Raw genomic sequence first — 57671 nt, forward strand, 5'->3', positions numbered from 1 at the left:
TGTATCAGCTCTGGCCATTCCGGGCTGAACAGCCACAGTCCCGAACCGCATAACGAACAGAAGTGTCGTTCGGCGCTGCTGCGGTGGGCGCGTTTATCGCCTTCATCCTTCATCCGCGCGTGATAGACCGAAATGTGCTTGCGGCCTTGCACCTTCAGGCTCTGCGCATCGCCTCCCAGGTTGATCGCAAAACCACCGCCGCCTTGGGTCTTGCGGCAGATCGAGCAATAGCAGCGTTGGTAAGGGTAGGGATGGTTGCTGTCCAGGCTGAACGACACGGCGCCGCAGTGGCAGGATCCTTCGAGGTGCATCGGAACCTCCGATTGGGGTTGGAAATGACTCAGTACAGCCTAGACGGTCGGTGTCTTGACCGTTGAATCGAAAGTGACCATGCAACCGCCTTCGCGAGCAAGCTCGCTCCCACATTGGATCTTCAGTGACCGCAAATAATGTGTGCGCCAAAAATCCCCTGTGGGAGCGAGCTTGCTCGCGAAGAGGCCGGTAGAGCCAGCATCACTTGGGCACCCGCCACAAATACCAAGCCGCCACCGTACGATAAGGGCTCCAGGCCTGGCCGATAGCGAGCATTTGTCGGCGGTTTGTCTGAGCCTCCAGCCCCTTTAACCGCCGATATCCCTCGCGAACCCCAAAGTCATCCGCCGGCAGCACATCGGGCCGCTCCAGGCTATAGATCAACAGCATCTCCACGGTCCAGCGACCGACGCCGCGCAAGCTGACCAGGCGTTGGATCAGCGTTTCATCGTCCATGACTCGCGCCGAGGCGTAATCCGGCACGATGCCGTCCAGCGTGGCCTGGGCGATGCCTTGGATGGTTGTGATCTTGTTGGCGGAGAATCCGCAACCGCGCAGTTGCGCCACGTCTGTCGCCAGGATCTGCTCGGGGCGGGGAAACGCCTGCGCCGGGAACAAGGCCAAGAGACGACCGAGAATTGCATCGCCTGCCTTGGCATGCAATTGCTGGTAGGCGATCGCCCTGACCAGGGCTTCATACGGATTCCGGGCAGGCTTGGGCTGCAGCAGGCATGGGCCGATCGCCTCGACATGCCGTCGCCAGTCTTCGTCGAGATTCGCCAGGAAAACGCTGGCGTCGTGGTAGGGCGCAGGCATCCGCTGTGGATCCTCCAGCATGTTCAAAACGCCAGCGGCAACGAAACCTGCACCTTGGCTTTTTCCAGTCGCAACATAAAAGCCTTGCGCGGCTGGCCGCCGCCATAGCCGGTCAGCGAGCCATCGGCGCCAATCACTCGGTGACAGGGGATAACGATGGCCAGGCGATTCTGCCCATTGGCCAGGCCCACGGCGCGACTGGCGCCGGGGCTGCCCAGGGCGGAGGCGACGGCGCCGTAGCTGCGGGTCTCGCCGTAGGGGATCTTCTGTAGCTCGGCCCAGACCCGGACCGCGAAGGCGCTGCCGGGCATGTGCAGCGGGACGTTGAAGACCGTGAGTTTGCCGGCGAAATAATCGGCCAGTTCGGTTTCGATCTGTTGCAGATGAGCGTTGTGCCCCGGTGCGACCGTGTAGCCGTAGCGTTGTTGGAGTTCCTCCAGCTCCTTGGTCAGGGCCGGACGATCGAGGAATTCCAGCAGCACCAGGCCACGGCGCTCGGCCATGGCCAGCATTGGTCCCAGTGGCGTGGTCAGGCGGGTGAACAGCAAGGGCTCACTGAGGCCAGCCCGGCCGGGGGTAATGTGAAAGGATTTAACGAAAGCATCACGAAAACCGCTCAGGGATTCATAGCCGGAATCGAACGCCGCGTTGTCGATCGAAGCACCGTCCTTGATGCCGCCCAAGGCGATGCCCAGGCGTCGGGTGCGCAGGTAGGCATGGAAGGTCATGCCGAAATGCTGCTTGAACCAGCGGCGCAGTGTCAGCGGTTCGATGCCTTGTTCCAGCAGCAGCGCGTCAGTCCAGCGCAGGTCGGGTTCGGCGTCCACGGCCTTGAGCAGCGCCTGGATCCAGTCCGGCGCAATGGCCGCGGCGTCCAGCGGCTTGCAGCGCAGGCAGGCTCGATAGCCGGCGGACATGGCTTCGTCGGCGTGGGCGAAGAATTCCACGTTCTCCGGTTTTGGCTTGCGCGCCGTGCAACTGGGGCGACAAAAGATGCCAGTGGTCTTGACCGCAGTGAAAAACACCCCTTCGTAGGCGGTGTCTCGTTCGAGCATGGCGCGGACCATCTCGGCGTGGGGTGGGAGCAGCGAGTCATGTAGGTTCATGTGGCAGAGCATAGAACCGCGTCCGGGGAGACTCCACCGAAAAATCGACAGCGAATTTTCCAGTCACTTGGTCGGACGATCGCGAACAAAAATTGAACCTTCGAGTCTTAAAGGTTCACCCGCTGTTTTTGTCTTTCGGAGACATCATGTCCAAACATAAGAAATCCCTGATTGCCGTTGCTGTCTGCGCCTTGGCATTCGGTGCCTCGGCATTGTTGCCTGCCGACTTGTCGCCAATCGGCTCGAGCTACGCCGCAGGCGGTGGCAATGGGGGCGGCGGTGGTAATGGTGGTGGAAACGGTGGCGGTAATGGCGGCGGCCACGGTGGCGGCATGGGGGGTGGCATTGGTGGTGGCCAAGGCCATGACAAGTCGGGCGATTCCAGCGGTCATGGCAAGGGATTGGCCAGCGACCACACCGGCACCCGCACCCGTGATCACGGCGTGAGCGGCAAGCACACCGGCACCACCCGCACTGATCGCACCAGCAAGTCTTCCGTGACCTCGGCCATTGCAAAGGATCGCGATACTCGCGGCCTGAGCAAAGCGTCGGCAATTTCCGCGGCTACGCCGGGTACCCATAACACCAAGGGCCTGACCAACGCGACCAGCTCTTCGATGAAGAACGACCGCTGATTGCTTGAATGAAGCCGCGATGCCTGTGTAAAGGCATCGCGGTTTTTTTTCGTCTGCCGATCGGCGGTGGCGAAGATCAGTACTTCCAGAACACCGGCGTAAACAACACCAGTACCGTCAGGATTTCCAATCGCCCAAGGAGCATGCCGATGGTCAGCAGCCATTTTGCCGAGTCTGGCAAAGTCGAGAAGTTGCCGGCCGGCCCGATGATGTTGCCCAGGCCCGGGCCGACGTTGCACACGGCGGTGGCTGCGCCGGTCAAGGCGGTCGTCCAGTCCAGGCCGATCAGCGCGAGGCCCAGGGCGATGGCGCCGATCGTGATGGTGAAGAAGAACGAAAAGGTCAGCAGCGAGCGGACGATTTCCTCGTCGATGGGGTGGTTGTTGTATTTCTTCTGGATCACCGCCCGGGGGTGGATCAGTTGCTTCAAGCTGCCCATCAGCAGGACCTTGGCGACTTGAAAGCGAAAAATCTTCAGGCCCCCGGCCGTAGACCCTGAGCAGCCGCCGACGAACGTCAGGTAGAAGAACAGCAACAGGGCGAAACTGCCCCACAGCGTGTAGTCACCCAGGGCCACGCCCGTGGTGGTGACGACAGACGTGACGTTGACCGCCACGATACGGACCGCGTCCCACCAACTGTTGTCGCTGTTCAGGCTCAGCCAGGTACCGACCACGAGCCAGGTGACCACCAGGAACCCGACGAACCCCCTGACTTGCTGATCCTTGAGAAAGGCGCGCCGGTGGCCTCGCAATGTCGCCACATACAGCGTGAAGGGCAGCGATCCGGCCATCATGACAACCACCGACACCCAATGAACCGCCGGCTGCGGCCAGTGCGCCAGGGACGCATCGGAGGTGGAAAACCCGCCGGTGGAAATCAGCGACATCGCATGGTTGATTGCCTCGAAGGGCGTCATGCCGGCCAGCCATAGCGCCAGGGTCGAGAGGGCGGTCAAGCCGACGTAGATCCACAGGATGTAGTTGGCCGCAACGTGAGAGCGCGGCGTGACTTTTTCCGACCAGTCCGATGATTCGGTCTGGAACAGCCGCATGCCGCCGACCCGCAGCAACGGCAGGACCGCCACGGCCATGCCGATAAAGCCGATTCCGCCGAGCCAGTGCAACATCGAACGCCAGATCAACAGGCCCGGAGACGCGGTATCCAGCCCGGTCAGGATGGTCGAGCCCGTGGTCGTGATGCCCGACATGGTCTCGAAGAAGGCATCGGTGTAGCTGATGTGCTGGATGAACACCATTGGCAGGGCGGCGAAGGCGCAGACAAACACCCAACTGGCGGTGGTCAGCAAGTACATTTCCCGGGGGCGCATCTGGGCATGCTCCGGCCGGCCACGGGCGACCAGTGCGATACCACAGACAAACGTAATCAGGCTCGACCAGAGAAACGCCGACAAGTCATCGCTGCGGTCGTAGAGCATCAGCGTGAACAGCGGAATCGCCATGCTGATCGCGAGGGTGATCAGGAAAATACCAAGGATGAAACCGATGAGACGCAGAACCGCAATTGACATGAGAAACGCCTGATCCAATGAGCCGCACGGTATCGATTTTGGTGAATCGGCTACCGCGTAAAGTTTGCGTGAAAAAATGAGCGGTGGCGCTCGATGACAAGGCAGTTTTCTTCAATACCTGCGAAGCAGGCCCGTTTACCGTCGGGGCCTCTTTCCTGAACTGAAGAAGATTATGTGATGAGCTTGATATTTTCCATGGCAACCTTCGCGCTGGTGGCTTCCATCACCCCAGGGCCGGTCAACATCGTGGCCCTCAGCGCCGGGGCCCGCTATGGGTTTCGCGCGACCTTGCGTCATGTCGCCGGTGCCACTTTGGGGTTTGTCCTGCTGCTGGTCCTGATGGGGTTGGGGTTGCACGAAGTGTTGCAGCGCTGGCCGGGGCTTACGCGAGTGGTGCAATTGGCGGGCGTGGCATTCCTGTTCTACATGGCCTGGAAACTGGCGATGGACAACGGCGAACTGGGGGGCCGGGACGAGGGGCGCGCGCCGTCGATGTTCCATGGCGCGCTGATGCAGTGGCTCAACCCCAAGGCCTGGCTGGCCTGCGTCGCGGGAATGGGCGCTTTTGTGGCCGATGGCGAGGCATCGCTGGTGTGGCAGTTCGCGGCGATTTACCTGGTGATCTGTTACGTCTCGGTGGGCTGCTGGGCCTACGCCGGCAGCTTCCTGCGGACTTGGCTGGGAAATCCGGCAACCATGCGCCTGTTCAATCGGGCGATGGCGGCGTTGCTGGTGGCGAGTGCGGTGTATCTGTTGTTGCCGTGAGCAACCCGTCCTTGCGGTTGGAACGCTGTTGTGGCGAGGGAGCTTGCTCCCGCTCGACTGCGTAGCAGTCGCCTAGAATCGAGGGCTACTGCGTAGCCCAGCGGGAGCAAGCTCCCTCGCCACGGGAAATGGGCTGCATCACCCGCGATATTGCCCGGGCGTCGCCGCCAGGTGTTGCTTGAAGGCCCGCTGGAAATGCGCCTGGTCGGCAAACCCACTCTCCAGCGCCACATCGGCGATCAACTTGCCCTCGCGCAATTGGCGGCGGGCGAACTGGATCCGCCGGTTGATCAGGAAGGCGTGGGGCGTCATGCCGTAGTGACGCTTGAAGGCCCGGCTCAGGTAGGACGGGGAGAGCTGGGCAAAGGCGCAGATGTCTTCAAGCTTGAGGGCTTCGGTGCAGTGATCATGAATGAACTGCGCGGCCCGCATCAGCGCCGGATGACTGCCCCGATCCGGGCGTCCCGCCGGGTTGAGGCGATGCTGCAGGTCAGTGAAAAACGCCGTGGCGGCACCTTTCTTTTCATCGGCATCGATCTGCTCGTCCACCAATATTTCGTAAAGTGCGCAAAGGCCGGAAAAAAGCACGACGTCCCGGCTGTGAGTCGTGTCGAACGCCTGGAAGTCCAACGTCGGATCAAAGCCGTTCCGGCGTTGCAGGTCCCTCAGCCACTGCGTGTCGACATACAGCATCACGTAGGACCAAGGCTGGTCGTCGATCGGATTACAGGCGTGAACATCGCCCGGGTTCATCAGCACCACCGTGCCGCTCTGGACCTGAAAGCGCGACTGCTCGTGCAGATAGGTGCTGCGTCCGGCCGTGATCGCGCCGATGGAAAAATGGTCATGGGCGTGACGCGAATAACAGACCTTGCGGCCATCGGCGATGGACCGGGCTTCGATAAAGGGCAGCGCCGCGTCGTGCCAGAAGCGTGGGGCGGCGTCGTGGTTGGCGGGCTTCATCGATGGGTGTCCTGTTTTTTGGCTGCGCTTGAGTGTATTCGCCTGTGCCGCAAAATGCCCGTTCGAGTTCGGCACGGGCCTGGACTAGAATGCAAGGACTCTCGCCAACGGAGTTTCCGATGCTTGCGCCCGGCAAACCTGACAACGAAGCCGTCCGGCTGAAAAACCTGCAATCGCTGAAGTTGCTCGATACCGCTCCCGAGGAGCGTTTTGACCGCCTCACCCGTCTCGCCCGACGCCTGTTCAATGTGCCTTTTGCCCTGGTTTCACTGGTGGATGCCAACCGGCAGTGGTTCAAGTCCAGCGCCGGCCTGGATGCCAGTGAAACCCCGCGCGAGATATCCTTTTGCGGGCACGCCATTCTGCAAGACGAAATCCTGGAGATTTGCGACGCGGAGCAGGACGAGCGGTTTCATGACAATCCGCTGGTTAAAGACCAGCCCGGCATCCGCTTCTATGCAGGCCACCCCTTGGGCCTGGGCGATGGCAGCAAGATGGGTACCTTGTGCCTGCTCGACACCAGGCCGCGCAAGCTCAATGACGAAGAGCGCGAGCTGCTGCGGGACCTGGCGAGCATGGCCGAGCAGGAACTGGTTGCCGTGCAGATGGCAAGCATGGATGAACTGACGCTGTTGTCGAATCGGCGGGGCTTCAAGACGTTGGCCCAGCATGCGCTGAATGTCTGCGGTCGGCTATCACGACCGGCCACGCTGCTGTTTTTCGATCTCGACGACTTCAAGCCCATCAACGACCGCTTCGGGCATGCCGAGGGCGACTGCGCGCTGAAGACCTTTGCTGACGTGCTGCGTATCGCCTTCCGCGAAAGCGACGTGATCGGCCGTCTGGGCGGTGATGAGTTCGTGGCGTTGCTTACCGGGTCCTCCCATGTCGAGACGAGCGCGATCATGGCGCGGCTCGGGGAAATTCTCGACGAGCGCAACGCGACGTTGCAGCGCGGCTATGACATCGGCTTCAGCGTTGGCCAGATCGAATACGATCCCGAGCGACATGCATCAATCGACAACCTGCTGGCCGAGGCGGATGCGGCGATGTACCGGCAGAAGCAGGCACAGCGCCGATAGCCCAAGGTCATCGAACCATCGCGGGCATTCTGACCCGACGCCTTCGCGAGCAGGCTCGCTCCCACAGGGTCCATGTCGGCCAGGGTACTTTGGACGACGCCGGTCCAATGTGGGAGCGAGCTTGCTCCGGGCGGCGTTCCGACGATGACGCTGGCACAGCCGACATCACCATTGGCTGACCCGCCGCAATCGCGAGCAAGCTCGCTCCCACAGGTATTTTTACAGGCAAAAAAACGCCGCTTGGCCTTTCCAGGGCAAGCGGCGTTTTTCCGCAATCTTATGATTAATTATAGGACTAATCCAAGGAGGCATTGCGACGGAGATCTCGACTCATTTCAAAGATGGCAACGTAGGACGGCGAGTTTTGCACAAAACGCCACGTTGATAATCGGCGCAACGCTATAAATATGTACCGCACGATGGGCACGGGAAAAATGCAAGATGGGTTTTGCATCCCGTAATGCTGAATCTAAACCGCAGCGTTACAACTATTTGACTTGATTAGGTGCCCGCCTCAATGAACAACGAACTCCCCCTGACATATGTTTATCCCGAAACATATGGTACATCCCGCGGAAGCGGAAGAGGCCTTCCTGCGCCGAACAAAATTCCCGATTTGATGGCGATTATCAACACGGCAGGGATTGGCGTAACCACCGTGAACCTAAGGGTTCCCTACTCCACGGCGCAGGACTCGAACATTGCGAGAATATATCTTGGAAATATCACGCTTCAAATTACCGGTAAGGTAATCCGCAATACATCGGGTAGTCTGGAATTCACCGGTGCCGCGAGGGCTTTTTCGGATCGCTATGATGCCAATGCCAGCAATCATCGTGCGATATTTGATGAGGGAGCGACAACTGCACTGCGTCAAGTGGGGCGAGTGGCCCGAGCACAGGATTATGAGATACGGATTACTGGCGAGCTCCCCATCAATTTTTCAAGGTAACCCACTATGATTCGAAGAGAGAAGAGGCTGGTAGCGGCTGTTATGGCTATCTTGGCAGCCTGTACAGTGTTGTTTTTCTTTCCGGTAGACAGTGTGGTGGAGAATCCTGGAGATCTCAATGACACCTATGGGCTGCCCCCTGTTTCGATCTATCTGGTCGTGCTGATCATACTGACTGTTACATCAATGGTTCTGACGGGATTAGGTAGTATTGCGCGTAAAGTTCTCAAGCACGGCTCGTTCAGGCTGCATGTGGGTCTGTATGTATTTTTCAATGCTCCGCTTGTTTTAACTTCACTTTTAGGGATGCTGGTTTCAGTAGCCTATATGTATGACAGTATTTCGGGAATATTGGCGGCGTTGTTGTTTCTATGCTCTTTCGTTGGGGGGCTGTTAGCCGTTCCACACAAGGCAAACTAAAAACGCCGCTTGGCCTTTCCAGGGCAAGCGGCGTTTTGTTGAAGCGCGAAGATTACTCTTCGATGTTGCCCATGGCGGTGGTGTTGAAGCCGCCGTCCACGTACATGATTTCACCGCTGATGCCCGACGCCAGGTCCGAGCACAGGAAGGCGCCGGCGTTGCCGACTTCTTCGATGGTGACGTTGCGACGCAGCGGGGTTTGCGCTTCGTTGGCGGCCAGCATCTTGCGGAAGTTCTTGATGCCGGAAGCGGCGAGGGTGCGGATCGGGCCGGCCGATACGCAGTTCACGCGGGTGCCGTCCGGGCCCAGGGAACCGGCCAGGTAGCGAACGCCTGCTTCCAGGGAAGCCTTGGCCATGCCCATGACGTTGTAGTTCGGCATGGTGCGCTCGGCGCCTAGGTACGACAGGGTCAGCAGGCTGCCGTTGCGGCCTTTCATCATTTCGCGACCGGCCTTGGCCAGGGCCACGAAGCTGTAGGCGCTGATGTCGTGGGCAATGCGGAAACCTTCACGGGTGGTGGCTTCGGTGAAGTCGCCATCCAACTGGTCGCCCGGGGCGAAGCCCACGGAGTGCACGATGCAGTCCAGGCCGTCCCACTTCTTGCTCAGTTCTTCGAAGACCTTGGCGATTTCTTCATCGCTGGCCACGTCGCACGGGAAGCACAGCTCAGGGCTCGAACCCCAGCCTTGCGCGAACTCTTCGACACGACCCTTGAGTTTGTCGTTCTGATAAGTGAAGGCAAGCTCAGCGCCCTCGCGATGCATGGCGGCGGCGATGCCGGATGCGATGGACAGCTTGCTGGCGACACCGACGATCAGTACGCGCTTACCGGCGAGAAAACCCATGTGTTGCTCCTCTTTCAGGTTATTCGGCAGTTGTTGGGGCCAGGAAGGCGGCCTCCAGCAACTGCTGTGTATAGGGGTGTTGCGGCGCGGCGAATATGCTGCGGGCATCACCTTGTTCGACCACTTGGCCATGCTTGACCACCATCAGTTGGTGGCTCAGCGCTTTGACGACAGCCAGGTCATGGCTGATAAACAGGTACGTCAGGTTGTACTTGGTTTGCAGCGACCGCAACAGCTCCACCACTTGGCGTTGCACGGTACGGTCCAGGGCCGACGTTGGTTCATCCAGCAGAATCAACGCCGGCTTGAGCACCAGGGCCCGGGCAATGGCGATACGCTGCCGTTGCCCTCCGGAAAATTCATGGGGGTAGCGGTTCCGGGTTTCCGGGTCCAGGCCTACCTCCTTCAATGCCGCGATTATCGCTTGTTCCTGTTCGTCCGGGGTGCCGATCCTGTGGATCCGCAACCCTTCGCCAACGATCTGACTCACGCACATCCGTGGGCTCAGGCTGCCGAACGGGTCCTGAAACACCACTTGCATCTCCCGGCGCAGCGGCCGTACCTGCTGCTGCGTCAGGCTGTCCAGATCCTTGCCTTCGAAGCGGATCCCACCCTGGCTGCCAATCAACCGCAGAATCGCCAGGCCCAAGGTCGACTTGCCGGAACCGCTCTCGCCAACGATGCCCAGGGTCTGGCCCTGGGGCAGGTTGAAGCGGATGCCGTCCACGGCCTTGATGTAATCGACCGTGCGCTTGAACAGGCCTTTCTTGATCGGAAACCAGACTTTCAAGTCCTCGACCTGCAGCAATGGCGGGCCGACGACGTTGTCTGCCGGGTTGCCGCTGGGCTCGGCGGCCAGCAATTCCCGAGTGTACGGATGTTGCGGCGCGCGGAACAACTCTGCGCACGATGCCTGTTCGACGATGCAACCGCGCTGCATGACACATACGCGATGCGCAATTCTTCGCACCAGGTTCAAATCGTGGCTGATCAGCAGCAACGACATGCCCAATCGCGCCTGCAAATCCTTGAGCAGATCGAGGATTTTCAGCTGTACGGTGACGTCCAGCGCCGTGGTCGGTTCGTCGGCGATCAGCAGTTCCGGCTCGTTGGCCAGGGCCATGGCGATCATCACCCGTTGTCGCTGGCCGCCCGATAACTCGTGGGGCAGGGCCTTGAGGCGCTTGTGGGGCTCGGGAATGCCGACCAGTTCCAACAGTTCCAACGTCCGGCGAGTGGCGACTTTACCGGTCAGGCCCTTGTGGATACCGAGTACCTCATTGATCTGTTTTTCAATGGAGTGCAGCGGATTAAGGGATGTCATCGGTTCCTGGAAAATCATCGCGATCCGGTTGCCGCGGATATGGCGAATGGTTTTTTCCTTCAGCCCCAGCATGTCCTGGCCGGCGTACTGGATGGTCCCGGTGGGGTGATGGGCCAGCGGATAGGGCAGCAAACGCAGGATCGAGTGGGCCGTGACGGATTTGCCGGAGCCGCTTTCGCCCACCAGGGCCAGGGTTTCGCCGCGTTTGATATCGAAACTGACGCCCTCGACCACCCGCTGGCGGCGTTCGCCGACGATGAACTCCACCGCCAGGTCGCGTACTTCGATCAGATTGTCCTGGTTCATATCACTTCCTCGGATCGAAGGCATCGCGAGCGGACTCGCCGATGAACACCAGCAGGCTCAGCATGACCGCCAGCACGGCGAACGCGCTGATGCCCAGCCATGGCGCCTGGAGGTTGGACTTGCCCTGGGCCACCAGTTCGCCCAGGGAGGGCGAGCCCGCCGGCAGACCGAAGCCGAGGAAATCCAGGGCGGTGAGGGTGCCGATGGCGCCAGTGAGGATGAACGGCATGAACGTCATGGTCGAGACCATGGCGTTGGGCAGGATATGACGGAACATGATCGCACCGTTCTGCATGCCCAGCGCCCGGGCCGCGCGCACGTATTCCAGGTTGCGCCCGCGCAGGAACTCGGCGCGGACCACGTCCACCAGGCTCATCCAGGAAAACAGCAGCATGATGCCCAGCAGCCACCAGAAGTTGGGCTGGACGAAACTGGCGAGGATGATCAGCAGGTACAACACCGGCAAGCCGGACCAGATTTCCAGGAAACGCTGGCCGGCCAGGTCCACCCAGCCACCATAGAAGCCCTGCAGGGCCCCGGCGATCACGCCGATGATCGAGCTGAGCACCGTCAATGTCAGGGCGAACAGCACCGAGATACGGAAGCCATAGATCACCCGCGCCAGCACATCGCGGCCCTGGTCGTCGGTGCCGAGCCAGTTCACCGACGAGGGCGGTGCCGGTGCGGGGACTTTCAAGTCGTAGTTGATGCTCTGGTAGCTGAACGGAATCGGTGCCCATACCACCCATGCATCCTTGGCAGCGAGTAACTCCCGGATGTAAGGGCTCTTGTAGTTTGCCTCCAACGGGAACTCGCCGCCGAAGGTGGTCTCGGGGTAGCGCTTGAGGGCCGGGAAGTACCAGCCGCCGTCGTAATGCACCACCAGAGGTTTGTCGTTGGCGATCAATTCGGCGCCCAGGCTCAGCCCGAACAGAATCAGGAACAGCCACAACGACCACCAGCCACGCTTGTTGGCCTTGAACAGTTCGAAACGACGGCGATTGAGAGGGGACAGGTTCATCTCAATGCTCCCGGCTTTCGAAGTCGATGCGCGGATCGACAAAGGTGTAGGTCAGGTCTCCGATCAACTTCACCACCAGCCCCAGCAGGGTGAAGATGAACAGGGTGCCGAACACCACCGGGTAGTCACGGTTGATGGCCGCCTCGAAACTCATCAGGCCGAGGCCGTCGAGGGAAAAGATCACTTCCACCAGCAGCGAGCCGGTAAAGAAAATCCCGATGAACGCCGAGGGGAACCCAGCGATCACCAGCAGCATTGCGTTGCGAAACACATGGCCATACAGCACACGGTTGCGCGTCAGGCCCTTGGCTTTGGCCGTGACCACGTATTGTTTGTTGATTTCATCGAGGAAGCTGTTTTTGGTCAGCAAGGTCATGGTCGCAAAGTTGCCAATCACCAGCGCCGTCACCGGCAGCGCCAGGTGCCAGAAGTAATCGAGGATCTTGCCGCCCAGGGTCAGTTCGTCGAAATTGTTGGAGGTCAGTCCCCGTAGGGGGAACCAGTCGAAATAACTGCCGCCGGCAAACACCACGATCAGCAGGATGGCGAACAGGAACGACGGAATCGCGTAGCCGACAATGATCGCCGAGCTGGTCCACACATCGAAATGACTGCCGTGCCGCGTCGCCTTGGCGATCCCCAGCGGAATCGACACCAGGTACATGATCAGCGTGCTCCAAAGCCCGAGGGAGATGGACACTGGCATTTTTTCCTTGATCAGGTCGATGACCTTGGCGTCGCGGAAGAAACTGTCGCCGAAATCCAGGTGGGCGTAATTTTTGATCATGATCCACAGGCGTTCGGGGGCCGATTTGTCGAAGCCGTACATGCGCTCGATTTCCTTGACGAGCGCCGGGTCCAGGCCTTGGGCGCCGCGGTAGGAGGAACCGGCCACCGACACCTCGGCGCCGCCGCCGGCGATGCGGCTGGTGGCGCCCTCGAAACCTTCGAGCTTGGCGATCATCTGCTCGACCGGGCCGCCAGGCGCGGCCTGGATGATCACGAAATTGATCAACAGAATGCCGAACAAGGTCGGGATGATCAGCAGCAGTCGCCGAAAAATATAAGCCAGCATCTTGTTACTCCACGCTCGCAGGGGCGGCGATTTGCTGCTCGATGACCTGCTTCTCTACTTCATCGGCCGGCTTGACCTCCGGCTTGACCCACCAGGTGGTCGTGCCGATGTCATAGGTCGGCGTGATTTTCGGATGACCGATGTGGTTCCAGTAAGCGACGCGCCATGTCTTGATGTGCCAGTTGGGAATCACGTAGTAACCCCACTGCAGCACCCGGTCCAGCGCGCGGGCGTGGGCCACCAGGCTCTTGCGTGAATCGGCGTTGATCAGTTGTTCCACCAGTTGATCGACCGCCGGGTCCTTCAGGCCCATGGTGTTGCGGCTGCCAGGCTTGTCGGCCGCAGCCGACATCCAGAACTCGCGCTGTTCGTTCCCCGGCGAACTGGACTGCGGGAAGCTGCCCACCATCAGGTCGAAGTCCCGGGAGCGCACGCGGTTGATGTACTGGGACACGTCCACCCGGCGAATCACCAAGTCAATGCCCAGGTCACTCAGGTTGCGCTTGAAGGGGAGCAGCACTCGTTCGAACTCTGTCTGGGCCAGCAGGAATTCGAGCACCACCGGTTTGCCCTGGGCATCGACCATCTTGTCGTCGACGATGCGCCATCCGGCCTCTTGCAACAGTTGATAGGCCTTGCGCTGCTGGTCGCGGATCATGCCGCTGCCGTCGCACATCGAAGGCTGGAAGGCTTCGCTGAAGACCTGATCCGGAATCTTGCCGCGCAGGGGTTCGAGAATCTTCAGTTCATCTTCGCCAGGCAGGCCGGTGGCGGCCATCTCAGAATTTTCGAAATAACTGCGGGTGCGGGCATAGGCGCCGTTGAACAGTTGCTTGTTGGTCCATTCAAAGTCCAGCAGCAGGCTCAGGGCCTTGCGCACCCGTACGTCCTGGAAGATCGGCCGGCGCAGGTTGTAGACAAAACCCTGCATGCCGGTGGGGTTGCCGTTGGGGATCTGTTCCTTGATCAGCCGACCTTCGGTGACGGCCGGGATGTTGTAGGCGTTGGCCCAGTTTTTTGCGGTCATTTCCAGCCAGAAATCGAACTGGCCGGCTTTCAATGCCTCGACCGCCACGGTGTTATCGCGGTAGTAGTCGGTGACCAGGACATCGAAATTGTAAAAACCGCGATTCACTGGCAAATCCTTGCCCCAGTAATCCTTGACCCGCTCGTAGCGGATCGAGCGTCCGGCCTTCACTTCGGCGACCTTGTACGGGCCGCTGCCCAGTGGGATTTCCAGGTTGCCCTTGCTGAAGTCGCGGCTGGCCCACCAATGCTTGGGCAACACCGGCAATTGGCCGAGGATCAACGGCAATTCACGGTTGTTGGTGTGCTTGAACTTGAACAGCACCTTGAGCGGGTCTTCGGCGATGACTTCGGCGACGTCGTTGTAATAGCCACGGAACATCGGCGCGCCGTCCTTGGTCAGCGTCTGGAAGCTGAATACCACGTCTTCGGCGCGCACCGGGTGGCCATCGTTGAAGCGGGCCTCGGGGCGCAGGTAGAAACGTACCCAGGCGTTATCCGGGGCTTTTTCGATTTTTTCGGCGACCAGGCCATATTCGGTGAAGGGTTCGTCCAGGCCCTGCTTGGCCAGGGTGTCGTAGATCAGGCCGATATCATCGGCCGGCACGCCTTTGCTGATGAACGGATTGAGGCTGTCGAAGCCGCCAAACCCGCCCTGGCGAAACACGCCGCCCTTGGGCGCGTCCGGGTTGACGTAGTCGAAATGCTGGAAATTGGCCGGGTACTTGGGGGGCTCGTTGTATAACGTCACGGCATGCTGCGGTGCGGCACTGGCGAGCCCGGCGAATAGCAGGCTGCTGGCCTGCAGGAGCAGGGCGCGTAGAAGCTTCATTGATCTTTCTCCGAAGATTTCAGCCACCAGGCGCTCAGGCCCAAGGTATAGGGCGGCGTGGTGACGAAGGCGAACCGGTTGCGGTACGCCAGGCGATGATAATTGATATACCAGTTGGGAATGCAGTAATGCTGCCACAGCAGCACGCGGTCCAGGGCCTTGCCCGCCGCGACTTGTTCATCGCGGGTCTGGGCGGCGAGGAGCTTTTCCAGCAGGTGGTCGACGACGGGGTTGGCGATGCCCGCATAGTTCTTGCTGCCTTTGATCCCGACCTGGCTGGAGTGGAAATATTGCCACTGCTCAAGGCCCGGGCTGAGCGTCTGGTTCAGGGTCAGCAGGATCATGTCGAAATCGAACTGGTCCAGGCGCTGCTTGTACTGGGCCCGATCCACGGTGCGCAGCCGGGCCTGGATGCCGATGCTGGCAAGGTTCTCGACATAGGGTTGCAGGATGCGCTCCAGGTTCGGATTCACCAGCAGGATCTCGAAGCGCAGGGGTTGGCCGTCGGCGTTCAGCAGGCGCTGGCCGTCGAGGCTCCATCCCGCCTCCTTCAGCAGGCCGAGGGCCTTGCGCAAGGTTTCCCGGGGGATACCGCGTCCGTCCGTCTGGGGCAGGCTGAACGGTTCGGTCAGCAAATGTAGCGGCAATTGTTCGCGATAAGGCTTGAGCAGCAGCCATTCGTGGCCCACGGGCAGGCCGGTGGCTGAGAATTCGCTGTTGGGGTAGTAGCTGAGGGTACGTTTATAGGCGCCACTGAACAGGGTGCGGTTGGTCCACTCGAAATCGAACATCAACCCCAACGCTTCGCGCACCTTGACTTCGGCGAAGGTGTTGCGCCGGGTGTTCATGAACAGGCCTTGGGTCTGGGTCGGAATCTGATGGGGGATCTGTGCCTTGATCACCTCGCCTCGATCCACCGCCGGGAAGTTGTAGCCGTTGGCCCAATTCTTGGCCTGATGCTCGATGTAGATATCGAATTCGCCGGCCTTGAAGGCTTCGAAGGCGACATCGCTGTCGCGGTAGAACTCTACCTCCATCCGATCGAAATTATATTTGCCGCGATTGACCGGCAGGTCCTTGCCCCAGTAATCCTTGACTCGCTCGAACACCAACTGACGGCCTGGCTGCACTTTGGTGATGCGGTAAGGGCCGCTGCCCAGGGGCGGTTCGAAGGTGGTGGCCTTGAAATCGCGGCCTTTCCAGTAATGCTGCGGCAACACCGGCAGTTCACCCAGGCGCAGGATCAGCAGCGGATTGCCCGAGCGCTTGAAGACAAAACGGATTTTCAGCGGGCTGAGGACGTCGACTCGCAGCACTTCCTGGAGATTGGTCCGGTATTGCGGATGGCCGTCCTTGAGCAGCGTCCGGTAGGAGAACGCCACGTCATAGGCGGTGATCGGCACGCCGTCGTGGAAACGCGCCTCGGGTCGCAGGTTGAACACCACCCAGCTGCGGTCCTCGCTGTACTCCACGGATTGGGCGATCAGGCCGTAGCTTGACGTCGGTTCGTCACCGGATGGCGCGTACTGGCCAGTGCCGACCATCAACGGTTCGTTCAGCTCATTGATGCCGTATTGCAGGAAGTTCGGCGTGGAAACCGGGCTGCTACCCTTGAATGTGTAGGGATTGAGGGTATCGAAGGTGCCGAACGCCATGATCCGCAAGGTGCCGCCCTTGGGCGCTTGTGGGTTGACCCAGTCGAAGTGGGTGAACCTGGCCGGGTACTTGAGCGTGCCGAACTGCGCATAGCCATGGCTTTCGCTGATGGTGGCGCCGGCGGGGGAGCTCAAGGCCAGGCTGATCAGGAGCAGGAGGAGGGGACGTATCAAGTCTGGGATCCGATCCAGGCGGCTTGGGCTGTTATGGACGGTACAGTAACAGCTTGTATCGGCAGGAAAAAGGCGGGGGCTCAAAGCGCTGGATTACCTGGATCCGTGGCGAGAGTGCCTTTGTGGCGAGGGAGCTTGCTCCCGCTGGGTTGCGAAGCAGCCCCCGAACCTGGCACCTCGGTGTGACAGGTGAATTGAGTCGCTGCTTTTGGGGCTGCTATGCAGCCCAGCGGGAGCAAGCTCCCTCGCCACAACAAGCTCCTCGCCGGAGCCCCGGTGTCAGTGCGGGGAATACACCGTCAGCATCTGCCCAGGCTTGAGTGCCTTGCCCATGCTGGGATTCCAGCGTTTGAGGTGCTGCATTTCGACGTTGAAGCGCTTGGCTACGACGTACAGCGAGTCACCTTGCTTGACCTTGTATTGGGTCTGCTTCTTTTGATTCTTGTCGTTGGCGGCCACCACGGTATTGATGCGCTTGCCCGTGGCCTTGGTCGGTTTGGTGTCCTGCATCACCAGGGTCTGCCCAACCTTGAGCTTGTTGCCGCTGAGCTTGTTCCAGCGTTGCAAGTCCTTGGTCTCGACCTTGTTGGCCTTGGCGATCTGGGCCAGGTTGTCACCCCGCTTGACGCGGTAGGTGCGCCTGGCGCCTTCCACTTCGCTGTCATCGGCGGTCTCGAAGACCGGCTTGAGCGAGCGTGGACTGATCAACTCTTCCGGGCGCATGGTCGACAGGCTGGCGGTCAGCAGTTGCGCCTTCGAGGTCGGGACGAGCAGGTGCTGCGGGCCGTCGATGGTGGTGCGTTGCTTGAAGGCCGGGTTGAGCTGGAACAGCTCGTCTTCGTCAATGTTGGCCACTGCCGCGACCTTGGACAGGTCCATGCGCTGGTTGATCTCGACGACCTGGAAGTAGGGTTCGTTGGCGATCGGGTTGAGGTTCACGCCATACGCATCGGGGGCCATCACAACCTGGGACAGCGCCAGCAGCTTGGGCACGTAGGCCTGGGTTTCGCTGGGCAGCGGCAGGTTCCAGTAGTCGGTGGGAAGGCCAAGCTTCTCGTTGCGTTCGATGGCGCGGCTGACCGTGCCTTCGCCTGCGTTGTACGCCGCCAGCGCGAGCAACCAGTCACCGTTGAACATGTCGTGCAGGCGCGTCAGGTAGTCCATGGCGGCCGTGGTGGACGCGGTGATATCGCGGCGGCCGTCATAGAAGCGGGTCTGGCGCAGGTTGAAATAACGGCCGGTGGACGGGATGAATTGCCACAGGCCTACCGCGTTGGCCCGTGAGTAGGCCATGGGGTTGTAGGCGCTTTCGATCACCGGCAGCAGCGCCAGCTCCAGCGGCATGTTGCGTTCTTCGAGGCGCTCGACGATGTAGTGGATGTACAGGCTGCCGCGTTCACCGGCGTTTTCCAGGAAGGACGGGTTGCTGGCGAACCACAGGCGCTGTTGTTCGATGCGCGGGTTGACGCCTGCGGTTTCCTGGAGCTGAAAACCTTGGCGCATGCGTTCCCAGACGTCCTGGGGCACTTGCGGGCTGGGTTTTTCATTGAGCCACACAGGCTTCTGCTTGGCTCGCGCGGCGACATTTGGCGTATGCGCGGCATCGGTCTGCGGCATCTGGCCGCTGCTCTGACAGCCCGCCAGCGTGGCGGACACAGCCACCGCGATGGCTTGAGCCAAGCGGGTCAATGTGTCTGACTGGACGGACCTACGGATAGATGACGACATTGGCTGGAAGTAAGTTCCGGGCAAAAATGTCGGCCGATTCTAGGAAGCGCACCCCAACAGGTCAACCATTCAGAATTTTTGTATCAATCGATAGCTGCCTTAGAACTTATCTTTCCAGGCCCTCAAGGCCGCAAAAACCTCACTCGGCGTCTGGTTTCGCTGGCCGTTCCGTTCGTCTGCTTTTTGTTTAACGGATGTTTCAGCCGTGCGCAAAAATGGATTGGTGAGTTTTTCCAGGGCCAGGGTCGAAGGTAGGGTCATGACACCCTGGTTGCGTTGCTCGGCGACTTTCTCCAGGCGGGCGGCGACGTCCGGATTGCCCGGCTCGACCGCGGCGGCAAACTTCAGGTTGCTCAAGGTATATTCATGGGTGCAATAGACGAGGGTGTCTTCAGGCAGCGCGGCGAGTCGGCTCAGGGACTGGTGCATCTGCTCGGGCGTGCCCTCGAAGAGCCGGCCGCAACCGGCGGCGAACAGCGTGTCGCCGCAGAACAGCAGGCCGCGGTGGTAGTAGGCGATATGGCCCAGCGTGTGCCCTGGCACCGCATGGACATCGAAGTCCAGGCCGAGCACAGTGATACTGGCGTTGTCGCCCAGGGCGATGTCCCGCGCCGGGATGTTTTCGCTGGCCGGGCCGTAGACCGTTGCGTTCGTTGCACTTTTCAGCGATTCGACACCGCCGACATGATCATGATGGTGGTGGGTGATCAGGATGTCGCTCAGGGTCCATCCGGGATGGGCGTCGAGCCAGGCCCGCACGGGCGCGGCATCGCCGGGATCGACCACGGCGCAGCGTTGGGTCGAGTGGTCCTGTAACAACCAGATGTAGTTATCGGTAAACGCGGGCAGGGCACTGATCTGTATCATCGTGGAATTCGCCAAGCTTGAAACAAAGGCGCATCTTAGAACTTCCTGGCGCGTTGGAGAATGCAATGACCGATGAAGCGTTCGCTCAGGCCGATCCTGACTGGCTGGCATTGATCAGCTCCGCCCGTGAATGGCTGTCCGGCCCTGTCGGGCAATTTTTGCTGGAAGAAGAGCGGCGCATGCTCGAAGACGAGTTGGGCCGGTTCTTTGGCGGCTACCTGGTGCATTACGGCCCTTCGGCGCAAACGCCGCCGTCGGCACCGCAGGTCCAGCGCAATGTGCGCCTGGGCGCGCCGTTGCCTGGGGTGGAAATCGTCTGCGAGGAGCAGGCCTGGCCATTGAGCGAGCATGCCGCCGACGTGGTGGTCATGCAGCACGGCCTGGATTTCTGCCTGTCGCCCCATGGTTTGCTGCGAGAAGCCGCCAGCAGCGTGCGCCCCGGCGGGCATCTGCTGATCCTCGGTATCAATCCCTGGAGCAGTTGGGGGCTGCGACACGTGTTCGCCAGCGACGCGTTGCGCCAGGCCCGTTGCATCTCGGCCTCACGGGTCGGTGACTGGCTGAACCTGCTGGGCTTCGCGCTGGAGAAACGCCGCTTCGGGTGCTATCGTCCGCCGCTTGCGTCACCCAAGTGGCAGGCCCGCCTCGCCGGCTGGGAGCGCAGGGCCGGTGGCTGGCAGTTGTCCGGCGGCGGTTTCTATTTATTGGTGGCGCGCAAGATCGCAGTCGGGTTGCGCCCGGTGCGCCAGGCGCGACGCGAGCCGATGGGCAAGCTGATTCCCTTGCCTATGGCCAAGGTCAATCGTCGCCACATCGAGCCGTGACCCTTTTCCGCTGGTTCTGGCCTGCATCCGGTGTTGAGTGCTGAACACTCCCCGGCCGGTAGGTCTTTGTATTTTTTCTGGATAGATTGGCATGAGCGATAGCGTAGAACTCTTCACCGATGGCGCCTGCAAGGGCAACCCTGGTCCGGGCGGCTGGGGGGCCTTGCTGGTATGCAAAGGCGTTGAAAAGGAGCTCTGGGGCGGCGAAGCCAACACCACCAACAACCGCATGGAGCTGATGGGCGCCATCCGGGGTCTCGAAGAGCTCAGGCGGCCGTGCGATGTGCTGCTGGTGACCGACTCGCAATACGTGATGAAAGGCATCAACGAGTGGATGGCCAACTGGAAGAAACGCGGCTGGAAGACGGCGGCGAAGGAACCGGTGAAAAATGCCGACCTGTGGAAACTGCTGGACGAGCAGGTCAATCGCCACAACGTCACCTGGAAATGGGTGCGCGGGCACATCGGCCATCACGGCAACGAGCGGGCCGACCAGTTGGCCAACCGTGGGGTGGATGAGGTACGGGGCTATAAGCAGGCTTGATCCGGCAGGGTGCCCCTGTCGAAAGGCATGAATTCAAACCTGTGGCGAGGGAGCTTGCTCCCGCTGGACTGCGGAGCAGGCCCCTTTTGGCGGTCGCTGCGCAACCGAGCGGGAGCAAGCTCCCTCGCCACAAAAGCGGTCCCAGGCTAATCCCACCCAATAGCATGTTAAGATCCGCGCTTTTGCAAGACTGCCCGTTGAGAGCTGAACACTGATGGCCAACAGATCTGTAGTACTGGATACCGAAACCACCGGCATGCCGGTGACCGACGGTCACCGGATTATCGAAATCGGCTGTGTCGAGTTGATCGGTCGGCGCCTGACCGGTCGTCATTTCCACGTTTACCTGCAGCCGGACCGCGAAAGCGACGAAGGCGCCATCGGCGTGCATGGCATCACCAACGAATTCCTGGTGGGCAAGCCGCGTTTCGCCGAAGTGGCCGATGAGTTCTTCGAATTCATCCAGGGCGCGCAGTTGATCATCCACAACGCGGCGTTCGACGTCGGGTTCATCAATAACGAATTTGCCCTGATGGGCCAGCATGACCGGGCCGACATCACCCGGCATTGCACCATCCTCGACACCCTGATGATGGCCCGGGAACGGCACCCGGGCCAGCGTAACAGCCTCGACGCCCTGTGCAAGCGCTACGGCGTCGACAACTCCGGTCGTGAATTGCACGGCGCCTTGCTCGACTCCGAGATCCTCGCCGACGTCTACTTGACCATGACTGGTGGCCAGACCAGCTTGTCCCTGGCGGGCAACGCCTCGGACGGCAACGGTACCGGCGAAGGCTCCGGCAACCAGGCCACGGAAATTCGTCGTCTGCCGGCGGACCGCAAGCCAGCCCGGATCATCCGCGCCAGCGAAAGCGACCTGGCCGAACATGCCGCGCGTCTGGAAGCCATCGCCAAGTCGGCCGGCGCCCCGGCATTGTGGACGCAATTGGTCGAGGCGCAGTCCGCCGCGAATTGATGGCACCCTGTGGGAGCGAGCCTGCTCGCGAAGGCGTCGGCGCAGCCAGCACAGATGCCAACTGATCCGCCGCTTTCGTGAGCAGGCTCGCTCCCACAGGTACATTAGCGATCATTTCTCGCCACAATCACCAGTTGCTTCTAACCTGAAGTAAAGGCAGGCCATGGATATCCGCTTGATGCGTATAGATTCGAGAGGCAAGGGCAATGGATGGCATTTCGCTGTTGGTTGCCTCAAGGAATGAGGACCTTCCCCAGTATGCAACCCGTCGTGAATCCCAAGCACCCTGGCCTGTCGGTCCGCGTCGCCGATGACGGATTCGCCGCCTATATCTGGGGCAGCGATTTCAGTTTCGACGTCAGTGCCTATGGCACGGCGCAGATCGGTCGGCCGGTAAGCCAGTGGCCGGTGACGCCCATCGTTCCGTATCGCAAGTGCTATGGCATCGATCCGGAAGAATTCGGCAGCTTCCGCAATGCGCCGGAAAGTGAAATCTTCATGGCCTATCTGGACGACCAGCCCGTGGGGCATCTGGTGGTCAGTACCAATTGGAACGGTTACGCCCATATCGACGAGTTGGCGGTGCATGCCCCGGCGCGCCGGCATGGCGTGGCGAAGGCATTGCTGGACGTGGCGCTGTTCTGGAGTCGCAAGAAAAAACTCCCGGGGATCATGTTGGAAACGCAGAACAACAACCTCGGTGCCTGCCGGCTCTACGAGCGTTGCGGCTATGTGCTGGGTGGCATCGATCACCTGCGCTATCGCGGCATCGATCGGCACACCGCCGAGGTGGCATTGTTCTGGTACCGGTTGTTCGACGATCCACTGGGCATGACGATCAGTGGTTCAGCAACGCCTCGGCTTGTTCCTTGATCCGCTCCAGCAACGATAGGATCGTGGGCGTTGGCTCTACGCCGTTCAGGCTCAGTGCGTAAAGGCAGATGGGTACCGCCGGTGACACCGGGCAGATATCCAGTCCGCTGCCCTTGGCCCCCGAAGCGGTGAACGGATCGACAATGGCAAGGCCTTCGCCGGCCTCGACCATCGCCCGCATCATCTGGTGCGTCTGCACGCGGATCTGGATCACCGGCGCGGGGAGCAATGCTGCCAGCTTATGGTCGAAGGCCGGGCTCAACGGGTCGTGACCTTCGAGACCCACCAACGACTGGCCCGCCAGGTCTTGAAGCGAAATGTATTTTTGCCGTGGTTGCAGCCAGCCGTGGGGCGCCAGCAGCTGCAGTTTGCCCTGGGCGATCATCTGGCACTGGATGTCGGGGTGTTCGGGGTCGTGCAGGCTCAGGCCCAAGTCACTTTCACGCAGCAACAGATGCTTGACGATCTCGCGGGTCGGCTGGCTGAGGAGCGTGCAAGGCGCGTCTGGATGTCGCCGGCGCAAGGCGGCGATGCTCAGGGGCACCAATTGTTGGGCCAATGGCGGCGTGCAAATGATGCGAAGGGGCGGCGCCTGGTAGTGTTTCAGGCTACTGGCCAGCCGTTGTATCGGTTCGAGGGTGTCGTACAGCTGCGTGATGCCATCGCGCAACGCCAGGGTTTCGCGAGTCGCCTGCAATCGTCCACGCACACTGGCGAACAGCATGAAGCCGAGCTGGGCTTCGGCATCGCGCAGGATCGACTCGACCTCGACCACTGGCAATTGCAGCCATTCGGCGGCTGTGCCCAGGTGGCCAGTCTGCAGCAGCGCCTGGATCACTTCGATGTGGCGTAAACGCATGCAAGAAGTCCGTATTAGGCAGGTAAGCCATTGAGTGGCTGAATCCTAACCCAATTGCGGGTGCGACTTCTGCTCATGCAGGCAGTTATAACGCTATCTGCGGTTCAACCTGGGCCTGAGGCTGCAGCGGTGATTCCGGCTCGCGGATCAGTTGGACGCCGGACTGCACCAGGCGGAAAGTGTCCTCGTCCAGCTTGTCGACGCGGTCGCCAATGGCCAGCTTATAGGTGATGACATCCTTGCCACTGCCGTCCTGGGACGGGTCTGATTCTTGGAATTCATGCACCGAATAGACGCGGCCTTCGGCGTCCCGTGCATGGAATTGTCCGACAAGTACTGCTGCCATTGCTTAGAACCTCTGGAAATAGATCACTCGATTTGCGGTTCTGTAGACCTTGGTCAAGTGCGGTAAGTTTTCCTACAAGAAAAAAATAGTCGCTGTGGCGGGTTTTCGACGTTCCACTGGTCCAATTGTCGTGCCGATCATCTATAACTACAGGCTCCCTTTGAGCCGACAGTCGAGAAATCTCCCATGAGTCATGTCTACACAGTCGCTGTTTTAGTGGGCAGCCTGCGAAAGGCGTCGATCAACCGCAAGATTGCCCTTGCACTGGCCGAACTCGCACCGGCCCATCTGAAGCTGGAAATCGTCGAGATTGGCGAGTTGCCACTCTATAACGAAGACCTCGACGTCACGCCGCCGGCGGCGTACACCGCGTTTCGCCAGAAGGTGGGAGCCGCCGATGCGTTGCTGTTCGTGACCCCGGAATACAACCGCTCGGTCCCAGCCCCCCTGAAAAACGCCATCGACGTCGGCTCGCGCCCCTACGGGGAGAGTTGCCTGAGTGGAAAACCGGGTGCGGTAATCAGTGCATCGCCGGGTGCCATAGGCGGTTTCGGCGCCAATCATCATCTGCGCCAGTCCCTGGTGTTTCTCGACGTGCCCTGCATGCAGCAGCCGGAAGCCTACCTGAGCGGCGCCGGGACTGCGTTTGACGAAGCGGGCAAGCTGTCGGATTCCGTGAAGCCGTTCTTGCAAAAATTCATCGACGCCTATGGCAAGTGGGTCGAGCAGCATAAGAAAATCTGATACCACCGCAAACCCCCGTGGCGAGGGAGCTTGCTCCCGCTGGGTCGCGAAGCGGCCCCCCGCATCTGCGTCGCAGCATAAAACTGGGGCCTACTGCGCCCGAGGCGTCGGACCGGTCCAGCGGGAGCAAGCTCCCTCGCCACAAGGTATTGCGTGGCCGTTGTTTCTTGTTTTAACCCTCTTTTTCCAGGCTGTTACGCATGCTCATCGCGTCGCTGATTTTCCTGCTGACCATCACCCTGGTGATCTGGCAACCCAAAGGGCTGGGCGTCGGCTGGAGTGCCACCCTCGGCGCATTGTTGGCGTTGCTCAGTGGGGCGGTGCACGTCGGTGACATTGCAGTGGTCTGGCAGATCATCTGGAACGCCACCGGTACGTTCGTCGCGCTGATCATCATCAGCCTGTTGCTGGACGAGGCCGGTTTCTTCGCTTGGGCGGCCCTGCATGTGGCGCGTTGGGGGCGAGGCAGTGGACGGAAACTGTTCGCCTTCATGGTTCTGCTCGGGGCATTGGTGTCGGCGCTGTTCGCCAATGATGGGGCGGCGCTGATCCTGACGCCTATCGTCATTTCGATGCTGCGGGCCCTGCGGTTTTCCCCCGCGTCGACCCTGGCGTTCGTGATGGGCGCCGGCTTTATCGCCGACACCGCCAGCCTGCCGCTGGTGGTGTCGAACCTGGTGAACATCGTCTCGGCAGACTTCTTCGGCATTGGTTTCAACCGCTATGCGTCGGTCATGGTGCCGGTGAACCTGGTCAGCGTGGCGGCCAGCCTGGCGATACTGCTGTGGGTGTTTCGTCGCGATATCCCAAGTGATTACGACCCCCATCAACTGGACGATCCGGCGAGCGCGATCCATGACAAGGCGACGTTCTATGCCGGTTGGGCCGTGTTGGTAATCCTCTTGCTGGGCTGCTTTGCCCTGGAGCCGCTGGGGATTCCCATCAGCGCGATTTCCGCAGTCTGCGCTGCGTTGCTGCTGGCCGTGGCGGCACGCGGCCACAAGATCTCCACGCGTAAGGTAATGAAAGAAGCACCTTGGCAGATCGTGATTTTTTCTCTGGGCATGTACTTGGTGGTCTATGGCCTGCGCAACGCGGGCCTGACGGGGTATCTGGCCCATTGGCTCGACGGTTTCGCAGATTATGGCGTGTGGGGCGCGGCCATGGGCACTGGCGTGCTGACGGCATTGCTGTCATCGGTGATGAACAATTTGCCGACGGTGCTGGTCGGGGCTTTGTCCATCGATGCCAGCCAGGCCACCGGCGTGGTCAAGGAGGCAATGGTCTACGCCAACGTCATCGGCAGCGACCTGGGCCCGAAAATCACCCCGATCGGCAGCCTGGCAACCTTGTTGTGGTTGCATGTGCTGGCGCGCAAGGATATCCGCATCGGCTGGGGCTATTACTTCAAGGTGGGGATTGTGTTGACGGTGCCGGTGTTGCTGGTGACGTTGGCGGCGCTGGCCGTGCGGTTGTCTCTCTAGACCGCGTTGGCTTCAATCGCGAGCAAGCTCGCTCCCACAGGGAACACAGGAGGATGCATTCCAATGTGGGAGCGAGCTTGCTCGCGATGAGGCCCTGACAGGCACCGCAGGGCTCAACCATTGCCTGGCACATCCGGCCAAAGGTCCGCCACCAGGAACGCCCGCTCGGCTTCCTCCCATTCGCCTTCGGCATTCTCGGACAGGCGCACCATCAATTGCGCCGGTGCCATCGGGTCGAGGGCGGTTCGCCAGGCGTCCAGTTGCGCCTCGGTCCACACCTGCTCCGCAGGGTAATGGGCCGGCGCGAGCCAGGCGGCGCGGGGCAGGGGTTGCCAGTGCCCAGGCGGTCGCTGGGCGACGAATCCCGACCAGTCCCGCTGATGCAGCCAGCGACCGCGCAAATGCCTGGGGTGCGCGCCGCGCGGTGGTTCGGCCTCGCCCGGCCAGGGGTAAAGCAGGTATCCACCAAGCCAAAGGTGCGAGCGAAACGAATCGATGCCCAGCGCCGCCAAGGCCTCGCGGCTCTCAGGGCGTGCGGAAATTGGCAGTTGATGCTCACGCAGGTGCGCAAGCTTGCGGTCCAGACGATCATGGCAACCGGGGCCGAGCCACTGCGCAGCGTCGTGCCCGTTGCTTTGTTGCGGACCCAGGTACAGCTTGATCGCCAGCTCCAGGTGATGCACACCTTCGCCATCACGCAGCAGCAGATCCAATTCCCCCAGCGTATGGCCTTCGCGACGAATCGGCAGGTTCGCCGCGATCCATTCGATGCCCGGTGCGTGCTGCACGGCAAACTGCCACAACCTTTCGTAATAAAGGCCCAGGCGCCGTGTCCGGCCCTGGGACAGGCATTGCAGCAGCGGGTAACTGTCGCGGTCCAGTTGGCGCAGCCAGTGTTCCAGCCGGTGGGGCTGCTGCACCCAGTCGCTGCCCGCCAGGGGATGGCGCTGGGGCCAAGGCGTGTCGATGAGCATCGGCGGCGCGATGATCACCCACGCCAGGTCCCGCACTTCGGGATGGCGCAGGCGGCGGGGCAGGTCGAGCAATTCAGGGAACAGGATCATGTTGCGAGCATAGCCGTTGCGCTGGAGGCTTAAAGAATTTTGTCTACGGCGCGCTTTCGCCCATAATCGGGTTTTTCGCCCGCCGCAGACCCTCGCAGGAGCCTCATGGAGCAATTTCGCAATATCGGCATCATCGGTCGCCTGGGCAGTTCACAGGTGCTGGACACCGTTCGCCGTCTCAAACGCTTCCTCCTGGAGCGGCATCTGCACGTGATCCTCGAAGACACCATCGCCGAAGTGCTGCCGGGCCACGGCCTGCAGACGTCGTCGCGCAAGATGCTCGGCGAAGTCTGCGACATGGTCATCGTCGTCGGCGGCGACGGTAGCCTGCTGGGCGCTGCCCGGGCCTTGGCGCGGCACAACATCCCGGTGCTGGGGATCAACCGGGGCAGCCTCGGGTTCCTGACCGATATCCGCCCTGACGAGCTGGAAATCAAGGTCGCCGAGGTGCTGGACGGCCATTACCTGGTGGAAAACCGCTTCCTGCTGCAAGCCGAGGTCCGTCGTCACGCCGAGGCCATCGGCCAGGGCGATGCCCTCAATGACGTGGTGCTGCACCCTGGCAAGTCCACGCGCATGATCGAATTCGAGCTGTACATCGACGGCCAGTTTGTCTGCAGCCAGAAAGCCGACGGCCTGATCGTCGCCACGCCAACCGGTTCCACCGCCTATGCCCTATCGGCCGGCGGCCCGATCATGCATCCCAAGCTCGACGCTATTGTGATTGTGCCCATGTACCCCCATACCTTGTCTGGGCGACCGATCGTGGTCGATGGCAACAGTGAGCTGAAAATCGTCGTGTCCAAGGATATGCAGATCTACCCGCAAGTGTCGTGTGACGGCCAGAACCATTTCACCTGCGCGCCAGGTGACACCATCACCGTCAGCAAGAAAGCCCAGAAGCTGCGCCTGATCCACCCGCTGGATCACAACTACTACGAAGTCTGCCGGACCAAGCTCGGCTGGGGCAGTCGTCTGGGGGGTGGAGGCGACTGATGCTCGATCCCGCGCGCAGTTACGACCTGATCGGCGACGTGCACGGATGCGCCTTGACCCTGGAACACCTGCTGGACCGACTCGGTTACCACAAGCAGGGCGGGGTCTGGCGGCATCCGTCGCGCATGGCCGTGTTCCTGGGCGACATCATCGACCGTGGCCCGCGGATTCGCGAGGCGCTGCACATCGTCCATGACATGGTCGTGGCCGGCCAGGCGCTGTGCATCATGGGCAACCACGAATTCAACGCCCTGGGTTGGAGCACGCCGGCATTGCCGGGCAGCGGCCAGCGCTACGTGCGCGAACACACGCCGCGCCACGCCCGCCTGCTCAGCGAGACCCTGACCCAATTCGAACAGCACCCTGGCGACTGGCAGGACTTCCTCAAGTGGTTCTATGAGCTGCCGCTGTTTGTCGATGCCGGCCGTTTCCGCGTGGTTCACGCCTGCTGGGACGCGGGCCTGATCGAGCCCTTGCGCGGCCTGTTCCCGGATGGCTGCATCGACGAGCATTTTCTCCAGGCGTCGGCCGAGTCGGGCAGTTTCGCCTGTACCGTGTTCGACCGCTTGCTGCGTGGTACGGACATGCGCCTGCCCCATGGCATGACCCTGACCGGCGGCGACGGCCTGACGCGGGCATTCTTCCGCACCAAATTCTGGGAAGACAACCCGCAAACCTACGGCGACATCGTCTTCCAGCCCGATGCATTGCCGGAGCCGGTGGCGCGCACGCCGTTGACCCCGGACGAGAAAAACAACCTGCTGCGTTATGGCGTCGATGAGCCGATGCTGTTCGTCGGCCACTATTGGCGCAGCGGCAAGCCCGCGCCGATCCGTCCGAACCTGGCGTGCCTGGACTACAGCGCGGTGCTCTACGGCAAGTTGGTCGCCTATCGCCTCGACCAGGAAACCCGCCTCGATCCGCACAAGTTCGTCTGGGTGAACGTCGAGCGACCGGAGGTGGTGCGATGAGTGCCGTGGCCGTCCTGCGCTTGCCCCTGGGCGTGGACCTGAGTGGTTTCGTCAAGTTGCTGCACCGCATGCAAGTGCCCCATCGGGTCAGCGAAGAGGCGGGCGAGCAGGTGCTGTGGGTGCCGGATGAAATCAGTGAGGACGTGCGTTCGTTGTACCAGCGTTTTCCCGCTGGTGATCCCGACCAACAGCTGGAGCTTCCGGACATGGGCGGCACGTCCCGGCGCCCCGGGTTCGTCGCGCAGTTGACCCGCAGCCCGGTGACGGCCTTGGTGCTGTTGCTGAGCCTGATCGTCAGCGCCGTCACGCTGCTGGGGGATAATCTTGAGGCCCTGCGCTGGTTGACCTTCTTGGAATTTCGCGTCGTCGGCGACTACATCCAGTTCACGCCGTTGGCCGATAGCCTGGCGGCGGGGCAGTGGTGGCGCCTGGTGACGCCGATGCTGATTCACTTCGGTTTCCTGCACATCGCCATGAACGGCATGTGGTATTGGGAGTTGGGGCGACGGATCGAAGCGCGCCAGGGCGGCATCAACCTGTTGGGGCTGACACTGCTGTTCAGCCTGGTCTCCAATTTCAGCCAGTACTTTTTCAGCGGCCCGACGCTGTTCGGCGGCTTGTCGGGTGTCTTGTACGGCCTGCTGGGGCATTGCTGGATCTACCAATTGCTCGCGCCGAACCCGGCGTATCACTTGCCCCGTGGGGTGTTGGTGATGATGCTGGTGTGGTTGCTGCTATGCCTGTCCGGCCTGGTCTCGTTGATCGGTTTTGGTGAGATCGCCAACGCGGCCCATGTCGGCGGGCTGCTCGTCGGCTGCTTCACCGGGCTGTTGGGCGGGCTCTTCGCTCGCCGTAAAATGGCCCTCTGACTGGCGCCTGTGTCTATTTGAGAATGCGCGATTGCGCGGAGAACCCATGTCTTCCTTCAATGAAATGATCCAGAACATCACCCCCGACATCTACCGCAGCCTGAAGCTGGCCGTGGAAATCGGTAAATGGGCCGATGGCAACAAGCTCACCGCCGAGCAGCGCGAACTGTCCTTGCAGGCGATGATCGCCTGGGAAATCCAGAACCTGCCTGAAGAAGAGCGCACCGGCTACATGGGCCCGCAGGAATGCCAGTCGAAAGCCACTGAAGTGCCGAATATCCTGTTCAAGTCGGACGCCATCCATTGATCGAGATTGGCCGCGGTGCAATCAGCAAGATGTCGGCACGCCTTGACGGGCCGACCGTTCAATACGCCTTTCGCCTGGGTGATGTCGAGGTGCCGGTCAATCCGTTGATCGGCAGTACGATTCGCCTGGAATACCTCGGTGCGATCCACTGCACCCACTGCGGACGCCGGACCAAGACCAGCTTCAGCCAGGGTTATTGCTACCCGTGCATGACCAAGCTGGCGCAATGCGACCTGTGCATCATGAGCCCCGAGCGCTGCCATTTCGACGCGGGCACCTGTCGGGATCCGGCCTGGGGCGAGCAGTTCTGCATGACCGATCACGTTGTCTACCTGGCCAATTCGTCGGGCGTAAAGGTCGGCATCACCCGCGCCACGCAACTGCCTACGCGCTGGCTCGACCAGGGCGCGAGCCAGGCGCTGCCGATCCTGCGGGTTGCGACCCGCCAGCAGTCGGGCTTTGTCGAAGACCTGTTTCGCAGCCAAGTGGCAGACAAGACCAACTGGCGCGCCTTGCTCAAGGGCGACGCGGCAGCGGTGGATCTGCCGGCGATCCGCGATTCGCTGTTCGAAAGCTGTGCCCAGGGCTTGCAGGGGCTTCAGGAACGATTCGGCTTGCAGGCGATCCAGACCATAGCGGACGTCGAGCCTATCGAGATCCGTTACCCGGTGCAGCAGTATCCGGCCAAGATCGTCAGCTTCAACCTGGACAAGAACCCGATCGCCGAAGGCACGCTGCTGGGCATCAAGGGCCAGTACCTGATTTTCGACACTGGCGTGATCAATATTCGTAAGTACACGGCTTACCAGCTCGCCGTGCATCAGTAGAAGGATTCGACCCATGCGCACCGAACAACCGAAGATGATCTACCTGAAGGACTATCAGGCCCCCGAATACCTGATCGACGAGACGCACCTGACCTTCGAGTTGTTCGAGGACCACAGCCTGGTCCATGCGCAACTGGTGATGCGCCGCAACCCCGAGCGCGGCGCCGGTTTGCCGCCGCTGGTGCTCGATGGTCAGCAACTGGAGTTGCTGTCGATCAAGCTTGACGACGCTGACCTGGGGCAGGGCGACTATCAATTGGATGACAGCCACCTGACCTTGCAGCCCAAGGCCCAGGCGTTCACGGTAGACACCACCGTGCGTATCCACCCGGAAACCAACACGGCCCTGGAAGGCCTGTACAAATCCGGCAGCATGTTCTGCACCCAGTGCGAGGCCGAAGGCTTCCGCAAGATCACCTACTACCTCGACCGCCCGGACGTGATGAGCAAGTTCACCACCACCGTGGTGGCCGAACAGCACAGCTATCCGGTGCTGCTGTCCAACGGCAACCCGATCGCCAGCGGCCCCGGTGAAGACGGCCGGCACTGGGCGACCTGGGAAGACCCGTTCAAGAAACCCGCCTATCTGTTCGCCCTGGTCGCCGGCGACCTGTGGTGCGTCGAAGACACCTTCACCACCATGACCGAGCGCACCGTGGCGCTGCGCATCTACGTCGAGCCGGAAAACATCGACAAGTGCCAGCACGCCATGACCAGCCTGAAGAAATCGATGCGCTGGGACGAAGAGGTGTATGGCCGCGAGTACGACCTCGACATCTTCATGATTGTCGCGGTCAACGACTTCAACATGGGCGCCATGGAAAACAAGGGCCTCAATATCTTCAACTCCAGCGCCGTGCTGGCCCGTGCCGAAACCGCCACCGACGCCGCGCACCAGCGGGTCGAGGCGATCGTCGCCCACGAATACTTCCATAACTGGTCGGGCAACCGCGTGACCTGCCGCGACTGGTTCCAGTTGTCGCTCAAGGAAGGTTTCACGGTGTTCCGCGACGCCGGGTTCTCGGCCGACATGAACTCGGCCACCGTCAAGCGCATCCAGGACGTGGCCTACCTGCGTACCCACCAGTTTGCCGAAGACGCCGGTCCGATGGCTCACCCGGTGCGTCCGGACAGCTTCATCGAGATCTCCAACTTCTACACCCTGACCGTGTACGAAAAGGGCTCGGAAGTGGTCGGCATGATCCACACCCTGTTGGGCGCCGAAGGCTTCCGCAAGGGCAGCGACCTGTATTTCGAGCGCCACGACGGCCAAGCCGTGACCTGCGACGACTTCATCAAGGCCATGGAAGACGCCAACGGTGTCGACCTGAGCCAATTCAAGCGCTGGTACAGCCAGGCCGGTACGCCGCGCCTGGTGGTCAGCGAGTCCTACGACGCGGCGGCCAAGACCTACAGCCTGACCTTCCGCCAGAGCTGCCCGCCAACACCGGACAAGGCAGAAAAACTGCCCTTCGTGATTCCGGTCGAGTTGGGCCTGCTCGCCAGCAACGGCGCTGAAATTCCACTGCGACTGAGCGGCGAAGCGGCGGCCAGCGGCACGACTCGGGTGATTTCGGTGACCGAAGCCGAGCAGACCTTCACTTTCGTCGATATCGCTGAAAAGCCTCTGCCTTCGTTGCTGCGCGGTTTCTCGGCGCCGGTGAAGCTGAGTTTCCCATACGACCGCGACCAACTGATGTTCCTGATGCAGCACGACAGCGACGGCTTCAACCGCTGGGATGCCGGCCAGCAATTGTCGGTGCAGGTGTTGCAAGAGTTGATCGGCCAGCATCAGAAGGGTGAAAGCCTGGTGCTGGATCCTCGGCTGGTGAGCGCGTTGCGCACCGTGTTGTCGGACGAATCCCTGGACCAGGCGATGGTCGCGGAAATGCTCTCGCTGCCAAGCGAAGCCTACCTGACCGAAATCAGCGAAGTGGCGGATGTCGAGGCGATCCACGCCGCTCGTGAGTTCGCTCGCCAGCAGTTGGCTGACAGCTTGTTCGAGGCCTTGTGGCTGCGCTACGAAGCCAACCGCGACCTGTCCAAGCGCACGCCATACGTGGCCGAGGCCGAGCATTTCGCCCGCCGCGCGCTGCAGAATATTGCGCTGTCGTACCTGATGCTGACCGACAAGCCGGAAGTGTTGAGCGCGACGCTGGAGCAGTTCGACACCGCCGACAACATGACCGAGCGCCTGACGGCACTCGCCGTGCTGGTGAACTCGCCGTTCGAGGCCGAGAAGGCCAAGGCGCTGGAAGTGTTCGCGGAAAACTTCAAAGGCAACCCGCTGGTGATGGACCAATGGTTCAGCGTCCAGGCCGGCAGCCCGTTGCCGGGTGGGCTGGCGCGGGTCAAGGCCTTGATGGAACACCCTGCGTTCAATATCAAGAACCCGAACAAGGTGCGGGCGCTGGTCGGTGCGTTTGCCGGGCAGAACCTGATCAACTTCCACGCTGCCGACGGCTCGGGCTACCGCTTCTTGGCTGACCTGGTCATCCAGCTCAACGCTTTCAATCCGCAGATTGCCTCGCGGCAACTGGCCCCGCTGACCCGCTGGCGCAAATACGACAGCGCCCGCCAAGCACTGATGAAAGCCGAGCTGGAACGCATCCTGGCGTCAGGCGGGCTGTCGGCCGATGTGTTCGAGGTGGTGAGCAAGAGCTTGGCTTGACCGGGCTTCGCATTGCCTTTTGTGGCGAGGGAGCTTGCTCCCGCTGGAGGCCGAAGGACTCCTTTTCTTGATTTACGTGCCTTCACTGGCGAAACGAATCAAGATCAGGCCTGCTTCGCAGGCCAGCGGGAGCAAGCTCCCTCGCCACATTCATCACCCTCACGAATGTCTTCTGATTCACCCCAGGCCGATATCCCCCACGGTTAACAAAAGATAACGTGGCGTCGATTGTCAGACCTTTCGAAAGCCCGATAGGATAGGTCAGCTTCCGAAGTGGCTCTAGATTGCAGGTTTCAGGGCTATGCCCGAGGACCGGCAAGGTACCAGGCCATAACAATAATAATGGGGGAAAGGTCTATGAATGAGCCTGTCATGGCTGTGGGCCGCTGCCGGCCGCCGATGCTGCGCCGTGTGGCGTTGCTGGCCTCGGCGCTCTCGCTGCTGGGCTCTGTCGTGTTGTCGGCACCGGTGCTTGCGGTGGCGGCATCGACGTCCGATGTCATCTATTCCGTCGAATCGGCCAAGGCCAGCAAGACCCTGATGCTCGATGTGGTGCATGCCGGCCAGCGCCTGGTGGCGGTCGGTGACCGAGGGCATATCGTCTATTCCGATGACCAGGGCAAGTCCTGGACCCAGGCCAAGGTGCCAACCCGTCAATTGCTCACCGCCGTATTTTTCGTCGATGACAAACACGGCTGGGCCGTGGGGCACGACGCGCAGATCCTTGCCAGCGAAGACGGCGGCAGCACCTGGACCAAGCAATTCGAAGACCTCCCCCGTGAAGCACCGTTGCTGGACATCTGGTTCCGGGACGCCAGCCATGGTTTCGCCGTGGGCGCCTACGGGGCGCTGTACGAGACCTCCGACGGTGGCAAGCACTGGGAAGACGCCAGCGACCGTCTCGACAATGAAGATCAATACCACCTCAACGCCATCGCTGCCGTGAAGGATGCCGGGCTGTTCGTCGTCGGCGAGGCCGGTAGCATGTTCCGTTCCGCCGACTGGGGGCAGACCTGGGAAAAACTCCAGGGGCCATATGAAGGCTCGCTGTTTGGCGTCATCGGCACCGCCCAGCCTTCGACGCTGTTGGCCTACGGCCTTCGCGGCAATCTTTACCGTTCCGTCGATTTCGGCACGACGTGGGAGCAGGTCGAGCTCAAGGCCGCCCGTGGCGCGCTGGAGTTCGGCTTGTCGGGCGCGACGCTGTTGGCGGACGGCTCGATCGTGATCGTCGGCAATGGTGGCAGCGTGATCCGCAGCACCGACGACGGCGTGACGTTCAGTGTGTTCAACCGCCCCGACCGTATTTCCGTAGCGGCCGTCACGGCGGCGGGCAACGGCAACCTGATCCTGGCGGGACAGGGCGGCGTTCGCGCCACCACGTCCACTGGCGCCGAACTGAGCAAATGAGCCGGGCCTGTCAGACGGGCACAATAACAACAAGGCGGACCCCATGAGCAGTCATCACCAAGACAAGGCGACGTTCCTCGAACGCCTGATTTTCAACAACCGCCCGGCAGTGATCGTCATTTGCCTGCTGGTCAGCATTTTCCTGTTCTGGCAGGCCACGCTGATCCGGCCGTCCACCAGCTTCGAAAAAATGATCCCCCTCGAGCACCCTTTCATCGAGAAGATGCTCGAACACCGCAACGACCTGGCGAACCTGGGCAACACGGTGCGGATTTCCGTGGAAGCCACCGATGGCGACATCTTCTCCAAGGATTACATGGAGACCCTGCGCCAGATCCACGATGAAGTCTTCTATATCCCGGGTGTCGACCGTTCCGGGCTCAAGTCGCTGTGGAGCCCGAGCGTGCGCTGGACCGAGGTGACGGAGGAGGGCTTTGCCGGCGGCGAGGTGATTCCCCAGAGCTACGACGGCTCGGCCGACAGCCTCGACCTGTTGCGCAACAACGTGCTCAAGTCCGGCCAGGTCGGGCGCCTGGTGGCGAACGATTTCAAATCGAGCATCGTCGACATTCCGCTGCTGGAGTCCTACCCGGACCCGCAGGACCAGGGCAAGTTGCTCGCCCTGGACTACCGCAAGTTTTCCCATGAACTTGAAGACAAGATTCGCAACAAGTTCGAAGCGCAGAACCCGAACGTGCAGATCCACATCGTCGGTTTCGCCAAGAAAGTCGGTGACCTGATCGACGGCCTGGTCATGGTGGTGATGTTCTTCGGCGTGGCCTTCGTGATTACGCTGATCCTGCTGTACTGGTTCACCAACTGCATGCGCAGCACCGTCGCCGTGTTGAGCACCACCCTGGTGGCGGTGGTCTGGCAATTGGGGCTGATGCACGCGGCGGGGTTTGGCCTGGACCCTTACTCGATGCTGGTGCCGTTCCTGATCTTTGCCATCGGAATCTCCCATGGCGTGCAAAAAATCAACGGCATCGCCTTGCAATCCAGCGAGGCGGACAACGCCCTGACCGCAGCCCGGCGCACGTTCCGCCAGTTGTTCCTGCCGGGCATGATCGCGATCCTGGCCGACGCCGTCGGCTTCATCACCTTGTTGATCATCGATATCGGCGTGATCCGCGAACTCGCCATCGGTGCCTCCATCGGCGTGGCGGTCATCGTGTTCACCAACCTGATCCTGCTGCCGGTGGCGATCTCCTACGTCGGCATCAGCAAACGGGCGGTCGAGCGCAGCAAGAAAGACGCGACCCGCGAGCATCCGTTCTGGCGCACATTGTCGAACTTCGCCAGCGCCAAGGTCGCGCCGGTGTCGATTGCCCTGGCCGTGGTCGCGTTTGGCGGCGGCCTCTGGTACAGCCAGAACCTGAAGATCGGCGACCTCGACCAGGGTGCGCCGGAGCTGCGCCCGGACTCGCGCTACAACCAGGACAACAATTTCATCATCAGCAACTATTCCACCAGCTCCGACGTACTGGTGGTGATGGTCAAGACCAAGGCCGAAGGCTGCTCGCGCTATGAAGCCATGGCGCCCATCGACGAGCTGATGTGGAAGATGCAGAACACCGAGGGCGTGCAGTCGGCGATTTCCCTGGTGACCGTGTCCAAGCAGATGATCAAGGGCATGAACGAGGGCAACCTGAAATGGGAAACCCTGTCGCGCAACCCTGACGTGCTCAACAGTTCCATTGCCCGGGCCGATGGCCTGTACAACAACAGCTGTTCGCTCGCACCGGTGCTGGTGTTCCTCAACGATCACAAGGCCGAGACCCTGGACCGCGCGGTGAAGGCAGTGCAGGATTTTGCCAAGGACAACAACCGCGACGGCCTGGAGTTCATCCTCGCCGCCGGTAACGCCGGCATCGAGGCGGCGACCAACGAAGTGATCAAGGAATCGGAGCTGATTATCCTGATCCTGGTGTACGTCTGCGTGGCGACCATGTGCATGATCACCTTCCGTTCCTGGGCGGCGACGCTGTGCATCGTGCTGCCGCTGGTGCTGACGTCGGTGCTGGGCAATGCCCTGATGGCGTTCATGGGCATCGGCGTGAAGGTCGCGACCCTGCCGGTGGTTGCGCTGGGGGTGGGGATTGGCGTGGACTATGGCATTTACATCTATAGCCGCCTGGAAAGTTTCCTGCGGGCCGGTTTGCCGCTGCAGGAAGCTTATTACCAGACGCTGAAATCCACGGGCAAAGCGGTGCTGTTCACCGGCCTGTGCCTGGCGATCGGCGTATGCACCTGGATCTTCTCGGCCATCAAGTTCCAGGCGGACATGGGCTTGATGCTGACGTTCATGCTGCTGTGGAACATGTTCGGCGCGCTGTGGCTGCTACCGGCGCTGGCGCGGTTCCTGATCAAGCCTGAGAAGCTGGCGGGGCAGAAGGGCAACTCATTGTTTGCCCATTGATGTGGCGTTCTCCCGAGAATCAAAGGTAGGAGCGAGCCTGCTCGCGAAAGCGATGTGACAGTCAATGAAGATGTTGAATGTCCGTCCGCCATCGCGAGCAAGCTCGCTCCCACGGGTTTTCTGGTGCTCAGCTGCTGATCACTCCAGCCCAATCACACCGCCTGATTGAAAGATCAAGGCGCCAACGGCAAGAACTTGTCGCGCGCCAAGGCTGGGCCAATCTGCCCACGATGCACGTTCACTACCGCGTAGGGACTATCCGCCTTGGCGAGCAGCGAATGGTAATGCTCCCGGCGCTGTTCCTTGGATTTCAGGTGCGCGACGCTGTAGGCGGCTTTCGGCGTCTCGGCCGTTTCGTAGTGGAAATGCGCATACCAGAGCGGAGAACCGTCGCGGTCGTTGATGGCGTATTCCTGGAGGAAATCCTTGCGGGTGCCTTTCAAGGCCTTGCGTCCGCCCAGCCGTGCAACTTGTATCAGTTTTTTCTCGAACAGGTACCTGAGGTTGCCGTCAGTCGGCGGCAATTGCAGGCTCAATTGGGTACGCAGGGCGCTGCCCTTGTTGGTCAACTCGGAAATGGCATCCGACAGTTGCGTGATCAACGTCTCGTCTGCGGGCCTGCGCGGTGTTTGTGACGCCGCGAAAGCCCTGTCGAGTTCTTCGTTGAGCGTGCGGTAGCGACTCGCCTCATTGTTCATGATTTCCTCGATTTCCTGAGGATGCTGGCAATGCTGTCTATAGCGTTCAGCCCGGCGCAAGCGCTCAGCCAATTCACCGAGCAGTTCGCGCGCATCGCGCTTGATCGCATTGAGGGCACGGGTCGTTGGCACAGGAGCCGGTCGTTGCACCTCGATGACGTCCCAGACGTCTTCGTGGCGCGAATAGGTGGCGATGAGTTCGTTGTCCACTTCGGAGCGCAGTTCGACGACTTCGATCGGCAGGGTGGTACCGGCCGGCTTGAGGTCACCGATCAGGACACCGCTGCGGCGGGTCTTGATGACTTTTTTCTGCGCCCGCCCCGCAGTCGTCTTGGAACGTCTTGGCGGCTGTTTGCTCGGGGCTGGCTCGGGTTTGACTTGCGCCGCCAATTTTCCAGAAACCTCTTCGTAGAGACTCTTGACCACTCCGATCATTCTGTCGAAATAAGATTCGCGGATGTCTTCGGCATACAGGGTTTTCATCCCTTCTAGCGCATCCAAGGCCCCACCGTAGTGCTCGGTCAGACTTTCCAGTACTTGCAGCTGTTCCGATGGTGACAAGTCATACATGCTCAATTCGGCATGGGTGCGCACATGCTTTCCCAAGGGTTTGACAATGCGCAACAGGCTGTCGGACAGATCAGTTGAGCGATGTTTTATCGCGAGCATTGGAAGCGTCGCCAACTGCAGGCCCTTGGTGCCCGTTGCACTGACTTCATCGAGTGGGCGGTCTTTGGTCAGGCGTTCGTACACCTGGGCGCCCACAGGGTCCAGGTTCAATAGGTTGTCCAGGAGCTTGTCATTGAGCTCCAACCAATGGATTTTGCGATCATTGATGTCGCTGACCGCATTGATGAAATTGAAATAAGCCTCGGGGTCCCAGAGGAAGGCACCCACCGCCGAAGCCTTCTCTTGGAATTGAGGGTAGGCCGTATTGATGGCGGCATAGTCCATGTCGGCGATGACGAATGCCTTTCGCGCGTTGTTGATGATGTTTTCCATCAGTCTGCGAAGGATATCGGACGGTAACTCGATGCCTAGCCTGGCGCGCTCGGGCGCGCTGTCCAACAGTTTCAGATAGTTGTTGGTCTGCTCGTTAAGCAGGTCGTAAAACACCTTGCGTTTCGGCGCGCGCTGCTCCTCGGTATAGGTGCTTGAGTCTTGGAGTCTTTCCATCACGCTTTGGGCAACGTCCAGGGCTTTTTGCCGTTCGGTCTCCTGCGCCGTGATGGTTTGAATTTCGTTGTTCAATTCGCGCGTTCTTTCCATGTTGACGCGCCGCTGTTCGGCGATGCGTCTGGGGGGCATCCCTCCTCGCAAACGCAGGCGCAGGTCCAGGGTCCAGTTGCCTTGATTATCCGTCTGCAACAGCGGCCCCCTGTGTGACGGGGCAAGCGGGTCGATGATCATCACGCAGTCCTGCGATTCGAGGTCGATTCGATACAGGCGGCCTTCTATCAGTGCGTGCCAACCGTTATCAATCACATACAACCCCTTGAACGGGCCATGCCTGATCGGGTTGGGCAGCGAGGCGGGCTGCGCCACTTGCATGTTCCGCAGTTGGGCATGTTGCTCGGGTGTCAGGCGGCGCCGGGCGTTGGAAAATCTCAGATCGAGAATGGCTGCCGGGGCATCGGCGCCAGGCATGGCTACGGGGCCTTCCAACAGGGCAGGCGTTGCCGGTGCAGGCCATTGCTCCGGGATGAAGCGTGTCGCGGGGGCGCGCATCGCTTGGTTTTTGATTGATGTCGAAAAGGCAGGGAGAGAGGGCTCGCGAAGGGAAGGAACCTGGCTCACCAGCAGGGCAAGGTTAATCAGCAAATCGACCGCGGCCAATTCCCGCGTCGCCGGGTCGTCGCTGTTCAGCGCCGGAAAGTCCTGGATGGCGCTGGCCATGAGGTTCAATAGCCACACGCTGGCCATGGCTGGACCGCGCAACAACGGGAACAGCAACGTGTTGAACAGCAAGCTGCCGCCCTGGAGGAAGACTGCCCAGCGGCTCTCGCTGTTGGAAACCGACTGTCGGTCGGCCTGGGTCACCAGGGCCTGGGCATTGCAACCGTAGAGATATTCCATCAGCTTGCCGTTGCGCAGGTATTGCACCAGTTCATCGTCGCCGCCGTCGATGGCGAGCGTGGCCGGGGCGGGTTTCTCGGGCACGCTGAATTCGTCGCTCTGGAAAAAGTGCACAACGTGGGGTTCGGCGAAGCCGCCATTGGCATAGACCGGGCGAGCATTGTCGGCCATCCAGGTCAGGATGCTGTCCTGCAAATCGCCGCTGGTGGCGACCGACTGCAACAGAGCCTGTCGCGTGGGGAACTCCAGCAATACAGGCGTATACAGCGGGCGATACAGCACGTGAGGACCGTTTGCGGCGTCGTGCGTCTCGACAATGAACATGTTTGTCGCGACGTCGGGTCTGGCCTGTGGCTTGCGCAGGAAGGCCAAGTGGCGAATCACCACGGCACGGCCATCAATCCGCTGGCCGTCGACGTCGGGTTGAAGAACAGCCTCTATCAGGCCGAGCCCTTGGCGGGTCATTCCGTTTTTGTTGTCGAGCATGTTTTGCAGCGCTTCGAGCCGGAGCTGCGCCGCAATCTGCTCGGCGAACATGCGTCGATTGTTTTGCGCGTATGGCAAATCGCTCAACAGTGCCTCATGCAGGTAGCGGGGATACGTCGTGCCGATGTCCACCTGCTCGACCAGCCCGCCCCGGCGGCTGATGAAGTCTGCCGTCAACCACGATGGCAATGCCAGACCTTGGCGATGGCTGAGCGTCACATGTCCACTGAGACGCGAGACGAGATTATCAATCGCCAGTTGGGTCAGGCTCATGGTCCTTTTTTCGCTGATGCCAACGGCGCCGGGATACCCGGCCGAGACGGTGAACGTCAGTTCCACGTCGTTGGGGTGAAACTGGCGGGGCGGGGCCTGGCTCGAACTGCTTTCATTGGCTTTTTCCATCTGCACGAGCAATGCGTCAGCGGTGAAAGTCCTGATGTCATCGATAGGGCGCCAGTCTTGGCCACGTTGCTTGGCGCTGGCGAGCGCGAGGCTGTATCGCTGGAAGGTTGTCCGATCGGCGAGGGATGCCCTTTCCAGCCATTCAGGTAGCAGCGGCGTGAGTTTTGTCATTGCCCCGGTGTTGAGGCGGGGCACGTCGCCCAAATAACGAGCCGGGTCGCTCAGCTCGCTGTAGAGCGCTTCCAGGTTTTGCAGGCCAATCTGGGAGGGAAGTTCTATCGCCTCGACGTCCGCCAATTGTTGTTCCAGGATCATGGCGGCCTGGGTGTCGAAGGCATTGCCATCGATCTCGTAGCGTTGGCAGCTTACGGTGTCGACGACGTAACGCTTGGCTATCAACGCGCCCCAGTGGCGGTTGAAAGCCTCCATCGAATCGAAGGCCTGCACGGCGCTGCCGGGGCTGCAAAGCAGAATGACGAGCCCGGACGGGGTGTAATGAAGCAACAGTATCTCGCAGCTGGGCAGTTCGGTACGGGACATGCCCTGGGTGACCATGCTTTTCAGGCTGTAGGCATACACCGGTGAAAGGTTCTGGCTGAAGCGTTGGTCGCGGTCTGGCCAGCGGACGATCTGGTCAAGGGCTTCGCGTGCCGGTTCAGGCAGTCTCGGTTGGCGTAGTCCTTGGACATGCAGCCCGTTCTTGAGCGTATCGCTGAGCCATTGCCAGCGATTGGTGCGGGCGACCGCGTGCGTTTGGGCGCCGTTGTCGATGTCCATGTTCCAATGGCGAGCCAGTGCATCAGCGAGGCCGATCGGTACCGTCCAGGGTAGCTCCGCCAACAGTTTTCCAATGACGGCCATATCCAGGCCGCCGGTGGCTGGTTGGAGACGGTGTGGCGGGGTGTCGGAAAGATAACATTGAGCATTCCCGTTTGATCCCAGTTCCACGGGCGTACCGTGGGCCAGGTAATCAAGCACCAGGGGCATGAACGGTTGGAAGCGCCAGGCAGGCGTGTCGGTACCCGGGCATGCCAGTTGGGTCTTGGACAGGTCGAGGGTCAACGAGGGGTATCTTGCCTTGATGGCCTGTTCAAGCATGTCGTGTACGGCTTGCTCGAACGTGGGGCGGCCGGCGAATTGCTGGCTGACGTTTCGCACAAGCGCGCGGGGATTGTCAGCCTGGGAGAGCGAGGTCATGAGAATTCCTTTTCCTGGACTCAGGGTCGTCGGGATGACGACGAGTCCAGTATCGGGATTCAGGCCCTTTGCGTGCGGTATATAGATATCACCCGGTGCGGCGCCAGTTGTGTCAGGCCGGGTCGGGATCGCTGCCCAGCACCACATTCAGCGCGCTGCGGGCGTCGTCGAGTTGGACCAGCGTGGCATGGCGCGCGCCGAGGGCGTCGCGGTTCTCGATGGCGGTGAGGATCGCCTTGTGCCGCGGCATCGCCAGCTCATGCAGGTTGGGCCGCTGGTTGGAGTGCTTGAGGGCTTCGGCGATCGCCACCGACAACATGTTGCAGAGGTTGGCGAGCAGGTCGTTGTGGGTCGCGTCGGCGATGCGGCTGTGGAAATCCAGGTCCGGCTGCAACAGGGCTTCGGGTGTCGGGGCGGCTTCCATGCGCTGGTAGGCTTCGTTGATGGAGGCGATGTCTTCGTCGGTGGCGAGTTGGGCGGCGAGGGCAGCCGCGGCCGGCTCGATGATGCTGCGCACGCTGGTCAGCAGGCCGAAGAATTCGTTCTGCGGGCTGCTCTGCATCAGCCAGTGCAGGACGTCCGGGTCGAGCATGTGCCATTCCCGACGGGCCTTGACCACCGTGCCCACGCGAGGACGCGAATAGACCAGGCCCTTGGCGACCAGCACTCGCGTGGCTTCGCGCAGCACCGGGCGACTGACCGCGTACTCTTCGCATAACAAGGCTTCGGCGGGCAGTTTGTCATCCGGCTTGAAGCGCCCGGAGACGATCTGCATACCCAGTTCCTGGACGATGCGCGCGTGCATGCTTTTACGGTCGGAAGGTTTACGGTAATCCATGGGACGCGGCGCGATCCTGTCGGCGAGGGGAGTGCTGCGCATGATAGCAGGCGCGGCGGATATGCATCAGGTTGAACCCTTGGGTCTAAGAGACCTTGTGGCGAGGGAGCTTGCTCCCGCTGGACTGCGCAGCAGGCCCCCCTGGGCGGTCGCTGCGCAACCGAGCGGGAGCAAGCTCCCTCGCCACAGTCGGTGTGACAGCCAACTCTTATGTTGAATGTTCAACCGCCATCGCGAGCAGGCTCGCTCCCACAGGGGGATGGGCGGGGTTAGTGAGAGTGACGCGGTACCTCGGCCCCACGGCAGCCCACCAGGAAGTCGAAGTCGCAGCCCTGGTCGGCTTGCAGCACGTGATCGATGTACAACTGGCGATAGCCGCCCACCAACAATTGCTGCGGTGGCGCGAGGTCGGCCAGGCGCGCGGCGAGTTCGGCGTCCGGGATGTCCAGGTGCAGGCGGCCGCTGGCGCAATCGAGTTCGATCCAGTCGCCTTCTTTCACGGCGGCCAAAGGTCCGCCGGCCGCGGCTTCCGGCGCCACATGCAAGACCACCGTACCGTAGGCGGTGCCGCTCATGCGTGCGTCGGAAATGCGCACCATATCCGTCACGCCCTGGGCCAGCAGCTTGGCCGGCAGGCCCATGTTGCCCACTTCGGCCATGCCCGGATAACCCTTTGGCCCACAGTTCTTCATCACCAGGATCGAGTCGGCGTCCACATCGAGTTCCGGGTCGTTGATCCGCGCCTTGTATTCATCGAAGTTCTCGAACACCACCGCACGACCACGATGCTGCATAAGCTCGGCCGTGGCGGCGGATGGCTTGAGCACCGCGCCCAACGGCGCCAGGTTGCCGCGCAATACGCAGATGCCGCCGTCGGCGCGGATCGGGTTGTCCAGGGTGCGGATGACTTCGTCCTGGCCGTAGATCGGTGCGTCCTTGGTGTTTTCGCCGAGGCTCTTGCCGTTGACCGTCAGTGCGTTCGGGTGCGGGATCAGGTTCGCTTCGCCGAGACGACGGAGCACGGCGGGCAGACCACCGGCGTAGTAGAACTCTTCCATCAGGAAGCGCCCGGACGGCTGCAAGTCGACGATGGTCGGCATGCCGCGGCCGATGCGGGTCCAGTCGTCGAGGTCCAGCTGTACGCCAATGCGCCCGGCGATGGCCTTGAGGTGGATCACCGCGTTGGTCGAACCGCCGATGGCGGCGTTGACGCGGATGGCGTTTTCGAAGGCTTCCTTGGTCAGGATCTTCGACAGTTTCAGGTCTTCGCGGACCATTTCCACGGCGCGCATGCCGGACATATGGGCCAACACATAACGACGGGCGTCCACGGCTGGAATCGCCGCGTTGTGGGGCAGGGAAGTGCCGAGGGCTTCGGCCATGCACGCCATGGTCGACGCCGTGCCCATGGTGTTGCAGGTACCGGCCGAGCGGGACATGCCGCCCTCGGCCGCGAGGAAATCGTCGATGGTGATGGTGCCGGCCTTGACCTGCTCGCTCAATTGCCAGACCACGGTGCCGGAGCCGATGTCCTGGCCCTTGTGCTTGCCGTTGAGCATCGGCCCGCCGGTGACGACGATGGCCGGTACGTCACAACTGGCGGCGCCCATCAGCAGCGCTGGAGTGGTCTTGTCGCAACCGGTGAGCAGCACCACGCCGTCGATCGGGTTGCCGCGAATCGCTTCTTCCACGTCCATGCTCGCCAGGTTGCGCGTCAGCATGGCGGTGGGGCGCAGGTTCGATTCACCGTTGGAGAACACCGGGAATTCCACCGGGAAACCCCCGGCCTCGATCACGCCGCGCTTGACGTGTTCGGCGATCTGCCGGAAGTGCGCGTTGCATGGCGTCAGCTCCGACCAGGTGTTGCAAATGCCGATGATCGGCTTGCCATGGAACTGATGGTCGGCGATGCCCTGATTTTTCATCCAGCTGCGGTACATGAAGCCGTTCTTGTCGGCGGTGCCAAACCATTGGGCCGAGCGCAGGGAGGGTTTCTTATCAGACATGATCGATTCTCTTATTGTATGACTATATTGTTCGAGCTGAAGCGTAACATAAGCGCAATTTACGCGGTTTGGAAGTGTTGTTGGGTAAATAGTATTACTATATAGTCCGATTCAACGGAGGGGTTGTCCTGGCGGTCATGCGCGAGAGAAATCCCCCGAGGTTCTATAACAACAACAATCGGAGACCGGTCCCATGAGCCAGGAATTGCGGCTTATTCGTCGCATCACCCTCAAACTGATTCCCTTCCTGATCCTGCTGTATCTGATCGCCTACGTAGACCGCTCTGCGGTGGGTTTTGCCAAGCTGCACATGGGCGCCGACATCGGCATCGGCGACGCCGCCTACGGCCTGGGCGCCGGACTGTTTTTCATTGGTTATTTCCTGCTGGAGATCCCCAGCAACCTGATGCTGGAACGCTTCGGTGCGCGGCGCTGGTTCGCCCGGATCATGATCACTTGGGGCGCCATCACCATCGGCATGGCCTTCGTGCAAGGGCCGCACAGCTTCTATGTGATGCGCTTTTTGCTGGGCGCGGCCGAAGCCGGGTTCTTCCCGGGCGTGCTGTACTACATCACCCAATGGTTCCCGGTACGCCATCGCGGCAAGATCCTCGGGCTGTTCATTCTTTCCCAACCCATCGCAATGATGATCACCGGTCCGGTGTCCGGTGGCTTGCTGGGCATGGACGGCATCCTTGGCCTGCACGGCTGGCAATGGCTGTTCATCGTCATCGGCCTGCCGGCGGTGCTGTTGACTTGGCCGGTGCTGCGCTACCTGCCGGACGGTCCGCAGCAGGTCAAATGGATGGACCAGGCCGAGAAGGATTGGCTGACCGGTGAGCTGCAAAAAGACCTGCAGGAATACGGCCAGACCCGCCACGGCAATCCGCTGCATGCGCTGAAAGACAAGCGGGTCTTGCTGCTGGCGCTGTTCTACCTGCCAGTGACCTTGAGCATCTATGGCCTGGGCCTGTGGTTGCCGACGCTGATCAAGCAGTTCGGTGGCAGCGACCTGGTGACCGGTTTCGTCTCTTCCGTGCCGTATATCTTCGGGATCGTCGGCCTACTGATCATCCCGCGCAGCTCCGACCGCTTGAATGATCGGTACGGCCACCTGGCGGTGTTGTATGTGCTGGGTGCCATCGGCCTGTTTCTCAGCGCCTGGCTGTCGGTGCCGGTGTTGCAATTGGCGGCGCTGTGCCTGGTGGCGTTCGCGCTGTTTTCCTGCACGGCAGTGTTCTGGACCTTGCCGGGGCGGTTTTTTGCCGGTGCCAGCGCGGCGGCGGGTATCGCACTGATCAACTCGGTGGGCAACCTCGGTGGCTACATCGGGCCGTTCGTGATCGGTGCGCTGAAGGAGTACACCGGCAACCTGGCCTCGGGGCTGTATTTCCTGTCCTGTGTGATGGTGTTCGGCCTGGTGCTGACTGGCGTGGTCTATCGCCTGCTGGAGCGCAAGCACGTATTGCCGGCGGACCAGTTCGCCGCCAGCGCCCGCGGGGCGACGCGTACCTGAGGTCACCAAAACCCACTGTGGGAGCGAGCTTGCTCGCGATGGCGATCTGACAGACGACATCATGGGTGAATATAAGGCCGCTATCGCGAGCAAGCTCGCTCCCACAGGGGACCGCACCGAATTCAAGATTTGCTTACAAGGAGAAAGATATGCGTTTAGTTCAGTTCGAATTGAGTAACGGCGAGCGCCGCGTTGGTGTGGTTGATGGTGACCAAGTGCGCGAAGTGCAGGGCGCCCACACGGTGCGTGAGCTGGCGCTGGCTGCCATCGAGGCGAGCGTGAAGCTTGAGCAGCAGGTCAACGGCTTGGGCCTGGGGGCGAGCCATGACTACGCCCGGTTGCTCGGCGAGCTGCGCATCCTGCCGCCGCTTGACCACCCGGACCCGGCGCACCTGTTGGTCAGCGGCACCGGCCTGACCCACCTGGGCAGCGCCTCGGCCCGAGACAAAATGCACCAACAGGCCGGCGATGAAAGCGCCATGACCGACACCATGCGCATCTTCAAATGGGGCGTCGAAGGCGGCAAGCCACAGGCCGGGCAGGCCGGTGTGCAACCGGAATGGTTCTACAAGGGCGACGGCAGTATCGTGGTCCGTCCGGGCCATCCGTTCCCACTGCCGCCGTTTGCCGAAGACGCTGGCGAAGAGCCGGAGATCAGCGGCCTGTACGTCATCGGCCTCGACGGCAAGCCTTATCGCCTGGGCTTCGCGGTGGGCAACGAATTCTCCGACCACGTCATGGAACGCAAGAATTACCTGTACCTGGCCCATTCGAAACTGCGCAGTTGCAGTTTCGGCCCGGAACTTCGCGTGGGTGAACTGCCTCAACATCTGTCCGGGACCAGTCGTATCCTGCGCAACGGCGAAGTGCTGTGGCAGAACGAATTCCTCAGTGGCGAGGCGAACATGTGCCACAGCCTCGAAAACCTGGAATTCCACCACTTCAAGTACAGTCAGTTCCTGCGCCCGGGGGACGTGCACGTTCACTTTTTCGGCACCGCGACGCTGTCGTTCGCCGACGGCATCCGCACCCAGCCGGGGGATGTGTTCGAGATCAGCCAGGCCGAGTTCGGCGCGCCGCTGGTCAACGGCATTGCCCCGGTAGACGCGGTATTCAATCCGGGTACTATCGGCACACTTTAAGAGGAGACTTGCGATGAACCAGATCCTTGGCCACAACTACATCGGCGGGGCGCGCAGCGCGGCCGGTCAGACTCGCCTGCAAAGTATCGACGCCAGCACTGGCGAGGCGTTGCCCCATGATTTCGTCCAGGCCACGGCGGAGGAAGTCGACGCTGCCGCCAAGGCCGCTGCGGCGGCTTATCCGGCTTATCGCAGCCTGAGCGCTGCGCGTCGGGCCGAGTTCCTTGATGCCATCGCCGATGAACTGGACGCCCTGGGCGATGAGTTCGTTGCCGTGGTCTGCCGCGAAACCGCGCTACCAGCGGCCCGCATCCAAGGTGAGCGCGGTCGCACCAGCGGCCAGATGCGCCTGTTTGCCAAGGTCCTGCGTCGTGGCGACTTCTATGGCGCGCGCATCGACCGCGCCTTGCCTGAGCGCACACCGCTGCCGCGCCCGGACCTGCGTCAATACCGCATCGGCCTCGGCCCGGTGGCGGTATTCGGCGCCAGTAACTTCCCGCTGGCGTTTTCCACTGCCGGTGGTGATACCGCCGCCGCACTGGCCGCCGGTTGCCCGGTGGTATTCAAGGCCCACAGCGGCCACATGGCTACCGCCGAACACGTGGCAGATGCAATTATCCGCGCGGCGGAGAAAACCGCGATGCCGGCAGGCGTGTTCAACATGATCTATGGCGGGGGTGTCGGCGAATGGCTGGTCAAGCATCCGGCGATCCAGGCCGTGGGTTTCACCGGCTCCCTCAAGGGCGGGCGTGCGCTGTGCGACATGGCGGCTGCGCGGCCGCAGCCGATCCCGGTGTTTGCCGAGATGTCGAGCATCAACCCGGTGATCGTCTTGCCACAGGCCTTGAAAAACCGTGCCGAGAGCGTTGCCCGTGACCTCACCGCTTCGGTGGTGCAGGGTTGCGGTCAGTTCTGCACCAATCCTGGCCTGGTGATCGGCATTCGCTCGCCGGAATTCACTGCCTTCACCGAGCAAGTGGCTACGCTGATCGGCGACCAGGCACCGCAGACCATGCTCAACGCCGGTACGCTGCAAAGCTACGGCAAGGGCCTGCAGAAATTGCTGGCTCACTCGGGTATCCAGCGCCTGGCCGGTCGCGACCAGCAAGGCAACCAGGCCCAGCCGCAATTGTTCAAGGCTGACGCCAGCCTGTTGATCAACGGTGACGAAGCACTGCAGGAAGAGGTCTTCGGGCCGACCACGGTGTTCGTCGAAGTGGCCGACCGGGCGCAACTGAGCGCCGCGTTGAACGGCCTGCACGGCCAGCTCACCGCCACGATGATTGGCGAGCAGGCGGATTTCGAACAGTTCGGCGAACTGACGCCGTTGTTGGAACAGAAGGTTGGGCGCATCTTGCTCAATGGCTATCCGACCGGTGTCGAGGTGTGTGATTCGATGGTCCATGGCGGCCCTTATCCGGCGACGTCCGATGCTCGTGGCACTTCGGTGGGCACGCTGGCGATCGATCGCTTCCTGCGTCCGGTGTGCTTCCAGAACTACCCGGACAACCTGCTGCCGGAACCGCTGAAAAACGCCAACCCGCTGGGGATTCTGCGGTTGGTGGATGGTGTGCCGGGGCGCGAGGCGCTTTGAGGACCTGCGTGAGGCCGTTGCATTCAAAGTGAATGTGCCGGCCTCTTCGCGAGCAGGCTCGCTCCCACAGGGGATCTCCAGTGAACGCAGAAATTGTGTTCGCTGAAAATCAAACTGTGGGAGCGAGCCTGCTCGCGAAAGCGATCTATCAGGCGAAGCCGCTTCCGAACCTTATGACCCAAGACCCACTCTGACATTGGGTTATCATGCTGGTTTTCCCAATGACCGACTGATCGCCATGACTGCCCTGAACGACACCCTGCTGCACGCCCTCGAACACTGCGACATGCTGATCATCGACGGGCTGCACGCATTCGATTTCTCCCTCGACGAGCAGGACCAGTTGCACGTCGAGTGCATGAACGGTCGCACCCTCGAACATTGGCGTTTCACGCCTGCGCAGATGCAGGCCGCGACCTTCGACAAAGCCCTGAAGCATTGGACCATCACCAGCGATTCGGGCGATCACCACCTGGAATGCGTGGAAGCCACCAGCGGCCACGACGATGAGGACTCCGAACATGAAGATGCGTAGTTTCTGGCCCTTGTTGATGGCCGGCAGCGTCGGCGCCATGGGCGTCCAGGCCGACACCAGCGATCGTCATCAATTGCTGGTGGGTTCCTACACCGCTGGGCAGAGCCAGGGCATCTACCGGTTGCAATTCGACAGCCGCACCGGCCAGCTCGATGCCAATCCGTTGCAGGTGATCAAGACCGACAACCCCTCCTGGCTGACCCTGTCCAAGGACCTGACGCGACTGTTCGTCGTCAACGAAAACGGGCCGGGCCAGAAAGACCCGGTGGGCAAGGTCAGCAGCTACGCCATCGATCCGAAGACCCACGCGTTGAGCCTGATCAACCAGGTGCAATCCCTGGGCAACGAGCCGACCCATTCCAGCTTGAGCCAGGACGGCCGGCATTTGCTGGTGAGTAATTATTCCGTCCTGGAGAACCCGGGCGGCACCTTGGTGGTGTTGCCGGTGGGCGCGGACGGCAAGCTGGCGCCGGTGGTGCAAGCGGGCGGCCATCAGCCGAGTCGGGTCAATCCCGAGCGACAGAAGTCCGGCCATGTGCATTCGGCGGTGCCTTCACCCGATGACAAGTATGTGTTCGCCAATGACCTGGGGGCGGACAAGGTGTTTGTCTACCGCTACGACCCCAAGGCCAACCCCGAAATGCCGCTGACGCCTGCCGATCCGCCGTTCGTGCAATTGCCACCGGGCAGCGGGCCGCGTCACCTGTTGTTCAGTGGCGACGGCAAGCACGCCTGGCTGACGATGGAAATGACCGCCCAGGTGGCCGTATTCGATTACCACGACGGTCGCCTGACTCAGCGCCAACTGATCAATCTGGCCGACGGAAAACCCCAGCCGGGTAAGGCTGCGGCAGCGTTGCATGCTTCCAAGGATGGCAAGTTCCTCTACGTCAGCAATCGAGGCACCACCAATGAACTCCTGGTGTACGCCGTAGACCCGGCCGCTGGCACGCTGAAAGAATTGCAACGGCGCTCCGTCGAGGGTGATCATCCTCGGGAATTCAGCCTCGATCCGAGCGAAAAATTCGTCCTGGTCGCCAATCAGAAAAGCAACCAGATCGTGGTCATCGAGCGCGATTCCAAGACCGGCCTGCTGGGCAAGACCGTCCAGAAACTGCCGATGGACGCACCGAGCGATTTGAAATTCCTCGTTCGTCAATAAGCTGGAGGCCCCGATTCATGGGGCCTTCACCGTTGTATCAACGAGACTGATAGTCGCTAGTATTACAAAGCATTTCAAGGCGAGACGCCTCGGCGCGTAAGTTTGCTTCACGGCCCCACCGGGCAAATCAGCCAACTGAATCCGAGGACTACCGCCATGAACCTGAATCTTTTCTCCGTTATCGCTGCTTCCGCCATCTCCGCCACCGTTGCATTGCCGGCCAGTGCCAGCGTCGAAATCAGCAACAAGCAAAACCGCACCCAGAGCTACACCGAAAAGTACCTGCAACAGAGCGCCAATTTCTACGCGGCGCTGGACCACAAGACTCAACACTGAATCACGCTGACCACTGAAGCCTGCGATCTTTTCATCTCCCCATGGATTTCCAGGAGAGACAAGATCGCAGGCTTCGTGCGTTTGGGAGGAAATCACCGTTGTGATATCACATGGCCATGTGTTTAAATTTGACGCTAGTTAATTGACTCCCTTGCGTTAAGGATCGACACCATGGCGATGCGTCTGGCAGTGATGTTGCTGTTCCTTTATTCCACCCCGATTGTCTCGGCCGCCCAGCCCGTTTCCGGCGAATCGGAAGTGGCTCGTGAGCGATTGTTGAGCTTGCTGAGTGACTGAAGGGGACTTTCTATCAATCAATAAAAATGATGGTGACTATGCATATTGGTCGCTACTCATAACGGTTTATTTGATTGATCCTGTGGGCATTCAAACATGCCCACGGAGAACCCCATGGCCAGCGCAATCCTGTCTTCTGCCAAACACGGCGCCTACATAGCCATTGGTTTTTATGTGGCGTTGGTGCTGCTGGTCAGTGTTGGAACCCAGTATGAGGGTACCGTTGAAACTTCCCTGCAGGCTTCCACCCTTGGTCATCATCCAGTCTCCGCTGTCGCTGCTGAACAGGGCGCAGTGAAAGGAGCCGCCGGGGCATGAGCAGGTGCAAATTCTGGGTGATCGCCTTCCTGGCATTCATCACCAATGGTTTTTCATTGCTCGGAATGGGGCAGGCGTCGGCGGGATCGTTGGCGCGAACGATCGAATGCAACCACAACATCGCCCATAACATCCTCACCGCCCGGGCTTTGGGCGTGTTGGTGGGGAATCCGCCGGTCAAGCCACGGGTGGCGGTGTTTGGGCCGTTTCAAATTGATTGCGCCAGAGTGCGCATGTGCAGCGCCGAAGCTTGAACAGGTTGTCGAGCTGTTGTGGCGAGGGAGCTTGCTCCCGCTGGCCTGCGCAGCAGGCCCATTCGGGCTACATCCAAAGCGTCTGCTGCGCAGCCGAGCGGGAGCAAGCTCCCTCGCCACGAAAGCTCGCCGGATTAATATCTATTTGGCCATGATCGCGACGAACAGCTCGGAATCGAGCAAACCCTGCAGCCATTCCTGTAGCCGAGGGTAGGGCGCCTGGGCGAACCATTGGCGATCGACATGGGCGAACTGGCGCACGAACGGCAGCAACGCCACGTCCGCCAGGCTCAGGTGAGTCGCTATCAGGAACGGTCGCGCTTGCAGCCGTTCTTCCAGTTTGCGCAGAAACACTCCGCCCTCATTCCGATAATGTTCCATCGGCTGTTCGGGATGACGCTCGGGGTATTTGTAGCGGTTGAGGTGAAGCTTGAATACCTGGTCGTTTTCCTCGATCAGGTCTGCCGTTAACCGCTGGCCCTCGGGGTCGTCCGCCAGCCTCCAATCCTGCGGATCATGCCGGCCCAAGGCCCAGCGCATGATCTCGAGGCTTTCATCGATGACTCGCCCGTCGACGTGCAATACCGGCACCGTGCCTTTGCTCGACAGCGCGAGCATTTCGGCGGGCTTGGCCTTGAGGCTGACTTCGACGATGTCCAAGGCGATAGCGCTGTAGCGCAACGCCATGCGCGCTCGCATGGCGTAGGGGCAGCGGCGGAAGGAATACAGCGTGGCGTGGCTCATTTCACCTCCACCGTGCTCAGCCCGTTGCCTTGGCGACGCACCTGGATCTGCACCGGGATGCGTTCGTGCATTTCCTGCACATGGGAGATGACCGCGACCTTACGGCCTTGGGCCTGCAACCCATCGAGGGCGTCCATTGCCAGTTGCAGCGACTCGGGGTCGAGGCTGCCGAAGCCTTCGTCGATGAACAGCGATTCGATTCTCAGCGTGCTGGACGCCATCGACGCCAGGCCCAGCGCGAGGGCGAGGGAGACGAGGAAGGTTTCGCCGCCGGACAACGAATGCACCGAGCGCAGTTCGTCACCCATTTCGGTGTCCATCACCAGCAGCCCGAGCATGCTGCCGCCGCGCTTGAGGCGGTAGCGGCGAACCAATTGCCGCAACTGGGCGTTGGCGTGGTGCACCAGCAAATCGAGGTTGTACGCCTGGGCCAGTTTGCGGAAGCGGTCACCGGTGGCTGAGCCGATCAGCGCATCCAGGCGTGCCCAGCGCTGGTACTCGCTGTAGGCCTGCTCGATCTGCTGGGCCAGGGCCTGGTTGGCGTTCTGGCGGCGCTGGTCCTCGGCCTGCTCGGCACGCAGGTCCACACACTGCTGTTCACTGGCGGCAAATTGCTCGTGGAGCGTGGCGAGGGCATCGGCCAACTGTTCGGCTGGTAGATTGCCGTTGTCTTGCGCCTGGTGGTTGTGCAGCCGCTGCTCCCGTTCGGTGAGCAATACGCGGGCCTGCTCGATGGCTTTTTCGCTGTTGAGCAGGCGTTGTCGCAACTGCGCGACTTGCTGCTCATCAAGGCTGAGCAGGGCGTCGAGCGCCGTATCGTCCAGCTCCGGGTGAGAAGCGCGCCATTGGGCGATGCCCGCGGCCAAGGTCTGTTGTTCGGTCTCCAGGGCCTGGGCCTGTTCATGTCGAGCCTTGAGTTCGGCCGCCAGTTGCACGAGGTTGTTACGCAGGTCCTGCAACTGTTGATTGGCGCTGGCCTCGGCATGACGAGCCTGTTCCAGTGCCACGTCGAGTTGCTGCTGCCACTGTTCGGCGCTGGAGTGTTCGCCCAGCAGCCGCGTGAGTTTTTCCTGGCAGGCCTGTTGCTGTTCGACCAGGGCATTGAACTGCTGTTGTGCAGACTCCAATTGCTGCGCCCGGACCTGCTGGCGATCCTGCTCTTTCTCCAAGGCTTGCTGGCGCTGGAGTTGCTCGGCGAGTTCTTCGCGTTGCTGTTCCAGTTGCGCGAGGCGCTGGCTGATTCGTTGGTCAAGTTCCATGAACGTGGCGGCCGGTTCGCTGCGCAGGGCCTGCAAGGTGTCGGCCGGCAATAGCACGCTGAAGTGCTCGAGCTCCTCGTCCAGGCGTTGGCGATCCCGGGCCAGTTCATGTTGCTGGTTGCTCAGGTGCTGCGACGCCTGCTGGCTGGCTGTCTCTGCATCGTGCAATTGCTGGGTCAGTCGCGCGGCGTCCTGTTGCAGGGTGAGCAGGGCGGCCTGGCGTTGTTCGTCCTGGCTGATGCGCAGTTGCAGTTGGCTGGTTTGCTGGCCCAGCCAGGCGTCGCGTTTGGGCGAATCCTGGGCCAGCATTTGCGCCGCCAGCGGGTGGGCTTCAAGGCTTGGCGCCAAGCTCTGATGCTGGGTGGCGAGCTGTTCCTGCTGTTGTTTGAACTCCTTGAGCTGGGCGATGACGCCGCTGTATTGCGCCCTGAGATCGATGACTTTTTCGTTGAGCAGGTCCACCGCCTTGCGGGCATTGGCTTCTTCGCTTTCATCGAAGCGACCGAGGCTCTGCAGCAGCGCTTCGGGCTGATGGTAAGGATGCTCGACGCTGCCGCACACCGGGCAGGGTTGGTTGTCCTGCAATTGTTCGCGCAGTTGCTCGACGCTTTCGCTGCGGGCCAGGCGCTGGCGTTCCAGCAGCTCGCGGGTCACGGTCAGGGTCTGTTCGGCGATGGTCAGCTCGGCCTTGGCTTCTCCGCCTTCACGCACCAGTCGGTCACGCTCCTGCAAGGCGCGCTGCTGGCGTTGCTCAAGCTCCGCGCTGCGTTTGTCCAGTTCCTGCTGGCTGGCCCACAACCGAGCCAGGTCCTCGAACGCGCGCAGTTGCTTGCGGTTGTCCTGCAAGAGGTTGCCGAGCAACTGGATCTGTTCGGCCACCGCCTGCGGTTCGGCGCCAGCTTCCTTGTAGAGCACCTCAAGGTCTTGGCGACGGCTGGCAAGATCCTCGGCGGCACGCGCCGCGTTGTGTTCCAACAGCGCCAGTTCGTCCTGGCCCTTGTTCAGTCGGTTACCGATCAGCATCAATTGTTGAAGGCGATCGCGATAGGCGCCCCAGGCATCGCTCAGTGGTGAGAGTCCGGTGCTTTGTTCCAGTTCACCGGCGATCCGTTGCAGGCGTTCACCCACCTGTCGTTGTTGCTCCAGCAACGTGTCGAGGGTGCGTTGGCCGTCGGTGCAAGCCAGTTGGGCCTGTTGCAGGTGTTCGGCGCGCTGGCCGGCTTCCTGAGTCAGGCGAGCGAGGCTGCTTTGTTCATCGAACGCCTGGCGCAGCAGGGGCGCGTTGTCGGTGCTCTGCTGGCGGGCCGCGACCAGTGCCAGTTGCGCCACGCCCAGGCCTTTTTCCAATTCGCCCTGTTGTTCATGCAACTCGACTTGCTGCTGGGTGAGTTGTTGGATCTTGACCGCCAGCGGCTCGAATTGCCGGGCCAGTTCCGCCTGCCGGATGAACTGATGCCGCTGCGGCGCCAGTTGTTCCAGGCGGATCAGCTTCAGGCGTTCATCGGCCTGCGCCTCCCAATCGGCCTGGGCTTGTTGCAGTTGCTCGGCGGCGCCGGCCTGTTCGTCCTGCAACTGGCGCAGGTCCTTGAGCCAGGTTTGTTGCTGCTCCAGTTGCTTGAGCTGCGCCTGTTGGGTCTTGAGTGCTTGCTGGGCCTGGTTGACGCGCTCATCCAGCTCGGCGCGGGCCTCGGGGGCCAGGGGCGTGACGCCGCTGGCCTGGTCCTGCAACTGCTTGTGGGTTTCCTTGGCCTGCTTGGCCTTGTCAAAGGCACGACGGCCGAGGCGGGTATACAGGGCAGTGTCGGTGAGTTTTTCCAGCAGTTCGCTACGGTCGTTGTCGTCGGCCTTGAGGAACGCACTGAACTCGCTCTGTGCCAGCAACACGGCGCGGGTGAACTGCTCGAAATTCAGGCCGAGGGCGGCTTCGAGTTGGGCCTTGTATTCGCCTTTCTGGCTGGCCAATAGCTGATCGTTGTCCAGATCCCGCAGGCTCTGGCGACTGGCTTGCAGCTTGCCGGAGGCTTTTTCCCGGGCGCGATTGGCCTCCCAGCGGGCCCGGTAGCGGCGACCGTCGATGCCGCGAAAATCCACTTCGGCATAACCGTCGCCAGTGCCTCGACGCAGCAGCGTGCGCGGATCGCCCGTGGCGATTTCACCGTCGGCGTCTGGCACCTTGGCGTCACGACCGGTGTTGTTCAGACGCGGCACAGCGCCGAACAACGCCAGGCACAAGGCATCGAGCAGCGTGCTCTTGCCGGCGCCCGTGGGGCCGGTGATGGCGAAAAGGCCGGCGCTGGCCAGCGGCTCGGCAGTGAAATCGATTTCAAAAGGCCCGGCCAGGGACGCAAGGTTCTTGAGGCGGATGGCGAGGATCTTCATGGCTGTTCGCTCTCCATCTGTACGTCCTGCAAGAGCACGGCGAAATCCTTCAGCGTTTGCTCGTCGACTTCGCTGCCGTAGGTGTCCTGCCAGGCGCGGCTGAACAAATCTTGCGGGCTGAGCTGATCCAGTTCGATCAACGTGGCACCTTCATCGGCGCCTGCGGAGGCGCCGTTGCCGGCGTACTCGGCGGCGATTCGCACCAGCCGCACGGCTTTGCCTTGCAGGGCCGTTTCCACTTGATGACGCAGGTCGGGTTGCGGCTCGTCGAGGCGCACCCGCACCTCCAGCCAGGGTTGGCGCTGGACATCGGCCAGCAGATCGATATCGGGCAAATCCTTGAGTTGCACCAGGACATCGGCCAGCGGTGCCGGGCCCAGGCGTTGCAGGTTGACGGCGCGGGGAATCAGCCGTGGCTCGACGTTCAGCAGTTTTTCGCCGTCGAGGGTGATGTCGAGGATCTGATGCTGATAGCCGATTTCCGAGAACGACAGCGGGATGGGCGATCCGCTGTAGCGAATGCGCGTTTCCCCATTGACCTTCTGTGGCTTGTGCAAGTGTCCGAGGGCGACATAGGTGATGCTCGGGCCAAACAGGCTGGCGGGCAGGGCTTCGGCATTGCCGATGATCAGGCTGCGCTCGGAATCCTCCGACACCGAGCCGCCGGCCATGTGCGCATGGCTGACAGCGATCAGTGCCTGGCCTTTCTTGCGCTTGGCGTTGGCGGCAGCGATCAGCCATTCATGGACCTGGCCAATGCCCCGCAAATAATCATCTCCCAACTGCGCGCCCGTGACCTCGGCCGGCCGCA

The 57671-nt window shown here is 61.3% G+C and carries 50 protein-coding genes (2 of these 50 only partly in view); 28 read left to right on the forward strand and 22 right to left on the reverse strand.

Annotated features, from left to right (window positions below; translation table 11 throughout):
- From FHK92_RS24925 to FHK92_RS24935, 3 genes are all read right to left on the reverse strand, one after another.
- Positions 1–311: the 5' portion of a GFA family protein gene (locus tag FHK92_RS24925; protein WP_181290461.1), read on the reverse strand. It extends 178 nt beyond the left edge of the window; only the first 311 of its 489 coding nucleotides appear in the window; it begins with the start codon at positions 309–311; its stop codon lies off the left edge, out of view.
- A gap of 202 nt (positions 312–513) precedes the next feature.
- On the reverse strand, positions 514–1128 hold the full coding sequence (locus tag FHK92_RS24930) for a DNA-3-methyladenine glycosylase family protein (RefSeq protein WP_181290462.1): 615 nt from the start codon (positions 1126–1128) through the stop codon (positions 514–516).
- A gap of 23 nt (positions 1129–1151) precedes the next feature.
- Positions 1152–2234 (reverse strand): bifunctional transcriptional activator/DNA repair enzyme AdaA, encoded by a 1083-nt coding sequence (locus FHK92_RS24935; RefSeq protein WP_181290463.1) that lies wholly within the window; start codon positions 2232–2234, stop codon positions 1152–1154.
- Positions 2235–2380: 146 nt separating this feature from the next.
- Between FHK92_RS24935 and FHK92_RS24940 the strand changes: the two genes are divergently transcribed.
- Entirely contained in the window at positions 2381–2869 is a 489-nt protein-coding gene (locus FHK92_RS24940) for a hypothetical protein (RefSeq protein ID WP_181290464.1), read from the forward strand.
- A gap of 76 nt (positions 2870–2945) precedes the next feature.
- Here FHK92_RS24940 and FHK92_RS24945 read toward each other — a convergent pair whose 3' ends face one another.
- Positions 2946–4400 carry a TrkH family potassium uptake protein gene (locus FHK92_RS24945; protein WP_181290465.1) on the reverse strand — a complete coding sequence of 485 codons (1455 nt, stop codon included), beginning with the start codon at positions 4398–4400 and terminating at the stop codon, positions 2946–2948.
- A 177-nt stretch (positions 4401–4577) separates the two neighbouring features.
- Between FHK92_RS24945 and FHK92_RS24950 the strand changes: the two genes are divergently transcribed.
- Positions 4578–5165, forward strand: coding sequence for a LysE family translocator (locus tag FHK92_RS24950; RefSeq protein WP_181290466.1), 588 nt, complete (start codon positions 4578–4580; stop codon positions 5163–5165).
- A gap of 138 nt (positions 5166–5303) precedes the next feature.
- On the opposite strand, the gene FHK92_RS24955 is transcribed toward FHK92_RS24950, so the two are convergent.
- Entirely contained in the window at positions 5304–6128 is an 825-nt protein-coding gene (locus FHK92_RS24955; RefSeq protein WP_181290467.1) for a helix-turn-helix transcriptional regulator, read from the reverse strand.
- A gap of 119 nt (positions 6129–6247) precedes the next feature.
- Between FHK92_RS24955 and FHK92_RS24960 the strand changes: the two genes are divergently transcribed.
- From FHK92_RS24960 to FHK92_RS24970, 3 genes are all read left to right on the forward strand, one after another.
- The gene (locus FHK92_RS24960; protein WP_181290468.1) at positions 6248–7210 is read left to right on the forward strand and encodes a GGDEF domain-containing protein; all 963 of its coding nucleotides are present in this window, start codon (positions 6248–6250) and stop codon (positions 7208–7210) included.
- Between the two features lie 517 nt (positions 7211–7727).
- Entirely contained in the window at positions 7728–8162 is a 435-nt protein-coding gene (locus FHK92_RS24965; RefSeq protein WP_181290469.1) for a lipid II-degrading bacteriocin, read from the forward strand.
- Between the two features lie 42 nt (positions 8163–8204).
- Positions 8205–8582 (forward strand): hypothetical protein, encoded by a 378-nt coding sequence (locus FHK92_RS24970; RefSeq protein WP_181290470.1) that lies wholly within the window; start codon positions 8205–8207, stop codon positions 8580–8582.
- Positions 8583–8634: 52 nt separating this feature from the next.
- Here the strand turns inward: FHK92_RS24970 and fabI are convergent, their stop codons facing one another.
- The 8 genes from fabI to gloB form a co-directional block, all read right to left on the reverse strand.
- Positions 8635–9429, reverse strand: a complete 795-nt coding sequence (fabI, locus tag FHK92_RS24975; RefSeq protein WP_003202751.1) for an enoyl-ACP reductase FabI — start codon at positions 9427–9429, stop codon at positions 8635–8637.
- Between the two features lie 19 nt (positions 9430–9448).
- Positions 9449–11059: an ABC transporter ATP-binding protein gene (locus FHK92_RS24980; RefSeq protein WP_181290471.1), complete on the reverse strand. Its 1611-nt coding sequence runs from the start codon at positions 11057–11059 to the stop codon at positions 9449–9451.
- A 1-nt stretch (position 11060) separates the two neighbouring features.
- Entirely contained in the window at positions 11061–12080 is a 1020-nt protein-coding gene (locus FHK92_RS24985; RefSeq protein ID WP_181290472.1) for an ABC transporter permease, read from the reverse strand.
- A 1-nt stretch (position 12081) separates the two neighbouring features.
- The gene (locus FHK92_RS24990; protein WP_181290473.1) at positions 12082–13155 is read right to left on the reverse strand and encodes a microcin C ABC transporter permease YejB; all 1074 of its coding nucleotides are present in this window, start codon (positions 13153–13155) and stop codon (positions 12082–12084) included.
- A gap of 4 nt (positions 13156–13159) precedes the next feature.
- A complete protein-coding gene (locus tag FHK92_RS24995; RefSeq protein WP_181290474.1) occupies positions 13160–15013 on the reverse strand; it encodes an extracellular solute-binding protein in 1854 nt (617 codons plus the stop codon).
- Entirely contained in the window at positions 15010–16842 is a 1833-nt protein-coding gene (locus tag FHK92_RS25000) for an extracellular solute-binding protein (protein WP_219916174.1), read from the reverse strand. The genes FHK92_RS24995 and FHK92_RS25000 overlap by 4 nt, the downstream gene beginning before the upstream one ends.
- Before the next feature lie 279 nt (positions 16843–17121).
- On the reverse strand, positions 17122–18570 hold the full coding sequence (locus FHK92_RS25005) for a transglycosylase SLT domain-containing protein (RefSeq protein WP_181290475.1): 1449 nt from the start codon (positions 18568–18570) through the stop codon (positions 17122–17124).
- 99 nt (positions 18571–18669) lie between these two features.
- Positions 18670–19437: a hydroxyacylglutathione hydrolase gene (gene gloB, locus FHK92_RS25010; protein ID WP_181290476.1), complete on the reverse strand. Its 768-nt coding sequence runs from the start codon at positions 19435–19437 to the stop codon at positions 18670–18672.
- A gap of 65 nt (positions 19438–19502) precedes the next feature.
- Between gloB and FHK92_RS25015 the strand changes: the two genes are divergently transcribed.
- The 4 genes from FHK92_RS25015 (at position 19503) to FHK92_RS25030 (ending at position 22654) form a co-directional block, all read left to right on the forward strand.
- On the forward strand, positions 19503–20261 hold the full coding sequence (locus tag FHK92_RS25015) for a class I SAM-dependent methyltransferase (RefSeq protein ID WP_030142630.1): 759 nt from the start codon (positions 19503–19505) through the stop codon (positions 20259–20261).
- A 91-nt stretch (positions 20262–20352) separates the two neighbouring features.
- On the forward strand, positions 20353–20805 hold the full coding sequence (gene rnhA, locus FHK92_RS25020) for a ribonuclease HI (protein WP_181290477.1): 453 nt from the start codon (positions 20353–20355) through the stop codon (positions 20803–20805).
- Positions 20806–21019: 214 nt separating this feature from the next.
- The gene (dnaQ, locus tag FHK92_RS25025; protein WP_181290478.1) at positions 21020–21781 is read left to right on the forward strand and encodes a DNA polymerase III subunit epsilon; all 762 of its coding nucleotides are present in this window, start codon (positions 21020–21022) and stop codon (positions 21779–21781) included.
- A gap of 258 nt (positions 21782–22039) precedes the next feature.
- Entirely contained in the window at positions 22040–22654 is a 615-nt protein-coding gene (locus FHK92_RS25030; protein WP_030142627.1) for a GNAT family N-acetyltransferase, read from the forward strand.
- Here the strand turns inward: FHK92_RS25030 and FHK92_RS25035 are convergent.
- Together FHK92_RS25035 and FHK92_RS25040 are read right to left on the reverse strand one after the other, a co-directional pair.
- Positions 22620–23513 (reverse strand): LysR substrate-binding domain-containing protein, encoded by an 894-nt coding sequence (locus tag FHK92_RS25035; RefSeq protein WP_181290479.1) that lies wholly within the window; start codon positions 23511–23513, stop codon positions 22620–22622. The two genes, FHK92_RS25030 and FHK92_RS25035, sit on opposite strands and share 35 nt — an antisense overlap.
- A gap of 85 nt (positions 23514–23598) precedes the next feature.
- Positions 23599–23859: a hypothetical protein gene (locus FHK92_RS25040; protein WP_181290480.1), complete on the reverse strand. Its 261-nt coding sequence runs from the start codon at positions 23857–23859 to the stop codon at positions 23599–23601.
- Positions 23860–24045: 186 nt separating this feature from the next.
- Between FHK92_RS25040 and FHK92_RS25045 the strand changes: the two genes are divergently transcribed.
- Together FHK92_RS25045 and FHK92_RS25050 are read left to right on the forward strand one after the other, a co-directional pair.
- Positions 24046–24603, forward strand: coding sequence for an NADPH-dependent FMN reductase (locus FHK92_RS25045; RefSeq protein WP_181290481.1), 558 nt, complete (start codon positions 24046–24048; stop codon positions 24601–24603).
- A gap of 200 nt (positions 24604–24803) precedes the next feature.
- A complete protein-coding gene (locus FHK92_RS25050) occupies positions 24804–26087 on the forward strand; it encodes an arsenic transporter (protein WP_181290482.1) in 1284 nt (427 codons plus the stop codon).
- Positions 26088–26200: 113 nt separating this feature from the next.
- On the opposite strand, the gene FHK92_RS25055 is transcribed toward FHK92_RS25050, so the two are convergent.
- Positions 26201–27151: a DUF1853 family protein gene (locus FHK92_RS25055; protein ID WP_181290483.1), complete on the reverse strand. Its 951-nt coding sequence runs from the start codon at positions 27149–27151 to the stop codon at positions 26201–26203.
- A gap of 105 nt (positions 27152–27256) precedes the next feature.
- Here FHK92_RS25055 and FHK92_RS25060 point away from each other — a divergent pair, with 105 nt between their 5' ends.
- The 8 genes from FHK92_RS25060 (at position 27257) to FHK92_RS25095 (ending at position 37621) form a co-directional block, all read left to right on the forward strand.
- Complete coding sequence (locus FHK92_RS25060; protein WP_003180647.1) at positions 27257–28147, forward strand: NAD(+) kinase; 891 nt, start codon at positions 27257–27259, stop codon at positions 28145–28147.
- A complete protein-coding gene (locus FHK92_RS25065) occupies positions 28144–29118 on the forward strand; it encodes a metallophosphoesterase (protein ID WP_181290537.1) in 975 nt (324 codons plus the stop codon). Before FHK92_RS25060 ends, FHK92_RS25065 begins: the two co-directional genes overlap by 4 nt.
- Positions 29115–29987, forward strand: a complete 873-nt coding sequence (locus FHK92_RS25070; protein WP_181290484.1) for a rhomboid family intramembrane serine protease — start codon at positions 29115–29117, stop codon at positions 29985–29987. The genes FHK92_RS25065 and FHK92_RS25070 overlap by 4 nt, the downstream gene beginning before the upstream one ends.
- A gap of 46 nt (positions 29988–30033) precedes the next feature.
- A complete protein-coding gene (locus FHK92_RS25075; protein WP_030142618.1) occupies positions 30034–30294 on the forward strand; it encodes a YeaC family protein in 261 nt (86 codons plus the stop codon).
- Entirely contained in the window at positions 30291–31121 is an 831-nt protein-coding gene (locus FHK92_RS25080; protein ID WP_181290485.1) for a DUF2797 domain-containing protein, read from the forward strand. The genes FHK92_RS25075 and FHK92_RS25080 overlap by 4 nt, the downstream gene beginning before the upstream one ends.
- A gap of 13 nt (positions 31122–31134) precedes the next feature.
- Positions 31135–33792: an aminopeptidase N gene (gene pepN / locus FHK92_RS25085; RefSeq protein ID WP_181290486.1), complete on the forward strand. Its 2658-nt coding sequence runs from the start codon at positions 31135–31137 to the stop codon at positions 33790–33792.
- 357 nt (positions 33793–34149) lie between these two features.
- Entirely contained in the window at positions 34150–35202 is a 1053-nt protein-coding gene (locus tag FHK92_RS25090) for a YCF48-related protein (protein WP_181290487.1), read from the forward strand.
- A gap of 43 nt (positions 35203–35245) precedes the next feature.
- Positions 35246–37621, forward strand: a complete 2376-nt coding sequence (locus FHK92_RS25095) for an efflux RND transporter permease subunit (RefSeq protein ID WP_181290488.1) — start codon at positions 35246–35248, stop codon at positions 37619–37621.
- 173 nt (positions 37622–37794) lie between these two features.
- Here the strand turns inward: FHK92_RS25095 and FHK92_RS25100 are convergent, their stop codons facing one another.
- The 3 genes from FHK92_RS25100 to FHK92_RS25110 form a co-directional block, all read right to left on the reverse strand.
- Positions 37795–42480 (reverse strand): dermonecrotic toxin domain-containing protein, encoded by a 4686-nt coding sequence (locus FHK92_RS25100; protein WP_181290489.1) that lies wholly within the window; start codon positions 42478–42480, stop codon positions 37795–37797.
- A gap of 112 nt (positions 42481–42592) precedes the next feature.
- Entirely contained in the window at positions 42593–43318 is a 726-nt protein-coding gene (locus tag FHK92_RS25105; protein WP_181290490.1) for a FadR/GntR family transcriptional regulator, read from the reverse strand.
- Between the two features lie 269 nt (positions 43319–43587).
- Positions 43588–45324 carry an IlvD/Edd family dehydratase gene (locus tag FHK92_RS25110; RefSeq protein ID WP_181290491.1) on the reverse strand — a complete coding sequence of 579 codons (1737 nt, stop codon included), beginning with the start codon at positions 45322–45324 and terminating at the stop codon, positions 43588–43590.
- A 193-nt stretch (positions 45325–45517) separates the two neighbouring features.
- On the opposite strand from FHK92_RS25110, the gene FHK92_RS25115 reads away from it, so the two are divergent.
- The 9 genes from FHK92_RS25115 (at position 45518) to FHK92_RS25150 (ending at position 52478) form a co-directional block, all read left to right on the forward strand.
- Positions 45518–46840 carry an MFS transporter gene (locus FHK92_RS25115; RefSeq protein WP_181290492.1) on the forward strand — a complete coding sequence of 441 codons (1323 nt, stop codon included), beginning with the start codon at positions 45518–45520 and terminating at the stop codon, positions 46838–46840.
- Between the two features lie 149 nt (positions 46841–46989).
- Entirely contained in the window at positions 46990–47982 is a 993-nt protein-coding gene (gene araD1 / locus FHK92_RS25120; protein ID WP_181290493.1) for an AraD1 family protein, read from the forward strand.
- Between the two features lie 13 nt (positions 47983–47995).
- Positions 47996–49576 carry an aldehyde dehydrogenase (NADP(+)) gene (locus tag FHK92_RS25125; protein WP_181290494.1) on the forward strand — a complete coding sequence of 527 codons (1581 nt, stop codon included), beginning with the start codon at positions 47996–47998 and terminating at the stop codon, positions 49574–49576.
- 238 nt (positions 49577–49814) lie between these two features.
- Positions 49815–50111: a DUF5629 family protein gene (locus tag FHK92_RS25130; protein WP_181290495.1), complete on the forward strand. Its 297-nt coding sequence runs from the start codon at positions 49815–49817 to the stop codon at positions 50109–50111.
- Entirely contained in the window at positions 50098–51273 is a 1176-nt protein-coding gene (locus tag FHK92_RS25135; RefSeq protein WP_181290496.1) for a lactonase family protein, read from the forward strand. The genes FHK92_RS25130 and FHK92_RS25135 overlap by 14 nt, the downstream gene beginning before the upstream one ends.
- A 156-nt stretch (positions 51274–51429) precedes the next feature.
- Positions 51430–51609, forward strand: a complete 180-nt coding sequence (locus tag FHK92_RS25140) for a hypothetical protein (RefSeq protein WP_030142605.1) — start codon at positions 51430–51432, stop codon at positions 51607–51609.
- Between the two features lie 171 nt (positions 51610–51780).
- Positions 51781–51906 (forward strand): hypothetical protein, encoded by a 126-nt coding sequence (locus tag FHK92_RS27945; protein ID WP_258232740.1) that lies wholly within the window; start codon positions 51781–51783, stop codon positions 51904–51906.
- 114 nt (positions 51907–52020) lie between these two features.
- The gene (locus FHK92_RS25145; protein WP_181290497.1) at positions 52021–52224 is read left to right on the forward strand and encodes a hypothetical protein; all 204 of its coding nucleotides are present in this window, start codon (positions 52021–52023) and stop codon (positions 52222–52224) included.
- Positions 52221–52478, forward strand: coding sequence for a hypothetical protein (locus FHK92_RS25150; protein WP_181290498.1), 258 nt, complete (start codon positions 52221–52223; stop codon positions 52476–52478). The genes FHK92_RS25145 and FHK92_RS25150 overlap by 4 nt, the downstream gene beginning before the upstream one ends.
- A 141-nt stretch (positions 52479–52619) precedes the next feature.
- Here the strand turns inward: FHK92_RS25150 and FHK92_RS25155 are convergent, their stop codons facing one another.
- The 3 genes in view from FHK92_RS25155 to FHK92_RS25165 are tightly spaced (each overlapping or abutting the next) and all read right to left on the reverse strand, a layout consistent with a single transcriptional unit that may run on beyond the window.
- Positions 52620–53222, reverse strand: coding sequence for a glutathione S-transferase (locus FHK92_RS25155; protein WP_181290499.1), 603 nt, complete (start codon positions 53220–53222; stop codon positions 52620–52622).
- Positions 53219–56860 (reverse strand): AAA family ATPase, encoded by a 3642-nt coding sequence (locus FHK92_RS25160; protein ID WP_181290500.1) that lies wholly within the window; start codon positions 56858–56860, stop codon positions 53219–53221. Before FHK92_RS25160 ends, FHK92_RS25155 begins: the two co-directional genes overlap by 4 nt.
- On the reverse strand, positions 56857–57671 hold the 3' portion of the coding sequence (locus FHK92_RS25165; protein WP_181290501.1) for an exonuclease SbcCD subunit D C-terminal domain-containing protein. Its footprint extends 430 nt past the window's final position; only the last 815 of its 1245 coding nucleotides appear in the window; its start codon lies off the right edge, out of view — the gene reads right to left on this strand; its stop codon occupies positions 56857–56859. Before FHK92_RS25165 ends, FHK92_RS25160 begins: the two co-directional genes overlap by 4 nt.

The organism is Pseudomonas brassicacearum subsp. neoaurantiaca, assembly GCF_013608025.1.
Taxonomy (GTDB): domain Bacteria; phylum Pseudomonadota; class Gammaproteobacteria; order Pseudomonadales; family Pseudomonadaceae; genus Aquipseudomonas.

Bases quoted from the DNA above. Each gene is read 5' to 3' on its own strand.
- FHK92_RS25115 (WP_181290492.1), top strand. From the start codon at position 45,518: ATGAGCCAGGAATTGCGGCTTATTCGTCGCATCACCCTCAAACTGATT.
- FHK92_RS24995 (WP_181290474.1), bottom strand. From the start codon at position 15,013: ATGAAGCTTCTACGCGCCCTGCTCCTGCAGGCCAGCAGCCTGCTATTC.
- FHK92_RS24950 (WP_181290466.1), top strand. From the start codon at position 4,578: ATGAGCTTGATATTTTCCATGGCAACCTTCGCGCTGGTGGCTTCCATC.
- FHK92_RS24955 (WP_181290467.1), bottom strand. From the start codon at position 6,128: ATGAAGCCCGCCAACCACGACGCCGCCCCACGCTTCTGGCACGACGCG.
- rnhA (WP_181290477.1), top strand. From the start codon at position 20,353: ATGAGCGATAGCGTAGAACTCTTCACCGATGGCGCCTGCAAGGGCAAC.
- FHK92_RS24990 (WP_181290473.1), bottom strand. From the start codon at position 13,155: ATGCTGGCTTATATTTTTCGGCGACTGCTGCTGATCATCCCGACCTTG.
- FHK92_RS25050 (WP_181290482.1), top strand. From the start codon at position 24,804: ATGCTCATCGCGTCGCTGATTTTCCTGCTGACCATCACCCTGGTGATC.
- FHK92_RS24960 (WP_181290468.1), top strand. From the start codon at position 6,248: ATGCTTGCGCCCGGCAAACCTGACAACGAAGCCGTCCGGCTGAAAAAC.
- pepN (WP_181290486.1), top strand. From the start codon at position 31,135: ATGCGCACCGAACAACCGAAGATGATCTACCTGAAGGACTATCAGGCC.
- FHK92_RS25155 (WP_181290499.1), bottom strand. From the start codon at position 53,222: ATGAGCCACGCCACGCTGTATTCCTTCCGCCGCTGCCCCTACGCCATG.
- dnaQ (WP_181290478.1), top strand. From the start codon at position 21,020: ATGGCCAACAGATCTGTAGTACTGGATACCGAAACCACCGGCATGCCG.
- FHK92_RS25075 (WP_030142618.1), top strand. From the start codon at position 30,034: ATGTCTTCCTTCAATGAAATGATCCAGAACATCACCCCCGACATCTAC.
- FHK92_RS25005 (WP_181290475.1), bottom strand. From the start codon at position 18,570: ATGTCGTCATCTATCCGTAGGTCCGTCCAGTCAGACACATTGACCCGC.
- FHK92_RS25160 (WP_181290500.1), bottom strand. From the start codon at position 56,860: ATGAAGATCCTCGCCATCCGCCTCAAGAACCTTGCGTCCCTGGCCGGG.
- FHK92_RS25035 (WP_181290479.1), bottom strand. From the start codon at position 23,513: ATGCGTTTACGCCACATCGAAGTGATCCAGGCGCTGCTGCAGACTGGC.
- FHK92_RS25030 (WP_030142627.1), top strand. From the start codon at position 22,040: ATGCAACCCGTCGTGAATCCCAAGCACCCTGGCCTGTCGGTCCGCGTC.
- FHK92_RS24965 (WP_181290469.1), top strand. From the start codon at position 7,728: ATGAACAACGAACTCCCCCTGACATATGTTTATCCCGAAACATATGGT.
- araD1 (WP_181290493.1), top strand. From the start codon at position 46,990: ATGCGTTTAGTTCAGTTCGAATTGAGTAACGGCGAGCGCCGCGTTGGT.
- FHK92_RS24985 (WP_181290472.1), bottom strand. From the start codon at position 12,080: ATGAACCTGTCCCCTCTCAATCGCCGTCGTTTCGAACTGTTCAAGGCC.
- FHK92_RS25130 (WP_181290495.1), top strand. From the start codon at position 49,815: ATGACTGCCCTGAACGACACCCTGCTGCACGCCCTCGAACACTGCGAC.
- FHK92_RS24935 (WP_181290463.1), bottom strand. From the start codon at position 2,234: ATGAACCTACATGACTCGCTGCTCCCACCCCACGCCGAGATGGTCCGC.
- fabI (WP_003202751.1), bottom strand. From the start codon at position 9,429: ATGGGTTTTCTCGCCGGTAAGCGCGTACTGATCGTCGGTGTCGCCAGC.
- FHK92_RS25015 (WP_030142630.1), top strand. From the start codon at position 19,503: ATGACCGATGAAGCGTTCGCTCAGGCCGATCCTGACTGGCTGGCATTG.
- FHK92_RS25125 (WP_181290494.1), top strand. From the start codon at position 47,996: ATGAACCAGATCCTTGGCCACAACTACATCGGCGGGGCGCGCAGCGCG.
- FHK92_RS25040 (WP_181290480.1), bottom strand. From the start codon at position 23,859: ATGGCAGCAGTACTTGTCGGACAATTCCATGCACGGGACGCCGAAGGC.
- FHK92_RS24930 (WP_181290462.1), bottom strand. From the start codon at position 1,128: ATGCCTGCGCCCTACCACGACGCCAGCGTTTTCCTGGCGAATCTCGAC.
- gloB (WP_181290476.1), bottom strand. From the start codon at position 19,437: ATGATACAGATCAGTGCCCTGCCCGCGTTTACCGATAACTACATCTGG.
- FHK92_RS25135 (WP_181290496.1), top strand. From the start codon at position 50,098: ATGAAGATGCGTAGTTTCTGGCCCTTGTTGATGGCCGGCAGCGTCGGC.
- FHK92_RS24945 (WP_181290465.1), bottom strand. From the start codon at position 4,400: ATGTCAATTGCGGTTCTGCGTCTCATCGGTTTCATCCTTGGTATTTTC.
- FHK92_RS25140 (WP_030142605.1), top strand. From the start codon at position 51,430: ATGAACCTGAATCTTTTCTCCGTTATCGCTGCTTCCGCCATCTCCGCC.
- FHK92_RS25060 (WP_003180647.1), top strand. From the start codon at position 27,257: ATGGAGCAATTTCGCAATATCGGCATCATCGGTCGCCTGGGCAGTTCA.
- FHK92_RS25095 (WP_181290488.1), top strand. From the start codon at position 35,246: ATGAGCAGTCATCACCAAGACAAGGCGACGTTCCTCGAACGCCTGATT.
- FHK92_RS27945 (WP_258232740.1), top strand. From the start codon at position 51,781: ATGGCGATGCGTCTGGCAGTGATGTTGCTGTTCCTTTATTCCACCCCG.
- FHK92_RS25145 (WP_181290497.1), top strand. From the start codon at position 52,021: ATGGCCAGCGCAATCCTGTCTTCTGCCAAACACGGCGCCTACATAGCC.
- FHK92_RS24970 (WP_181290470.1), top strand. From the start codon at position 8,205: ATGGCTATCTTGGCAGCCTGTACAGTGTTGTTTTTCTTTCCGGTAGAC.
- FHK92_RS25110 (WP_181290491.1), bottom strand. From the start codon at position 45,324: ATGTCTGATAAGAAACCCTCCCTGCGCTCGGCCCAATGGTTTGGCACC.
- FHK92_RS25045 (WP_181290481.1), top strand. From the start codon at position 24,046: ATGAGTCATGTCTACACAGTCGCTGTTTTAGTGGGCAGCCTGCGAAAG.
- FHK92_RS25055 (WP_181290483.1), bottom strand. From the start codon at position 27,151: ATGATCCTGTTCCCTGAATTGCTCGACCTGCCCCGCCGCCTGCGCCAT.
- FHK92_RS25100 (WP_181290489.1), bottom strand. From the start codon at position 42,480: ATGACCTCGCTCTCCCAGGCTGACAATCCCCGCGCGCTTGTGCGAAAC.
- FHK92_RS24940 (WP_181290464.1), top strand. From the start codon at position 2,381: ATGTCCAAACATAAGAAATCCCTGATTGCCGTTGCTGTCTGCGCCTTG.
- FHK92_RS25150 (WP_181290498.1), top strand. From the start codon at position 52,221: ATGAGCAGGTGCAAATTCTGGGTGATCGCCTTCCTGGCATTCATCACC.
- FHK92_RS25070 (WP_181290484.1), top strand. From the start codon at position 29,115: ATGAGTGCCGTGGCCGTCCTGCGCTTGCCCCTGGGCGTGGACCTGAGT.
- FHK92_RS25090 (WP_181290487.1), top strand. From the start codon at position 34,150: ATGAATGAGCCTGTCATGGCTGTGGGCCGCTGCCGGCCGCCGATGCTG.
- FHK92_RS24980 (WP_181290471.1), bottom strand. From the start codon at position 11,059: ATGAACCAGGACAATCTGATCGAAGTACGCGACCTGGCGGTGGAGTTC.
- FHK92_RS25105 (WP_181290490.1), bottom strand. From the start codon at position 43,318: ATGGATTACCGTAAACCTTCCGACCGTAAAAGCATGCACGCGCGCATC.